We start from the raw sequence: 52,839 nt of genomic DNA on the forward strand, positions 1-52,839 counted from the left end.
ATACTTAACCGAATTATTGATTAGAACCTCAGGCAAGTTCATGCTCGTAATTGGGTTGAAGATAAAAGCCGCTTTAGTTGAATGCTAGAGCGGCTGTTGTATTTAAACTTTCTCTGAACTATTTCTTTCATCTATTTGTAGCTGACCAAAGCCTGACCATTCCACACCGGAATGGTTTTACTAATACTTGTTTCAAAGCAATAGGCTAAATCATCGACGTAGCCCTTTTGCTGCAACACATTATAGTGGTAACCACTAGTTGACAACTGCCCAAGGTTATCCCTGTGACTTTCATAAAGAGCTTTTTGTGCCAATGCAAAATCGGTACACTGAACAGCCATACCAGCTTTTTGTAGCTGATAAATAATTTGTCCGGCACAGAGTGCATCTTCCAGAGTATATAACCCATTGTTACCCGAACAAACGATAATTACGTCCTCTTTATTCGACAGAAACTGACAGACTGCATCACTATTAATAAACGATGCCACAATTAGTTCTTGTGCCGTTAATGAGTTGTTGATGGCCAGCGTGCCGTTGGTGGTTGTCATCACTAAGGTTTTCCCACTAACAACATCCGCAGTATATGATAATGGAGAGTTGCCAAAGTCAAATCCAGGGATGGGTTCGGCCATTCGCTCACCGCCTAAGAGCACATCCCGGCCCAACTGCTTTTTCATTTCAAATGCCTCATCAGGTGTTGTAACCGGTATTACGGCTTTGGCGCCATTTTGCAAGGCTGTTATCATCACTGAAGTGGCTCTCAAAACATCAATCACCACCACTGTTTTTCCTTCTACCACTTCCGAATTAACCAACTGTGCCGTGGCCACCACATCTATCTGCATATTAATGGTTTTTATACACCGTATCGTGCTTTATACAATATTCTGAATCGTGTCAATAAAAAGATGCCGGCTGATGCCAAGCCTGCCAGGTAACCAATCCAAATGCCAACAGGACCAGCATTGAAGGTAAATGCGGACAAGTAGCCAATGGGCAATGATATGAGCCAGTAGGCAATACCGGCACCAATAACAGGCATAACCACATCTTCCAACCCGCGAAGGATTCCGAGTGCAACTACTTGTACACCATCAAAAATCTGGAATAAACCGGCTACTACCATCAAACCAGCCGCTATCTCAATTACTTCTCTGTCATCAATAAACAAACCTGGCAACCAGTAACGCAGTGTCAAGAACAAAATACCCATACCAGTCATAAACATCAATACCAGATGAATAGAAGCAAAGGCGCTGTGCTTAAGTGTCAGATAATTCTTTTGTCCTCTGAAGATGCTCACTTTTATGGTGGTAGCCGAGGCTAGTCCGGATGACATCATATAGGTTAAACTGGCTAAACTGAGTACGATTTGATGAGCCGCCAGGCTAACTGCATTGATCCATCCCATCATAATGCTTCCCAGGCTAAATGCAAACACCTCAATGACAAACTGAAGACCAATAGGAAAACCCAGTCGGCATATGCGTACAAAAGCCGTTTTGGAAAAACGCGTTAAATGTATGCCACGGTAGTTATTGAAAAGTGTGATACGATAGGATATCCATACGAAAACAATGGCCATCATAATACGCGACACCAGCGTGCCAATACCTGCGCCAACAACTCCTAAGGCCGGCGCACCAAAGTGCCCATATATAAACATGTAGTTGAGGCCAATATTCAACAAATTACCACCCACAGTAATGTACATGGCAATACGCGTATTACTTAAGCCCTCGGCAAATTGCTTATAGCTGTTAAACACCTGTAATGGTATTATTGACAACACTAAAAGCAGGTAATAAGGTATGGCTTCTTCAACTACCCCTGCCTCCTGCCCCATCAGTGGCATTGCCCAAACAATGGCTCCGGCAATAACAGATAATAATACTCCAATAATTAAGTTGGTAAATATGCCTTGCTGAAACCAATAGGCACATTCATCTTTATTTTTGGCACCATAGGCTTTGCCAACCAGCGGCGTTATAGCAAAGGAAATACCTATACCCAGTACCAGCACGTTAATAAAAATACTATTGGCAAAAGAGGCTGCTGCCAAAGGAATGGTTCCTACCTGTCCTACCATTAGTGTATCTGCCAAATTGACCAGCATCTGGCCAGCCTGGGCTAATACCACTGGTGTAGCCAGTTTTAGATTGGGCCAATAATGTGCTGCGTAACTATTTTTCATTCAAGCTCTACTCTTATCAGGCCACAAAAGTAGAGAAAAGAATAATACACAGTATAGCATATGCGTATTTACCCCCAATGGTGCTTCCACATCTCATAAAAACGCCCTTTCTTATCCGCTTTCAGCTCTTTAACACTGCCCGATTGTATGACCTCCCCTTTACCGAAAACAAACACCTCATCGGCAATATTAATTACACTCATACGGTGCGCCACCATAATAATGGTTTTACCTGCCTTCTTTAAGCTAATAATAAGCTCTTTAACAATGGCTTCGGAGCGATCATCAAGGAAGGACGTAGCCTCATCAAAGATATACACCTGGGGATTGAGATAGAGCATACGGGCTATAGCTAGTCGCTGTCGTTGCCCACCAGAAAGCTGTGCCGCGTTTTCGCCCAGCCATGTATAATAGCCCTCAGGCAATTGCTCAATTGTCTCTTCTAAACCAAGTTGCTGTATAATCGCACGGATGCGGTTTATATCAGGTTCAGCATCACCCAGTGCAATATTTTCAATCACATTACCAGTAAACAGTTCAATGTTCTGCGGCACAATGCCAACTACCCTTCTCAAATGAGTGAGATTTATCTGTGCCACATCGTGTTTACCAATGGAAATGCTGCCACTATTTACCGGGTATAAACCCTGAATAAGCGCTCCAATGGTTGACTTTCCCGAACCGCTATCTCCCAGTAAAACCGCTATACCACCCGACTTTATTCGCATGCTAAAGTCTTGAAACAAATCCTGTTCAAGGGTATATGAGAAGTGAACCTTTGTAAAAACAATATCACCCACATCCTCATGTGCAAATGGCATCGCGGGCTTATCAGCGTTTTCCTGCTTAAGTTCGAGCAGCTCAAAAAGGCGATCCATCGCTATCAGAGCTCCATGCACACTCTTGTTAATAGCTGCTAACCTGGCTACTGGCCCGGTGAAATAGGCCGAAATAGCGAAGAAGGACATCAATTCACCGGCTGATAGTTCTGTATCAATGACCAATCCTGCACCTGCCCAAAGAATAACCAACGTGAGCACCCTGTTTATGAATTGCATGCCAGACGACGAAAAAATATCGAGCTTACCTGAACTATAAACTTTTTGAAGTACGGCCATTAAGCGATTATCAACACCATTGGCAAAATGCTCTTCAGCACCCATCTGTTTGATGGTTTTAACGGCTCGCAATGATTCAACCAGTTGTATCTCCAGTTCAGCTGTTTCTTCCATCTTAGCTCTTTCAAGACGACGGTTAACAGCATTGGTTATCAGAAATAGTAACAAGTAAATGGGAATAACCGCATAGGACAATAGTGCCAGTTTCATACTAAATACCATCATCACCAGAAACGCAATAATGATGATTAAAATATCGACCACAGCCTCCACAGCTACCTGATTGATAAAGTTGCGTATTTTAACGGCATCATTAACACGGGAAATTAACTCGCCGATGCGCATGCTGTCATAGAACTTTTGTGGCAACTTTATTAAATGCCGGAAATAACCAGAGATTAGTGAGGTATCAATATTTTGGCTGACACGCAATACAAACCAGGATTGCAATACTCCTATTAACAGTTGAATCGCAAAAATAATCAACATAATAACCCCAAGAAGGTGCAATAAGTTCTGGTTATGTCCTACCAGCACAAAGTCGGTTAGTTTTTGAATATAAAAAGCTGTAGAAAGGCCCAATATGGAAAAAACCAATGCTCCGAGACCTGATTGCATAAAAATGGCTCGGTGCGGCTTTATCACATTCCAGAATCGCCGATAGTTAGAAACGGTTTTATCCCCGCCATTAAAATCCACAGAAGGAATTAATAAAATAACAACTCCTGTCCATCTGGTTTTAAAGGCTTCCAAGGGCATTCTTTCCATCCTGCCAAAAGCCGGATCCATCACTTTAACTTGCTTTTTACTCACACCATAAATCACCACAAAGTGATGGGAACCAGATGGCTGTTGTAAATGAGCAATGGCGGGCAAGGGTAACTCCTTCAAATCAGACAAGTCTATCTCAACACCCTTAGCATCAAACCCTAATGATTCGGCAGCTTTGATTAAACCATAAGCACTCGTCCCCCCTTTATTGGTGCCTGCCTGGCGACGAATATCCCACAGTGGCAATCTCAAACGATAATACCTGGCTACTGAAGCTAAGCATGCGGCACCACAATCTGTTGTATCATATTGCTGTATACTAAGCTTCATCATTTACCGAGGTTTAAGGTTTTAGTATCATTTATAATCTTTGGATTTAGCCAGTCATCAACATTATCAAACAACAACTGAAACAATGAACGCTGCGTAATCACAAAACGTCCTGTCAAGCTCATTCCCTTTCTAAGTGAGCCTTTAACACCGTTCTTGAGCTTCAGATGATCATCTGACAAGCGACACCTTATTAAATAGCGATAGGTATCATTCATCAGTACCACATCATCAGCTACCTCCACTACCTGTGCCCTTAGCAGTCCCCACTGGTTGTAATCATAGGTATCAATCTGCAACTGAACGTTCATACCCGGGTGTATAAACCCAATATCTGCCGGACTGACGTAACACTCTGCAATCAATTCCTCTTCAGGCGACAGATAAGCGATGTGCTGATTTTCGTTGAGTATATGCCCTGACGCAATGCTCATGAAGTCGATAAGGCTACCTGCAAATGGTGCCGTAATAATGTACTGATTCTGTTGTTGCTTAAGTTGCTCATTGCGCCCCTCCACCTCATGAATGGCCAGGGTATAGTTTCGACGTTCACTTTCCCAGCGAGCTTTAGTTGACGTTTGGAATGTCAGTAACTCATTACGAACTACGTCCAATTTAAAGGAATCTTCCTGGAACGTTGTTAATGGTACAACTCCAGCGGCATACAATTCGGTTGTTCTGTCAAAATCAATGTTGAGCTTTTGTATTTTCCCACGATAAGCATTTAGTATGTTTGTATATTCATCCTTTTCTTTCTTATACAGCGAAGTAAGAAGTTCATCAGTATCACTTTCGTTCAGCAAAGCTGATAAGTCAGCTACATAATTCTGCTGCAAAATAATCTGCTGATTATTAATAGCCATCTCATTCTGAATTCCACTCTGGTGAAGCCTAACAAGGGTGTCACCCTTACTAACTTTTGCATTCTCTTTGATGTAGCAATCGACTACTCTGGCAGTTAAGGGCGATACAATAGCTACTTTTTTATTTTCAGAGGTGATGATTCCCCGGCTTTGAACAGATACATCTACATAAATAAAAGGCAGGGCGCAAAGAGTCAGAAGTAAAATCATTAAAATCACCCAATACAATGCATATCCGCGATAAAAGTTAGCAGAATAGTAATTGAATTTATTTTTAAGCTGATCAAATTTGGGTGTATCAGTGGGCATTTTATCAATTGCTACATCCCGAAAATAACAATTTTATTTAAGATTAAGCAACGATAGCATTCCTGCCAACAATATCGCGTTACTTGGATGCCCTTACTTTGCTGGTTACTATCCACCGAATGCCATCTTTAAAATAGCCATCCTCTTCGTAAAGAAAGCTGTTGGTTTCCTTTGAGAAAAATATCTCAGCTCCCAACGAGGTCATCATATCGATGTAGAAATAGAGCATACGCACAGACATACACAGCCGCCCGGCTAACTCAATAGGTGAACCAGTTGCTTTGCCTCTGATTTCGGTATCAATCAGGGCGATTGTTTTATGTACTTCGTGCTGCGCCAATATTGCTCTCCTTTCCAATTAAGATGAGGATAAAGAAGGTGAGGGGTACTAGGTGAGATAATGTGAGAATCGGGAATCTATAAGGGAAACCGCCTCACCTTCTTTGGTTCCTACAAACAGTCTGCGTTCAGACTTAACTAATCGGGATAGTTTTATATATTTTTATTGTTTTCATATATCGTGCTTGTCCAAAGCCTTTATCCGATATTAACACTAAGCTATAACTTGGTTTTATTGTCTTCGCCTTGTGCTGGCAAATTCGCATTACCTTCTCCTCCTACTATCTTTTTCAAAAAAGCGGCATCTTTTGCCATAAACTTTTTATATTGCTCTTGTTTTTTTGAATTAACTATAGACTTCATGATACTATCGTATTAATGGTTTCTATAGGTTAATTGCAGAAATCGGGAATCGTAACACCTTTTTTTGAACTTTTTTTTAATAAAATGAGAAGCATATACGCTATTACACTCATAATGTGCCTGTTAAGCCTAGTAAAAAAAAGTTATTCTCAGGAAAATAATGATTACATAATATATTTTACGAATTATTATTCTACGGAAAATTTCTCAAAAGCAGCTGTAATTGGGGCTCAAATATTGTCATCGGAAGACTTACGCCCTAAGGATGATGAACGCTTTCGCCTGCTATACAAAACAATACGTTCATTTGTTTATGCACATGAAAATGAAAAAGGTTATGAGTTTCTCAACTCAATTGATTTAAACCAGGATGATCAACTATTTGCGTCTTATATCAAATTATATTATGGGATTCTTTCAATAAACCTTAAATATGATCATCGTGGTAAAACAATCTTGACAAAGCTTTTACAAGATAACTCTGATACATTTTTAGTCGATTCTGTTAAAGCAAAAATTTACCATAACCTATCAGTAATTTATGGTAATGAGGAGCAACATGCACTAAGGCTTGAGTACCTGAGTAAATCCTTTGAACTTGAAAAAAAGACACTTTTAAACAATGCGAATTACGAGAACTACAACCTTTCAGTTGAAGTTTATAGTTCCACATTATATAGTACGTACAGGCAATATGAAGCTGCCTATCGAGTTTTACAGGAAGCACTTACAATGCCTTTTAATCACACAATTAATAACAATAACCATGCACTTTATCAGAATTATGTTGATCTTCTATTAATAATGGGTATAGAAGACAAGGCAAAACTTATAATTCAAAATCTCAGTGCCTTTTATAAAAACAAATCTCAGTATTTTCTCGATGAGTATGCCGCATTATTAATTTCACTTGCTTCACATTATTACCAACAAAACAATTACACCAGTACCATACTTTATGCTACAAACGCTCTCACAACATCGCCTTTAGTACAAGGTCGTATTACCACCCGCATTTCTGCAATCAGGCTCTTATCAGATCTTTATTATGAGTTGCAGCAATACGATAAAATGGAGTATTACCTCCTCCAGGGAATACGGGAGTGCAAACAATCAGATAAAAAACTTCTTGCCAACGCCTACTTGTCAGCAGGACAGTACTTTGCGAAACTCTATAAAGACCATATTGCTTATTCTTATATTGACTCAGCTAAACACCTCTATTACAATCAACTAAAGCTCCCCTTAAACAGACGTTTTGAAAATATTTTAGCATTAGCATATTTCGACCTAGGTCAATATACACAGAGCCTGGTACATCTTAACAATGTGACTAATGTCTTAGAAGGCAACAGCAACTACACAAACTACTTATTCTGGGATAATAATTATGAAAAAGCCTTATGTCACAAACATTTGGAGGAATACTATGAGGGATACCACCTATTGAGTAATGTAATAAGTGAGATGCTTACAAAATATCCTCACTTACAGGATAACTCGTCATCTATCCAAAATAGTCGGATTGCCATTCTATACCGCAAGGTGAATATTGCGCTCGCCGACAATCTTTACAGTCAATACGAAAAAAGCGGTGACATAAATACACTTCAAGAAGCCATGGCCTCCATTGAAGTTGCAGGTGATGGACTGGACTTGTTAAGGAGCAAGCAAAATTATGATCGAGATCGCCTTATAACAGGCGAAATGTACTACGACTTCACTTTGCAGAGTACTAAAGTAGCCATGGCGCTATACAATGCCACAAAAAAAAGAGATTACCTGGAACAAGCCTTTTCATTTATTCAAAAAGGTAAATCATATGCATTGCTTCAAGGCATAGCAGACAAGAACTATAAACTCAACTCAGGCGTACCCATTGAAACAATCAATCAACTGAACCACAACAAAGAGCAATACGACCGATATATGAAGCGCTACAATGAAGCTTTGTTTACAAACAAACCCGACAGTAGCCTTACTAACCAACTTAGTGAAAAAATGAGCCTCTGCATGGCCAGTATCGATAGCATCAACTCGTTTATAAATAAGAATTTTCCGCAGTATAAAGAAGAACAAGCCAGAATACCTTCACTGTCTCTGGCAGAAACGCAAGAGCGCATCAACAGTAACCAAACCATTATTGATTACTATCAAACAGAAGATGAGATAATTCGTTTTGTCATTGATAAAAATGCATACCAATGTGATATTATAAAGGTTGATACAGACTTTAATGAAGCCTTACAATTAGTCTTGGATGAACTATCAACCCCTTTTATTGGACAACACTCACTTCATCACATCCGGCATTTCGCAAAAGCTTCTTATACATTGTATAACAGCCTCCTAAAAGATTTAGAACAAACAGTAAAGGGTAAGGAGCTTATTATCATTCCTCATTCCGACCTCGCCTATCTGCCTTTTGAATCGTTATTAACAGAGGATGTTTCAAAGCAAAAACCACGTTTTAAAGAGTATCCTTGGCTGGTTAAATCACAAACTTTGAGTTATGCCTATAATACAGCCTTACTTGATTACCAGTCACATCAACCAGTTGAATTTAATCGTGTCATTGCTTTTGCACCGGAGTATTGCGGCCAGATCATACCCGATTCAATCGACTTCAGCGCTAATATGCTATTAGATTCATTGTTACCCCCTCTTGAAGGTGCACAAAAGGAAATACTCTCTATTGAGCAAATTTACACAACCAAGCTCTTTAAAGGCAAAGCTGCCAATAAAACCAATTTTATTGCATCTATGCAGGACAATGACATTATACATCTGGCTATGCATTCATTAAACGATGACATCCAACCTTTTAACTCCCAAATCGTATTTACCTCAGAAGATAGCCTCACGGGGAGTTTTACAGCCGCTGAGATATATAATTACAGCATCAAATCACCATTAACAGTGCTCAGCTCGTGCAGCTCAGGAAGCGGTCAGAAAAGGAAGGGAGAGGGATTATTAAGCATTGCCAGAGCTTTTACATTTGCGGGCGTTGAATCACAAGTTATGACGCTCTGGCCGGTAAATGATGCCAGCGGGGCAGATATAACCAGTGAATTTTATAACGAACTCAATAAAGGCATTGGCAAGAATAAGGCACTACAAAACAGCAAACTCAATTACTTATCAAAAGCAGACGGCATACATTCTCACCCATACTATTGGGCCAATTATGTTTTATCTGGCAATACAAATCCTATCAAACAGAAAATGCCAAAAGGCATTTTTATGTACCTTTTGGCATTTGCCATGTTATCTGTTGTTATTCTTTTTATCTATGACAAAAAGCATTCGCGCTAAGAATCAAGCTTGCTCAATATATCTTTAGCTTCTTTCGCGTATTTATTATTGCTTGTCATAATTTGAGTCAGCAGCAGCTCTGCTTCCTTGTATTCTTCGAGCTTTAAATGACATAAAGCTAGGTACCATTTAACCTGCTCTTCGTAAAATATTGCAATGTTTCTAGTTGCTTCAAGCTCATTTTTAGCTTCCTTTATCTCGCCAAGCTCCAGGTAGCAAAGTCCGGTAAAGAAACCTGCCAACTCTTCATTTTCTACGCGCAATTCATTAAAAGCCACAATAGCGTTATTCATGTCACCGGAATGATACAACTCAAAGGCCATGTTAAAGCTACCCGACTGTTCGCCTCCCCTAACAGTTAAATCAGCCCCATAAGGACTGTAATATTCTACGAAGGCCTGATTACCTGTATAATTAGCATCTCGCAGCAAACCTAAGTAACTTCCTAATCCAATAACCACCACCACCGATGCAGCAGCCAGCCAATAATTAATTTTGAAAGACGACTTTTTACTATCTTCTTCTGTAATAAATTCATTGCCTATATCTTTCAACTGCTTTCTGAAATCGGAATAATCCTCCTCATGATTAGCAATTGTGTAAAGCACCTCTTGCTGAAGCTTAACATCCTCTTTTAGTCCTTGGTTATTGACTAATTCAGCCTTTAACTCAGCGCGGTGTAAAGGATCCAGTTCGTTTGTAAAAAACTGCAGTATTTTCTTATCATAATCCATACTTCAACTCCTTATATTCTGGATCTGCTTTAATCATCTCCAGCAACTTTTTATTACACATCGATTTCCTATTCTTTGTGTATGCAACCGAACTAAATGCCAGTTCGGTGGTGATATGCTCATTGGTAAAGCCAATAGCAACCAGCCTAAGCACATCCTGACATACCTTCTGAATCTTATTAAAGTACTTTAAGTATAAACGCCTCCGTTTCTCAAAAAGTTCCTTTTCATGAATTTCACTTTCCAATTCAGGTATCTCATCTGACAACATCTGATAAACCGGTGTCACCTTTCTTTTTCGCAACTCAAAATGCCAAAGGTTTTTACAAATGGCAATAAAATAGGTTGAAAACTTGGAAACCAAAATCGGTTTTTCCTTTTTTGAGTAGATGGCAATAAATGCATCTTGCATAACTTGCATCGCATCCTCTTTGGTTCCGCTATTCTCCAGCACTATATTACTCACCTGCTCCCAAACAAGCTGCATAATATACTTGATCAGCTTACTATCCCTTGAGTAAACCGCATCTAACAACTCACTATCTGTATACTTTCTTTTAAACATCTTAATTGTTTTCCGCCACCAAAATAGTGATTTTAATTCAATTTTCTTTTAACCTAAGAAACGCAAAAAATGAGATACTATCCAGTAAAATATTGATTTTTATCCGCATAACTATTATGTACATACGGCATCACACAACTAAATGTTGCACTAAATATGGATAAATAATCGTCTACATTGCTAAGTAGAAGTCTTTGGTAAGTGCAATATATTTATCCGAATACTTATGTCGGCCTTTATCCTCTATGATCATATCATCTAAGCATGCTTCTGCCACATCTTCTTTTATGAACTCCACCAATGCCCTGACATATTTTTTATTTGGTGTGGGACGAATATTTAAACGTTTATGCAAATACCACCCAACATGCTTTGCTGAAGATATAAGCTCTTCACTAGAATCATAAGGAATAATAAGTGATAACCTTCCCTTTTCATGTGTTAATTGATGGGCGTATGCCACCAAATCGTTATAGGAAAGCGAGTCGGTATGGCGTGCCCTAGTACGCGATTGATTTTCGCTTTTAAAAGCATTATTAAAAAAAGGCGGATTACATACTACATGATCAAATAAACCACAGGCTTTGGGTTTAAATGCCTGAAGTGGGCATAGTTCAACCAAAATCCGGTTGCTCCAATCCGACGCTTCAACATTGAAAACGGCCTGCTTCACAGCTCCTTCATCAATATCAATGGCTGTAATCATAGCTTTCGCATTACGTTGGGCCATCATCAAAGCAATTAAGCCTGTTCCGGTACCAACATCCAATATGACTGAACAACTGTCAATATCGGCCCATGCTCCCAGAAGCACGCCATCGGTCCCAACCTTCATGGCGGCTTGACTTTGGTGGATAGTAAACTGCTTAAACTGAAAGTAACTATTGGCCATACTTAAAAAGACTCATTGACTCCTAAACTAAACAAGGCAAAATCATATTTGACAGGATCGGCTGCATCAAACTTTCTCAGAGTTAACATGATTTCGTCAACCGCTTTAATATCATTTTGTTTCCGCGTAAGAATACCCAACTGTCGTGATACGTTGCCAGTGTGCACGTCTAACGGCAATAATAAATCAGCCGGAGAAATGCTCTGCCAGATACCAAAATCCACACCCCGATTATCTTTTCGCACCATCCATCGTAAAAACATATTCAGCCGTTTGGCAGAAGAACCTTTCGCTATATTTGCAATATGCTTAGAGGTTCTATCTGGAGCCTCTAAGCCCAAAAAAACGGAACGGAAATGCACCAGAGCTGGTTTTATATCACCCGTTTGATAGCTAGTGGCAAATAGCTGCTCAAGCCCACCATGGCATTGATATATCTCCTTTAAAGTGTTTAAAAAATACAAACAATCAACAGAAGAAAAGGTGCGGTAATAAAATGTCTCAAAACGCGACCATTCATTCTCACTGGCATTCAACAGAAAATCACAGGGCGAATTATCAAGTAAGCTCATTAATTGCTTCGCACTCTTTAATATCAAATCACGTCGTCCCCAAGCTATAGCAGCCGTCAAGAAAGCAGCTATTTCAATATCTTCTTTTTGGGTAAACAAGTGTGGGATAGTAATGGGATCATCTTCTATAAATTCTGGCCGGTTATATTTATCCACCTTTTCATCCAGAAAGTCTTTAATTTCGATTAATTCCATCCATTAAGTGTTATGTACCAGGCCATCTTTCATTTCAATCATCCGATCACACATTTTAGCTAAATGGTAATCGTGGGTAACTATCACGAAAGTCTGATTATAAGCCTCGCGCAAATCAAAGAATAGCTTCTGTAGTTCTTCCTGGCTATGAGAGTCGAGGTTGCCTGATGGCTCATCGGCAAAAATAACAGCGGGTCTGTTAATTAATGCCCTGGCCACAGCTACTCGTTGTTTTTCGCCTCCACTAAGCTCTGATGGTTTATGTTCTAGACGATGATCAAGACTTAAAAATGTTAAAAATTCCTTGGCTTGCTTTTCAGCATCTGCCTTTGATGCTCCTTTGATTAATGCAGGTAACATCGCGTTTTCAAGTGCGGTAAACTCGGGTAAAAGCTGATGAAACTGAAAGACAAAGCCAATACGTGTGTTTCTGAATACAGATAGTTCTTTACCTGATAACTTATTAAGATTAATCCCGTCTAACTCCACCTCGCCCGATGTTGGTTTGTCAAGAGTACCCAATATCTGAAGTAAGGTTGTCTTTCCGGCACCACTGGCACCCACAATTGAAACGACCTCACCTTTATTAATTGTCAGATCAATACCTTTTAATACTTCAAGGTCTCCATATTTCTTTGTTATCCCGGCACAGTTAATCATATCTAAACAAATAAAAGATAAATGTACAAGATATAAATACTTAGAAAAATTCCACCTTTCCAACGCGAAACTAATCCTTTTGAAAGTGGCAAAATTGACAGGAACAAAAGAATAGCAATACCCACCATCCACCAGTAATCGTAATTTACAATGGAAGGACTAACATTAATTGGTTTAATGGTAGAGGTAACCCCTAAAACAGCCCAGATATTAAAAATATTAGAGCCAATGATATTACCAATGGATATATCTGATTCCTTCTTAATGGCCGCTATTAATGATGTAGCCAGCTCGGGAATACTAGTACCAACAGCAACAACTGAAATCCCTATAACACGTTCACTAACACCCAGTCTGGTGGCAATATCTTTAGCTCCAATTACCAGCCATTCGGCACCATAATACAAGCCTGCTGCAGCTAGCAAAAATAACAAAACCGTTTTGACCAGCGAAAGTGAAGGTTTTTCAATTTTTTCCTTGCTCTTGCCCTGTTTACGACTATTAAATACTGCCCAAATTATATAAACTCCCAACAATACTATAAACAGAATCCCCTCAAATGAGCTTATAATAAAGTTAGAGCTCGCAAGTATCAGTCCGAATGTAGCCAGCATCATAACTATCCAATCAAGCCATACCGTTTTCTTAATAACTTTTACAGGATATACAATGGCTACCATGCCTAACACTAAAGCAATATTAGCAATATTTGAACCGACAACGTTACCCACTGAAATATCGGCAGCACCATCAAAAACGGCTCGCAAACTAACCAGCAACTCGGGTGCAGAAGTACCAAAAGCAACTACAGTAATTCCAATAACCAAGGTGGATACTTTGAAATGACGAGCTAACTGCACACTCGACTTTACCAGCCAGTCTCCACTAAAAAACAACAACACAAAACCGGCCAATAAATATAAAACTGGGGGCATACAAACAATAGTTAATCAAGTTTATCTTCTCTCGAAACAGGTCCTTCCGGAGATACAGGAGGGACCTCGTCCGATTGGCTGTCATCTTTTGCCTCAGCGGACTCAGCATTTTGCTTAAGCTTGTAAGGATCGTCATCTGACATTTCTTCCTCAATTGCAGAATTAACAGCTTTAATCTCCGTATCTATTCCTTCACGTGTTTCCTTAACCACATCAGTTATATCGCTTGTATTCTCTCTGAATTCACGTTTAATTTCTTCTGATGCTCTACGAAATTCATTCATTCCCTTACCCAGCATTCTGGCAACATCAGGAATACTTTTGGCACCAAACAGTAACAAAACAACCAAAACGACGATAATAATTTCGCCCCCGGATATAAAAAGAATTGTATTCATAGCAAACAATTTCAAGCTCAAAGATAGTTCCAAAAATATCAATAGAAAAATCAAAACCACCTATCAGGGAATCTAATTAGCATAAATTAACTGTCAACTGATATTACTTGTTCTGACAACAAAAAAGCCCTGTGAATCTTCACAGGGCTCTCTTTTATATCAGTTTCTTATTATTTCTTTTGCTTCTTCTTATTAAGAAAGTTGAAAGCAACCGGCGTTGCAATAAACAATGATGAGTATGTACCAACAAGTACACCTACCATTAGTGCAAATACGAATCCACGAATAACTTCACCTCCAAACAGGAAGATAACTAACAACACCACAAATGTTGTTAACGAAGTATTGATCGTACGACTCACGGTTGAGTTAAGCGCAGCATCTACCACCTCTTCCTTATTACGTTTTGGGAATAGTTTGAAGTACTCACGAATACGGTCAAACACAACCACGGTATCGTTAATTGAATAACCGATAACGGTAAGAATTGCTGCAATAAATGACTGATCAATTTCCATTGAGAATGGCATAAACGAATATGTCAGCGAGAAGATACCTAACACAACAATAACGTCGTGTACCAATGCAGCCAACGCGCCATAACCATATTCTTTATTGCGGAAACGAATCAGAATATACAGGAAGATGACCAACAAACTGAATCCGATAGCATATGCCGCATTCTTTTTAATATCACTTGCAATGGTTGGACCCACCTTCTGCGAACTCATTCGGTAATCAGACAAGAAATCGTCCTGAGAAATATCTTTCTTAATGAACGTTTTCAACCCTTCATACAACCTTGTCTCAACCTGGTTATCTATCTCATCCGAATTTTCTTCAATCATGTAGTTAGTAGCAATACGCACCTGGTTACCTTCATTACCAAATTGCTTTGCTTCTACGTGAGCACCATCAAATACATCGCTTAATGTTTTCTGTACATCAACTGATGAAACCTGCTCATCGAAACGTACAACAAAAGTACGTCCACCAGTGAAATCAATACCTTGCTTCAGTCCCAAGGTTGCCAGTGAACCAATAGAGGCCAACACTGCAACTGCTGAAATTGCGAAGAATAATTTTTGCTTCTCCAGGAATCTTACATGTAGGTTTTTGTACAAATTACGTGTTAGCTTGGTATCAAAAACCAGCTTCTTATTCTTACTCAACATTTGTTCAAAAATCAATCGAGTGATGAAAATAGCTGAGAAGAATGAGGTAGCAATACCAATCATTAATGTGGTTGCGAAACCTTTAATCGGACCCGTACCAAATAAGAATAAAATAAGACCAGTTAAGAAGGTTGTTACGTTCGCATCAATGATGGCAGAGAATGCATTGTTATAACCATCTTTAATGGCCATTTGAATACCTTTACCGGCTCTCAACTCCTCCTTGATACGCTCATAAATAAGTACGTTGGCATCCACCGACATACCAATTGTCAGAACGATACCCGCAATACCAGGCAGTGTTAACACAGCTCCAAAGGATGCCAGAACACCCATAATAAAGAACATGTTAGCTATCAAAGCAAAATCAGCTACCCATCCTGAACGCACACCATAGTAAAGTAGCATGTAGATAAGCACTACGATAAATGCCCAAATGAAAGATGTTAAACCACTATCAACAGCTTCCTGACCCAGTGAAGGACCTACTACTGTATCTTCAACAATTCGTGCAGGTGCAGGTAATTTACCCGACTTAAGAATATTCGCCAAATCCTGAGATTCCTCTGGTGTGAAGTTACCGGTTATCTGACTCTGACCACCATCAATCTTTTGATTAACAGTTGGGAAACTATAAACAAAACCATCTAATACAACAGCAATACTACGATCCACATTAGCGCCTGTCAGGCGAGACCATGTTTTCGCTCCTTCAGCATTCATGCTCATACTTACTTCAAACTGCCCTCGCTGGTTAGTTTGACTACGAGCTGAAGTAATAACATCACCTTCTAATGGAGGACGGCCATCATGAGTGCTAACTTTAATAGCCACCAATTGGAAAGCAGTTTCTTTTTCATTGATATCTGAACCAAAACGACTAACTAAATAGTCTTTTTCAATTGGCTTAACTGTCCAGAAGAAACGGGCGTCTTTTGGGAACAAACTCTTAACTGTTGGATTTGCTAAATAAGCATTCACTTCCGCAGTATCGCGCGATAAAGCAATACCAACTACAGGACCTCTTTGCTGAGGATGGTTTGGCTGTAAGTACGAAAACAATGAATTAGTACTGGCAGCTTCCAATGAGTCTGTTGTTGTAGCATCGGCTGCTAACTGATCAACCAATGAAGCTTCCTCTGCTGTTTCTGCAGACACTTCTTCAGCTACTTCCTCCGTTACACTTACTGGCGCTTTGGCAGCTTCAATTTCGCGAACTTTAGAATCAGCCTGAACCAGCGATTCAAAAAGCTCTGAATTCTCATAGGTTTCCCAAAACTCAAGACTTGCAGTACCCTGAAGCAGCTTACGCACACGCTGAGGATCGGTAACCCCTGGTAACTCAACTAATACACGACCCGCTTTTTCCAGTCGCTGAATATTAGGCTGTGTTACACCAAAACGGTCAATACGTGAACGCAGAATGTTGAATGCATTATCAATCGCACTATTTGATTCTTCACGTATTACTTTCAACACCTCTTCGTTTGTAGAGTTATAGCTTACACGTTCTTTTAATTCAACAGTATTGAAAATTGTTGCCAGTTGCGCATTAGGGTCAATATCAGAAAACGCTTTTCCGAAAAGCTTGATAAAATCATCTGAAGAATTCTTTTCAGCCTCTTCAGCTGCTTTCAACGCTTTCAAAAATGTTTCATCGGTATTGTAGTTGGAAAGTGCACGAACAACATCAGCCACTTTAACCTCAAGAATAAGGTTCATACCACCTTTTAAGTCAAGACCGAAATTTATTTCGCGCTCTTTACACTCTTGGTATGTATATTTACGGGCACCCCATAAAAAGTTATAAACCGTCTCGTTTTTAATTGAATCCAGGTAGGCAAATTCTTTCTCCGAGTCGCCACCTGCTATCTCTTTCGCCACATTTTCCACTCTACGAGTCTGGAATGTAAACATCAATTGATATAAGCTGACCAATACCAACAATATGGCAAAAAGTCTAATAGCTCCTTTGTTCTGCATTTGTTAAAAATTTTTATAATTCGTTTTGACAAACTTCACGTCTTAGTCGCGCAAATATATCGAAATTTTTCATATACAGAGCTTAAAAGGAAGTGTTAAATTGATATATGATAAGAATCTTAGACAAAACTATCTGCTGAACAATATAATCTCTGTCAAAATTGTCAGTTTATGAATTTACAGGACGTAAACTCACGCCTCTAAAGGCCTGAATAAAAGTAGCAATAAATGAAAGTAACATTAAAACCAATGCCCAGAAAACGAACACAAACCCTCCAATGAAATCAAAATAAGCATAGCTGCTTCCCCAGGCCTGAATAGCCCAATAAGCAGGAAAAGATGCTAAAACAACACCCAGCACAACATATATTCCATACATTGAGAAAACCTGAGTCATGATCAATTGCCGCGTGGCTCCCAAAATGTTTTTAACCGCTATACCTTCTGATTTATACTCGATTACAAATGCCACCAGAGCAATAACCCCCAATAGGGCAATAAACAAGGAAAGCAGTGCAAAAACAGACATAATCTTCGCAATCCGTACATCATCATCATATAGTCCATTTATCCGATCCGTTAGCATTGAATACACGAAAGGCGCACCTTCTGAGTATTTATCCCAAACCGATCTTACTGCCTGCATATCCAAAGCTTTTCCTTTCTTAATTAAAATATATTCGAAGCGCATTTTTTCTGGCAATAACATTAGCGCCAGCGGTCGAATTTCGGTAAAATATGATTCAAAATGATAGTCTTTTATAACTCCAACAGTACTGAGGGACCAATTTCTATTACCATAAACTTCGAGTTTTTCATCCAATGGTTTTCTTAAGTCCAACTTCTTTATAGCAGCAATATTAAGATTAATACCCAGACTATCCCCCAGCTCATCGCTCAAAAACCGCCCTGCCTTTAACTGTAATCCCAGTACTTTAAAATATTCTTCATCTATATAATTGATGGGCAACATATGTACCCGCTCTTCTTCACCATTGCTAATACGGAATGCCCCCTGAAAATGATCATCACCAGGCAAGCTATTACATGCACTTACATACTCTACCCCATCTATCTTTTTAAGTTCGTTCTTAAAAGCCTCAAGGTTATTACGAACCGCATGCCCCCGCTCAACAACAATCACATTATCACTTTCAAAACCATGATCATTCGTTCTCACATAATTTATCTGCCACCACATAGCTGTGGCCACCACAACTAAAAACATGGCCACGCCAAACTGACTTGCCACAAGCAAACCACGCACCACAAACCCAGTTTTTCCAATTTTATAAGAGCCTGAAATCAACTTCCCGGGCTTCCTTCCGGAAAAGAAAAACGCTGGGAAACTGCCTGCCAAAAGCCCTACGAAAAGCAAAACGACTAAAATTCCAAAGAAATCCACCCAGCCTCTGAAGAAGTCGAATTCAAGGTTCAGTCCAAAAAACTGATTAAGGAAAGGTAACATCAGCTCCAGCAAAACCATTCCAATAAACATCGCTCCTAAGCCATACACCAGAGCCTCCACCAAGAATTGAGCGATTAACTGCGTACGCGAAGCACCGACCAATTGCCTATAACCCACTTCCTGATATTTGACCCTCAACTTAGCTGTTGTCAAATTCATAAAATTGATGCATGTGGTCAGTAAAACAAATATTGCCACAAACACAAAAAGCTTAATGTAAATAGGTTTTGAGTTCACCCTCAATTCTCCATCTAAATGGGAATCGAAATGGATGCTCTTAATGTTTTGAGCAAAAAATGACAGCTCAATACTATTCCCGGCTTGTTCATCTTCAACAACTTCCTGAACTTGTGGCACAAAAAGCTTATCCTTTTGTTGATTAACCTTATCCATAAAGGCATCCGACGCAACACCACCCTTTAACTTCAAATAGGTATAGCAGTTTAAATACAGCCAGTCATTCTTCCAGTTCTCCAGGTAGGCAGAATCGGCTTTATTTAATAGAATTTCATCAATTGTACTAAGCGATGCCACAAAACCAAATTGAAAATGCGTTGCACCCGGCACATCTTCACACACTCCTACTATCTGATAGCTTATCCCCTCACGTTCTAGTACTTCCCCAACAACATCGGTTTTGCCAAAATACTTATATGCAATTGATTCTGTAACAACCAGCTGCCTTGGAGCATTAAAAATAACAGGATCAACTCCTTCTAAAAAATTAAAATCAAACAAATTAAAAAAGGTGGAATCACCAAACATAAATCCATCCTCATTAAAATGCTTATCTTCATAAGACACTACATTATTGGCACCAGGAATAAAACGAACCACTTCTTCCACATCGTCCATTTCCCGAAGCATCACAGCCAATGGCATCGGCGACGTAGCACTATTGATATTATTATTCCCTAATACGCCTTCCGTAGCTACGCGATATATTCGGCTGTTATGAGTAAAGGAACTATCATAACTCAATTCATGTCGCACTAACAGAATAACAAAAAGTCCTAATACCAAACCAACAGAAAGACCAAAGATATTTAGCAAAGCATAAACACCTTGCTTTCTAATACCTCTAATGGCTACTTTGATATGGTGATTCAGCATCATTACAGACGATTCTTTATATTTTCAGTTACTACATGCCCATCAAACAATTGTATCACGCGCTGCCCTCGATCGGCCTCCAGAGCCGAATGAGTAGCCATTACTATGGTAAAACCCTCTTCATTTAAAGAAGATAACACCTCCATTATCTTATTACCACAAGCTGAAGTCAAATTCCCAGTGGGTTCGTCGGCTACTATTAAGTCTGGATTTGTAATGATAGCCCTGCCTACTCCTACCAATTGCTTCTGCAGAGCAGATAATTGTTTTGGAAAATAGTGTTTCAAATGCGAAACCTGCAGTTTAGACAGTATATTCGCCACTTTATCCTGCCGTTCTCTCTTCGAATACTTCAGGTATTTCAATGGCAGTTCAATATTCTCGTACACGTTTAATTCATCAATCAACCCGAAATTCTGGAAAATAAACCCAATACCTCCTCTCCTTAGATTACTCCTCTGACGATCTTTTAGGCGACTTACTTCGTGCCCCATAAAAAATAACTCCCCCGAGGTAGGCATTTCGATTAATCCAATGATATTAATTAAAGTGGACTTTCCACTTCCCGAAGGCCCAAGAATTACCACATATTCACCCTGTTCAATGTCGAGATTGACATTTTGAAGAATAGTGCTCTCAATGGAACCATCCCTTAATACCTTTGTTAGATTTCTTGCATGAATCATGACTAATCAAATATATGTACGATTTTGAAACAACCTTGTACGAAATCGAACATCTTTATTTATACTATTTTCTCTAGATTATCCCCTTTTACTAAGCTTCCGTATATTCATCAATAATTTCCATTCTACCACAAACCCCTACTATACTGAAACTTAACCTTAAAATTAGATTAATTTGTTCTACAAATGTATATGAATTCTTGATGAAACAAACACCACTTTCCATGCCACAAGGCTTAATGCCTTATAATCAAGTTCATTACAAAAACGGCATTCTTTTTGGTCGTTTGAAGCCAACTTAATAACCGTACGTTTTCGAACAATTTATCACAGGTTGTTGGCAATTTATGGTATATTTAATAGCGAAAAACTCAATGCGATGACAAAAAAATCAGGACGTATACTTGCAATAGATGATAATGCAGACATATTATTTGCACTCAAACTACTTCTTAAGCCTCATGTTGAGAGCATAACTACCTCAACCGATCCTAATAAAATTCCGGCCTTAATGGCTGATGAGTCGTTTGACGTAGTGCTCTTGGATATGAACTTTACAAAAGACGCTATTAGTGGTCAGGAGGGTTTTCAGTGGCTGGAGAAGATCCTGGAAATAGATCCTTCTGCAGTGGTCCTTTTTATTACAGCCTACGGCGATGTGGAAAAATCAGTAAAAGCTATCAGAGCTGGTGCCACTGATTTTATTCTGAAACCCTGGCAGAACGAGAAACTACTGGCTACCGTCAATTCGGCCATTCAATTGCGTCAATCACGTAATGAAGTAAAAGACCTAAAAAGCAAGCAACAAGAGATTAACACAATACTTGATCAGCCATTTGCCGATTTCATAGGTATATCACCTGGTATGCAAAACGTGTTCAACACCATTAAAAAGGTAGCAGCCACCGATGCCAATGTGCTGATTCTAGGTGAAAACGGAACAGGCAAAGAACTTGTAGCTCGGGCACTTCACCGCAATTCGCTGCGTAATAACGAAAGCTTTATAAGCGTTGACCTGGGTGCCTTAAGCGAGTCGCTTTTTGAAAGTGAATTATTCGGACATGTAAAGGGCGCATTTACCGATGCCAAAGCCGACCGCCCCGGACGATTTGAGCTAGCTTCCGGAGGTACCATATTCCTCGATGAGATTGGCAACCTTTCCCTCCCATTGCAGGCCAAGCTACTAACAGTACTAGAAAGACGGGAGGTAACACGTGTGGGTGCCAACAAGCCGAAACCTATCGACATTCGCTTAATTTGTGCCACCAACATGAACCTGAAGCAAATGGCTATGGAAGACAGCTATCGTCAGGATTTAATTTATCGAATTAATACAGTAGAAATCGAGCTACCTCCTCTGCGCGAGCGTCCTGAAGACATTCCGGTATTAGCAGACCATTTCCTAAAAATATTCTCGAAGAAGTATAAAAAGAAGATCAATAAACTTCCTGCAAAGGTTATTAAAAAGCTCACCAACTACCCATGGCCAGGTAATGTGCGTGAGTTTCAACACATTCTTGAACGCACCGTTATTATGAGCGAATCCCCCAACCTGGAAGAATCCGACTTTCAACTATCCTCGCTTCCTACAAGCTCTGAGGGATTTGAGTTTGACACTTATAACCTAGAGGATATTGAGAAACAAATTATCGAGAAAGTGTTACGTATGAACAGAGGAAATGTATCAAAAGCAGCAGCCGATTTAGGCCTGACCAGAACATCACTGTATCGAAGACTAGAAAAGCATGGTTTATAATAACTTCAGAATAAACTTCATTGTAAGGACCTTGCTATTGGCAGGGTCTATTTTTGCGTTCTTCTACTTGTTTTTCAATACAGAGCTAACCATGACGCTCGTTTTGGTAGGTCTGCTCATTGCCTTTCAAATCTTTGCAATGATCCATTATGTTGATCGCACCAATCGTGTATTGAATAACTTCCTGGAATCGATTCGTTACTCTGATTTTACACGCACATTCCAGGTCGAAAGCCTTGACTCATCGTTTGACAAACTTAAAAAGTCGTTTAATGAAGTAATTAAGGATTTTCAGGAGGTGAGGGCCGAGAAAGAAGAAAACTACTACTACCTGCAAACCGTTATTCAGCACATTGGCATTTCGTTAATTGCCTACAGTAAAGACGGAAAAGTGGAGTTGATTAACAATGCCACCAAGAAACTTTTTCAGGTGCGCTCACTTAACAACATACAAGCCTTAAATGACTTCAGCCCAGAGCTTGTAACAAAGCTACTTAGCATCCGACATGGCGAAAACACTTTGATTCGTGTTCAGGAGAAAGATGAACTCTTACAATTGGCCATCTATGCTACCGAGTTTAAGATTCACAACCGCACCATTCTTTTAACCTCTATAAAGAACATTCAGGATGAGCTTGAAGAGAAAGAAATGGAATCGTGGCAAAAACTGATTCGTGTGCTGACCCATGAGATTATGAACTCCATCACACCTATTTCATCCCTTTCTTCAACCATTACAATGATCCTGAAAGACTTATCAGATAGCCTTAAGGAGAAAAATATTGCCAGTGAAGACATTGAAACCATTGAAGAAGTTGAGGGAGCATTACAAACCATACATAAACGAACGGATGGCCTGCTTCACTTTGTAAATACCTATAGAGATTTAACTAAAATACCTACGCCAACTTTCTCGATATTCCCCATTAGCAAATTATTCCTGAATATTAAAGGTTTATTGAGTGAGGAAATGAAAGCAAAAGGCATCAATTGTAAGATTAATATCGAACCCAACTCATTGGAGTTATCAGCCGATGAAAAGCTGATTGAGCAAGTGATTATTAATTTAGTCAAAAACGCCATGCAAGCACTTGAAACAAAGCCTGAACCGGAGATTCAGCTCAATGCCTTCTTAAATAAAAGAGGCCGCATTACCATCCAGGTCATTGATAACGGGCAAGGCATTCTTCCTAACGTACTTGATAAGATATTTATTCCATTCTTCACCACCAAACCACAAGGTTCGGGTATTGGGCTTAGCTTATCCAAGCAGATATTACGTCTGCACGGTGGCAATATATCGGCGTATTCAGAGCCGGACACAATGACGAAATTCACGCTTACTTTCTAAAAAAAGAGCGGTGCTGTTTGATTCAGCACCGCTTCTTCATTGAATATTTTCTTTCTTATTCCGCCTTCATCCTATTAAACATCACAGCCAGATGGGCATATAACGACGTATTCTGAACAACCACATCTTCATCTACTTTGATCCTCACCGGTGTAAAGTTCCATAACGCCCTTATACCAACTTCCACAAGTTTATTAGCCACATCCTGAGCTTTATCAACAGGGACCGTTAGTATACCAATCTTGGCAGTTCCTTCGTGCATCTTAGACAACTCTTCAAAATGATAGATGGGTACGCCTTCGATAGTTTTGCCAACCACCTCAGGATCTACATCAAATGCAGCCACAACCTTTAAACCAAACTGCTTTAAACCATGATCATGCAACAATGCTTTACCCAGGCTTCCAACTCCAAAAAGATATGCTTCGTCAACAACTGTAAAACCTAAGAAATCCTCCAATACTTCGATTAAAGGCTCAACTTCATAACCCACACGGGTTTTACCAACTATACTGGTATATGATAGGTCTTTAGTAACCTGGGTGGGATCAACCCCCATGTCTCTGGCGATTAAGGTTGATGATATGTGTTTTAGTCCTTCCTTTTGTGCTAGCTTTAAATAAGCCAAATAACAAGGCATGCGTCGAAGCGCTGGCTCCGGTACCAGGTTATTTTTTTTACGATTTGTTAGCGGCATGGTGATTTTTTCAACTATTTAACAATCCTACAAAAATAATTAAGTTTTTGAATGATAAGCCTCTTCAGCTATTAAAATTGTCAAGACAAATATCATTTATACACCTAATAAGGGCTACGATAGTAACAAAATCAATCCAGATCCTTACACTAAGACGCCATCTTTTTTAGATCTTTTTCTAATAACCCGTCTCTATTTTTCGCATTAACCATATGGTAATCAAAGTAATAAAAAGTTGAACTATCCGCGCCGATTAATATCTTATAACACCGTGCTTTATACTTAGTGCCTTCGGGCCCCACCTTATGCATAAACACCACCTTGCTATCTCTTCTTTCAATGGCTGCCTCAACTTCATCCTGGCTTACAATTTTCACATCGTACGGATAGACACCCTTTATCTTTCCTATGGAATTAACCTCTGCTGTTAAATCTTCTTTTACCAGATACAGAGTTTTTCCATTCAATGACTTAACATTATTGTTATAATACTTAAATGCATTGGCTTTAATCAATTCAGGACGTTCGTTCATCAACGTTACATGATCCTGAATAAAACGAATAAATGCTTCTAATTTATAGGCATAGCTTGTATCCTCTACCCGCAGGTATGAAAGTGGCAAAGAACACAAATCGGGTAAGTCTCTAACCTGAGTGTCTGATTCACCCAGCAATAAACTTAAGAAATTATAACGTGCTTTGGTTTTATCAACATCAAAAGTTGCAACAGTAGTAAGCAGGAATGAATAGGCCGGATCATTGCGTTTATCTTCAAATTCGGCATTAGAAATAAATTCAAATTCGGTGAGAGTCCAAACCGACTCCATCACCTCTTTAATCTTAAAATTAAAATCACTCATCGGATTTACATCCATCACCACCAGTGTTTTGGTGTTTAAAAAAGCTTTATACTCCTCTTTGGTCGGTAAGTGATCCTTGGCGAACATTACAGAGCTCAAAAGCAGAGTACAGATTGAAATCAATATCGTCTTCATCATTTTTTTGTTTTTGTGTTCATACGCGTTTCCACCCTTAAACGGTTACATCAATTTGCATATATTTGTTCATTATTAAAAAACAGTTATTGATGCGTGAAAATAAGTTATTCGCTTATTTTTGTTTAACCAACAATTAAAATACATCATAAACAAGCAGATAAACCAAAACATTAAGACATCTTTAGAAGTTTTAATAAAGAGAGCGAAGGATTGAGGAGGATTGGCTAAAGCACGTTACACAGCAAATTTAAGAACAGATGAAACTACTAAATACTTTTCTCAACTTGTTTAAAATGGATAACAAGGATAAGGTTGATGACGAAGAACAAAATTCATTATTAATCAACAACCTTATTAACTTCTTTCTATTCTGTATCGTTTTTATAGAAGGCATGATTAGCCTGCGCAATGAAAATAACTTTTATGCATTCCCGCTATTAACACTGAGTCTTGTATTTGCTTTCCACTTTGTATACCTCACGCGGAACTCTAAAGCAAGAGGTATGCAGAATTCATTGTTCTTTTTCTCAAGCATCACATTTCTGTATTTTGTTGTTTTTGGCAGCAGTACAGGTATTGATATAATCTGGTCGGCATTATTCCCTCCATTTATCATTTCACTGATGGGCATGAAAAGAGGCTCATTTCTTTCGATGCTTTTCCTGACAATTATAGCTGCTGTTGTATTACTGGTTAATGAGTTTGGAATAATCGCTTACTCAAAACAATATACGTTGGTTGAAAAGGTGGTATTTCTGGCATTCTATTTAATTTTCTTCATTACCACCTATGCCATCCATTACACCTATACAGAGATTATCCTCAGAAAAGAACGACGGGTACTTGACTCTCAAAACTTTAATAAAACACAGGAAGAACTGATTTCAAAATTATCACACCAAATCAGAACACCTTTGAGTAACATCACTGGCATCATCGACATTCTGGAGAAAACAAATTTAAGTGACGACCAGCGCGATTACATTAACACGATACATGCGTCCTCAAACAACCTGGTGAATGTTGTTAACAACATGGTAGCCGCATCAACCACCAACTTTAACCAAATACCAACAGAGGAAGTCAGCTTCAACTTATATTCCACAATTAACAACACCATAAAACTGTTTCAGGACGATCAGGAAAAGAAAAAATTCAGTCTCTCATTATCAGCCGACATACCCAACAACCTAATTGGCAATAGCATAAAGATTAAACAAGTATTCCTAAATTTACTCAACAGCCTGCTGAAATACAATAAATCGGAGCTCAAAACTATTACTATTGAAGTAACTCGTAAGGAGTTGTTACCAGATAAAATTACACTGGCATTTCGAATAATCAGCAATACAGTTGTTCCCATTCCTAAATCGGAATTAGGAGAAAATGCCATCCATTCTTCAGATGTCATTCACCTTAATCGCTCTAAATACATTAACCTGCTTGATTTGGGCATTACTCAAAAAATCATCGAGATGGACGGTAACTCCATCGAGATTATTCCGGATTCGGTAAATACCACTATTGAATTCTCGGCCACATTTAAAGAAAATAAGAAGAGCCAATCGATAGAGAGCATTAAACCGCCAACCAAGCAATCTGAAAACTATTTCAAGCCGGTAGTAGACATTGCCGATGCCAACATTTTGCTGGTAGAAGACAACTTTAGCAATCAGCAAATCATCATCTTGTACATCAAAGATGAAGTTAAAAAGATAGAAGTAGCATTTAATGGCAAAGAAGCCCTGGATAAGTTCGGAAAGGTGAAATATGACTTAATTCTGATGGACGTTCAGATGCCCATAATGGACGGGTTCAAAGCCACTGAAAAAATTAGACAAATAGAAAAAAGCACTGGTACGCATACGCCTATTATAGCTGTTACTGCCAACGCATTCCCCGAAGATAAAGAAAAATGTCTGGCATCAGGTATGGATGATTATATCAGTAAGCCTTTCCAACCGGAAGATTTAATAAGGAAAATTAAGAAGCATCTTAGCTAACAAAACAACTCATTATTTACAATTTAACAGTTGAAAAGCAGACTTGATAATCGATAATACTATTTTATCAACTATCTCTTACCGATTGATACTATTCGTTCTCATTGGGTTAAAAAAAGTCAACTCACTGTTAATTACTGTTAAACACTCTTGATATTACCACATTGCCTTGTATGTTTGTAAATTAAGAGTGATAAGCAGAAAAAGATGAATGAAATGAAGAAAGAGACAGACATAACCTTAAAATTAAAACGCAAAATTTTAATCTATTCAATTATTGAAGTAGCGTTAATTATTGCTTTGCTTGGCTTTATTATGTTTTTGATCTTTGTTTTGATGAGCTAAGCTCATAAACAAAGTGTAATGACCTTATCAGCCAGCACCTGCCCCTCCATCATTGTAATAAGCCGCCACTCACCGGCTTTATCATCATACGGCTCCCATACCGTATCACCCAGAAAAAACTCATAATCGTTTGAATTGACGTAATACTCGCCCACAAATGGGGGTTCGGTTTCTCCTTTAGTATTTTTAAATGGTGGGTGTTCTATTCTAAAGTCCACTTTTTTACCCTTAGCTCCTTTAATTTTAAGCACATAGCCAAATTCCAGATCGGGTCTTATTTGCACTCTATCAGTAATTTTCAGCAACTTAGGTAAGGCTTTTGATTGGCGCTCCCAGCTGCTATATTCTCCATAACTATATAGTTCCCAGCTTATTTTCTTCTTAGCCATAGATGCAACAATTAACTTTCGAGGGAATACCTGATTTGATCAAGCATAAGCGGGATATCGCCAGAATCAATGCCATGCTTTTTGAGGTAAGGCACATCCTCCTTAAATGTTTCAATAAATGCTTCCAGCGAATGCCCGGGAAGTTGAATACTTTTCTGATAATACGATAGCGCTTCTTTCCGTTTCCTGGTGCACCAAAGGGTGTGACCAAGGTTAATCAGATCATGCTTATTTTTCTCTGCTACAATCAACTGGTGATAGTACTTTTCAGCCTGGTCAAATTTACCTTCCACAAACGAACACCAGGCAATTGGGCGTCCTACCTTATTATTACCCGGATCGAGGTATTCAACCTTAAAGAAATATTTCAGAGCTTCTGAGAAATTCTCCAATTCGAGCAAACAATGGCCAATTGATACCTGTGTGTGGAGATTATCAGGCCCCAGTTTTTCAGCTTCTTTATAATATTCAAGCGCCTTCTGAGGGTTTTTAAGATGACGGTAACACAGGGCTATTTTCTTTTTATTCCACATACTACTGCCTGCTGTTAAATCGGCTTTCAGGTAATAGTTAAGAGCTTGTTGGTAATTACCCAGCTGCTGATGACAGTAGGCAATCTTCTGTATCACATCAGTTGCCTCCTCATGTCTATCATTTACAATTACAAATATTTCAAGCGCATCTTCCAGGTAGTTCTTTTTAAAAAAGTACTCCCCAATTTCGCGCAACGATGTTGAATCGTCCATTAACTGATTGAAAAACCAACGATTATGAAAATCCATTTTCTGGTCGAACACATCAACAAACTGATGTTTCTGCGGGTGAACCTTCAGCAATCGATATAAATCCTGAATAAACTGATTGCTGGCTACCAGCTTCTGCTGATTAGCCTGTAATACCTTTTCATCCTTCTCCAGTTCAACCATCTGCTCTATTTCAGCCGAAAACATTTGCCCCATCATCTCTTTTTGCATTCCCGGCATGTGAGGTATGCTAAGTATTAGCGAATATTTATCGGAATTACACAAGAATCGAGACGATGCCAGACCATCTAACAGGCTCTCGTTATTAAAAACGGCATCCTCTTTAAAAAGTGCTTGTTGCACGTCAGGATGTGACGGATAAAATGGCAGAAGCCAATTGGAAATTTCATTAAAGAAAGAAAAATGCTTGAGATGCTTAAAAGTTGATAAAAATACATCCGCACCTTCCATCTGCCATTGGGTTAGTTCCTCCATCTTATTCAACAGATTTGGCGAATCTTTAATTACATCCTCCCAATCAGGGTTTTTTCCTTCACCCAGACTGTCACTAATCAGGTTATCCAAATCCAGTTTGTCGTTCAGTTTTGGATGCATTTTAACAACCTCTGGCAAAATCTCGTCATTCAATTTTTGTGAGATGCGCTCTGTTTCGCGTGTTCGAATCAATTGAATGGCAACACTCTGGATCAGGGTCTGATAACCACCTTCTTCAATCATCATAAACAGTTGCGTATACAATTCCGGGTACAAAGGCAGGCGGGCATCGTATTTATTGAGGGCTAACAGAAGCGCTGTGATGGCGCGAGCATTTACTTCATCATCAGGGTGATTACTCAATTCAATTAACAGATGCATGTAATCATATGAAAACGCATTCATCAATGACAAATGAATTGCACCAATAAGCATTGACTTATAATACACCGGCAATGTACTTTTCACTAATAAGCCCTTTAGCAATGATTTATTAGCACTTCCTATTGCCGAAGATGCCCAAACCAGATTAAAAAGCTCATTCATGAGCTTCCTTAGTTCAGGGTGATGTTCGGCAGAAGCATCAACCACCTTTTGTAGTTCAATACTGCTCCATGTGGCTGAAATTTCATTGATGATTTTTTGAAAGCTTTGCTCATCATACTTCTTGTGATACTCGTAAATCAGCTCATTAGAATATTTAAGCAAAAGAGCTTCCCTGACTTTATCGGCCAACTGATAAACATCCCGAATCAAATGATTGTAAATCTTCTGACGTTCAGGATCTGATATACCCTCAACGGTATATTTCAGAATATTTTTATAGGTAAACTCGATGTTATAGTGTTCATCAATTAAGTTACTGTTCTGCGACTCAACAGCCATGCCACGCAAAATATCGAGGCAATCCTTAATATTTTTTTGTGCCAACAGCTGACAAACTGAATTATGCTGCACTTTTATTTCTTTCACATTCATCATAGCTTATCTATTTAGCCGATTCAAATTTCAAAATTACATCAAAACCCGATGATTTGGAAGCACCTCCCTGCAAACGGAAGAACAATAATTTACTCACCTCGTATTCAAGCGTAATTGATTCAGGGGTTATTTCATCATCCTCAGTCTCACCAAAACCACGTTGATAAATAACAAACAGGTCATTGGTAATATACTTCCCAACCACAAAGGCTGCACTGGTCCAGTTTTCGGTGGCATTCACCTCAATCATATCCAGCTTAAGTCTCTGGCCAATGGTTGAGTTAAGTGATGAAGTCACCATATTTGCCAACATATTGGAACCAACTGAGCCAATAATGCCATTCTGTCCTGAATAGCTCAACTCATCCATTGTTTTACCAAACACCATAATTGAAACGGCATCTGATTCAGTTATGGAATTATCATCCAGAGTAAAAGCAATGGTTGGCTCGGAAAGCTGCTCACTCACAATAAGCTTTAGTGAGTGTTTTTCTCTATCTCCACCCCGGAACACATATTCTGCACTTATATCAAGTCTTGGATCAGCCTTTTGTCCTCCCATAAAGGTGATGACACCTTCATTAATATTAAATTTACGTCCGTATAGGATATAGTTGCCTCGTATGATATCGACATCGCCGAATAACTCAAAATAATCACCCGTTTTAGCAATATCAAAATCTCCTCCAATTTCAATATTCATATTTTCACCCTTCAACCAGGTACTTCTGGGAATCTCAATGGTCATTCGCCCACGCAACTGCTTTAGAAGTGGTGAATTCTTACTTTTTTCATCCGTTTCACGCTCTACCCGAATGGTATCATCTTCTTGCAAGGCCTGCACCAAAAGCGGCAAATCTTTCATTTGATTTTGCTTGTTGTCGGCATCCATCAAGCCAGGTATATTGAAGGTTGAGCGATTTACTAAAACTTTACCTCCAAATTGTGGGTTACCCAATGAATCTGTTTTATAATAAGGATTACCACTAATGTTAATATCATAATTTTTGTGGGCTAGCACATGAAAATTTCGCATGTCAGTCATCAGATCGGCTGCAATCACCTTCCCAGAAACTATCGTTGAATCAAATAGCAAGTTACCATTGCTTTTAAAGTATCCTTTATCAGCACCAACATATAACGAATCGACCGATAAGGCGGCCCCTTTGAAGTTGAACTTCCCGGCAACCCCTTTGTAGTATAAACCTTTCTCATGACTTGTTATATACCCGTCCTTCATGTTAATCTGTCCATAAAATTGGGGTTTAGTCAGCTCCCCTCTTCCATTCACAACCCCACTAAACTCAACTCCAGCCTTGGTATGACCAGATTCGGCATTTTTGGGTGTATCAAACCTCAAAGCATTAACCACAACCTTTGCATCGAAAGTATTAGCCGGTTCAAGGAAATAACCTTTGACAGAATCCACACCAAACACAAGCGGAATGGCAAGTTGAGCATGCAAAGCGCTATCAAGCTGAGGCAACCAGGCATTGACCTTAACCGTATCGGTATCGTAATGAACTTGCCCTTCTGCATCCGGCAAAAGGATTTGCCCAATTTTAGGCGATTCCAGATCATACTCAGCACTTAAATGTAGGCCGCCGGCTTGTTGCTCCTCCAAAACGGCATGAATGGACAACAATCCATCGATGGTATCGTCACTGGCTACAAACCTATTAAGTGGTAGCAGATTTAATTTACAGACCATCAACTCAAAATCAGTGCTATCCACAGTACTTAGGATACCTCTGGCATTTACATAAAAAGAACTGTCAACCTCATCTTTAATCTCTAAATTATCAACACGCAATGTTTTTCCATAGAGCTGCATACTCTGTAATGTGTCCGTCAGGTAATAGGTAGCTATTGGCAAACTAAGTCTAGCTTGGTCAATCCTCAAGCTCACGGTATCCTCCAATATCAGATTAGATTCTATATTACCATCAAGGTAATCCTGGTTGTTAAAGTAGATGGAAGAGTGCAAATGGTTATTGTTAAAGGTGTAATAGGTCGTTAATGAATCCAAATACATAGCGCCGCTTTCTACATTCCTGATATTAATCGTTCCGGACGAAGTAATTGAATCAGCCTTATATGCGCCACTAAATGTTGCATTGACAGACTCACTCAACAATTCCTGGTAAGCAATATCCGCAAAGTCAACTTCACCTTGATAGTTAAATAAGTCTGGATACCCATCCAACTGAATCATGGCTGTCCCCCGAGAGAATGTGACTGGAGGCACACCAAACTGTTGCAAGGATTTCAGGCTACTCGTTTCAATACCAACGTGAGCTTTAAATGCTCTGTCTGATAATTTAAATTGTCCGTTGACACCAACCCTATTGTCATCAGTCACTAAAATGCATGTATCTATCTGCAAAAGACTATCGACTAACTCCGATCGCATAAAAACAGAATCAATAGGATAATCAAACACCTTGCTTTGCGACAGATCGGCTTCGGCATTAAAGTGGCGGGGCTCACTTAAAATATTAGTCCCGGCAATTGCAATGCGACCATTGATAATGGTATTTTCCATATTGGGTTCAATGGCCTCCACATCAAGATTGTTAGTATTAAAGTTAGCAGTGTAGTGAGGAGTTTTATATAAATCCTTGATTATTAACTGTCCTTGACTTCGGCTCTTGTTATACACTATCAGCACATTTGCATCAATACGATTGCTCTTCTGGCGAGCATTGATGAATAATGTATCGGTTACAGTTCCGTTATAGGTTGATGTATTTAGACGAGCCTTAAGATTTAGTTCTTTCTTATAGTCTAAAAGATCAACTCCATCAACAGCGACTGAACCATTCAAATGCGAGTTTGTCGCCTTTATATCCAACCACTCTTCCGGAACAAACTGATTGAATGCCAGCCTGAGATCATAACCCACATTGCTTCTCTTTTGAAATATAGCTTCCGGAAGTGCCTTAATGATACCATTCAACCTTACCGATTTGCGTCCATTTTCAAGACGAATTATACAATCTGTATTATCTTTTTGGGCGGACAGCCTTACATTCATCTTTGGAACCGTGCGCAAAGGCAGTTGTGGCAGAAACCGCTTTACCTCATCGCTATTGATAGGTCCACCAGTTAGAGCAATATCAAAATCATCGGCTGCCAGGTAATGTCCTTGCCCGTGCAATAATGATTGTGCACTCTGCAGTAAAAGACTATCTACCCGAATAGCATTTCCTTGCTTACGCATCTGCACAAAGCCCTTGTTGAGCTGGAATTTTGGCTCCAACATTTCAAAAGTCAATTCGTTAGCCCTGACTGCCACATCCTTATGGGCAATAGAAGTATTGCCTGCTAATGTAAGGTCTGACAATCTCAGAGAAGCCTGTCCATACTTAACCTGCAAACTACCCTTGCCGTCAATAAGTGCAATATTATCAGCATCAATCTTCCAGGAGAAGTCGGATGACGTCTTTTTTTCCTTGGTTTGCATTGGATCAAAAACATATGCCACATGCAATGTAGAACTGTCTTTATACCACAAGTTGAAGTACGGTGAATACACCAGTAGTGAATCAATAAGCACCTGCTTTTTAATAAGATGGCTCAATTGATACTTTATACTTATCGAATCGATGGCAAAAACAACAGAGTCTCCCTCAACCAATGCAAGATCAGAAAGAAACAATGAATTGTATAAGTTTCCACTCAACTCACCTAGTTTCAATTCTCCATTAAGTCGAGCATTCACCAGCTGTAAAGCTTTCTCCTTAGCAATATTTCGAAACAGGCTGGTTTGTGTAAAAGCGATCAACAGCACCACCAACAGCAACAATGCACTGATAAAATTAGTCGTGTATCTTAGCGCTTTTTTAACCATTATCAGAAAGGGTTTCCTATATTAAAGTGAATCTGCCAGGTATTATTCTTCTCAAAAACAGGGCGAGCAAAATCAAGTCCTACCGGACCTATTGGTGTTTTAAATCGTATACCAAACCCAGCAGAGTAATGTAAATCATTAAGTCGATAATCAAAAGAATTCTGCCAAACATTACCTGCATCACCAAATAATACCAACACTATTTTGGGAGAAATCAAGTATCGCCATTCAGCACTTCCTTCAAGCAAACTATTACCACCTAAAGGTTGGCCATTGTCATCTTTGGGCCCCAACTGCGCTCTTGACCACCCCCTTACCGAATAGCCTCCACCAGCATAAAAACGCTCCTCAACAGGCACTAAATCATCGCTTCGCGACATAAAAGCCAAACCCATTTTTCCTTTGAAGGCCAAAGTCACTCCCTGCGATATGCCAAGGTATTTCTTGTATTCAACCAAGCTGCGGTAAAAAGGCACCGACTCCTCAATAATTGTTCCATTACGCTTGATATTTACTGCCAATGAATAGCCGGTTACCGGATCTAACCTGGGTGTGCCGTTTGAAAACACAAACCCAATAGCCACCCCCGATTTACTATAGCTAGAGGATTGATTATACTGTGTGTCTCGCGCCTGAGAGGTCACCAAAACAGAGTCGGAATTAACCTCCTCCAAATAAAAATTAACAGAAGAGTTGAAGCGTTCGGTAAAATGCTGCAATAGAGTCAGGTTTAAACCCTGCCTGGTTACTCTATATGCTGGCTCATGCTGCTTCATGAAGTAGGGGTTAATATTCAATGAATTAAATGAAAAAATGACGGCTGGCTGAATAAAATTAAGCTGAAAGTTGTAGGGCTCAAGCGCAGAATGCTTTGCAAACAAGTTAACGCGCCCTGTTTTAGTGATGACACTTAAGTATTGCACATCGCCAAACACCCTGAATTTATCTTCGCTACCATAACCTACACCAAATCTCGAAGTCAGCCGGGGCGCCTCCTTAAGTACCACCAATGTCGATAAAGTATCTGGTTTATCATCTGTAATTAGCGTTTTTATGGAGGCCACCCTGAACATTCCCAGATTGTAAATCTGCTTTTGCGATTCATCAATTTCGTATTTCGACCAAACATCACCTGGTTCAAATTGCAATTGTTTGACAATATTTTTAGTAGGTACGCGTTCATTTCCTTCAACAGCAATATCACCAAAGTAGGTCAACTTATCCTTCTTTATTATCCACTTTAAGTAGGCCTCATTCTTCAGTGTGTCAACCGTTAACTTATGGTTCACTCGTGCATAGGCATATCCCATATTATTCAGTTCCTCGTTAATAAAGGCTTGATCGGCAAAAAACCAATCATCCCTAAAGGGCTTATTAACCTTCAATTGTGATTGTAAACGTATTTTGCGCTGGGTTTTCTTACTAAAGAATTGCTGGAAACTATCAATTGAATCAACCGTATAGGTCACTTTCTCAAGTTTAACGGGCTCTCCTTCGTTAATATTATAGGTGATTTTAACCCGCTTGCCAGGCGTTACTTTTATCTTAGGCTCATCAAATGTGACATTTAAGAAACCTTCTTTTTGATAGGCATATTTAATCCTTTCCTTATTATCTTCATACAAAGGCATGGTAAACCTATCAGCCTCTCTATTAAAAAAACGCTCCCCGTTTTTGCCAGATGTCTTTATGGTCAGCTCTTCCTCGAGACGTGACGAGCGTATTGCGCTATTACCTTTGAACGAGACCTTTTTAACTTTAAGAAGCTCTTGCCCATAAATACTACATGAGGCTACATAAAGAAATATGAGTGTTACAAGAGTTTTCAATAAAAACGAATATTATTTAAAGCTAAAATATACTCTTTCAGACTTGCTTTATGAACAAGCAATTGCCCTAATAGTTTCTATATTTCAGAAAGCTAGAACAACAAATGATACGGGCGCTCAATAGCTTCTTTTAATTGAACAATAGAAACATTGCGGGCAAAACGGTAATACTCCCGCCCTTCAAAAAGAACCAAAATAGTAGGTACAGTAAACACCTGGTGACTGGCAGCAACTTCCGGTTCCTCCTCTATATTCACATACTGAAATGCCATCTTCGGAAACTCCTGTTTAAGAAGCTGTTTAACTTTTGGCATTAGTACCTTACATACATTACAATGCTGATGCGAAAAATACTTTAAAATTGCCGTTTCCATATGTCATTTATTTTTCTGAATTAAAACCGTGGCATAAGCAGCAATACCTTGCTGAGTTCCCACAAATCCCAGTTTTTCAGTGGTAGTGGCTTTAATGGCAATATCTTCTTGATCAATAGCCATCACCCGTGCAAGTACCTCCTGCATTTTTGGAATATGCGGCTTTAACTTAGGTCGTTCAAGGGCTATAGTGGAATCAATATTGCCAACTTCATAACCAGCCTCACGCAGCAGCAGCATTGTTTTGGATAATAAAATTTTGCTATCGATTCCCTTGAGGTTTGGATCCGTATCGGGAAAATGAAAACCTATATCACGCATATTGGCAGCTCCCAGCAGGGCATCACAAATAGCATGGATTAAAACATCCCCATCTGAGTGCCCAATGCTTCCTTTGGTATGTTCAACTTTAATGCCACCAATCCACAGTTCTTCTCCTTCACCTAATTTGTGAACATCGTATCCAAAACCAACCTTTATCTTCATCATAGCTAATCAAAAAAAAGACCTTAAGGAAATTCCCTAAGGTCTCTTCAAATATAATGAATAAAGTTGTTATCGCATATCGCTCAAATCAAATGATAGAGAAAAACGCATCGTATTGGCCAGCGGGTTGTTTTGCACCATTGGAATAATATACGAGGCATCCAGAGTGAACATGTTAAATTTCAATCCAAAACCGGCTGAAGCAAATTTTCGGTTACCTTGATTCTCATGTTCATGGAAATAACCGGCACGAATGGCAAACTGCTTGTCGTACCAATACTCAGCACCTAACGAAAAAGTCACCTCCTGCATTTCCTGCTGAAAGCCACCAGGCGCATCATTAAAGGAGCCAAAGATAGCAGCCGGCACCGACTTACCTTCGTTTGGATCTACCCAGTTTTCACCTGCATCATCTGGGCGAATTTGATTAGATGGCACCAGCAATTTATTAATATCAAGTGCAAATGATATTGAATTATACTTATCCAGCTCCATGGCATAGCCAGCTCCTAACTTTAAGTTGGTTGGGATGTACTCTTTATTAATACCATCGTAACTGATTTTTGAACCTATATTAGAGATATTAATACCTGCCGTAAACTCGGCATCGTTACGATTAACCTTCATAGGCTGCTTGAAGTAAAAAGCCATATCGGCTGCAAATGCGTTTCCTGCCTGTAAATCGCCTGTTTCTGAATAACCATTGGTTAGGTCAGAGCGAATATATCGAAAAGCCACTGCTCCTGAGAACTTATCTGACAACACGCGAGAGTAGGCTGCATCAATTGCAAATTCATTGGGTTTACCACTGTACAGAGGTGTTCCTATTCCGTCGGTAAATTCAATTGTTCCCATCGAAAAATACCTTAAAGACGCACTAACTGTTTGCATTTTATCTAATCGATAGTAGAAAGTGGCTGTTGACATATTGATGTCATTCACCAACTTGCGCAACCAGGGAGTAAACGAAACAGAAACTCCCATTTCCTCCTCCATAAAAGCATATTTAGCAGGATTAAGAAACTGAGAATTCATATCGGGTGATGTAGCTACACCTGCATCGGCCATACCGGCTGCTCTTGAATCCGGATTGATATTTAAAAAGGGAGCTGCTGTTGTGATAGCATTGTTACCGTCAGATTGTGCAACAATGGTGTTAAAGCTTACAAAAAAGGCAAAAGCAACAAGGCTAACTTTTAATACTGTTTGATTCATATATTGATTCATAATTATTTACTTCCTTCTAAGTATTTAGTAAAAAGGTCAGGTGAATATTTACAGAACTGCAAAAATCTATTTTTATTATCTAATAACGAGGATTTTTTTGGAGAATTTTCCAACCTGGTTTTCTGGCGAACGAATTTCACATTGCAGCACATACAGGCCTTTCTGCAATTGCCGTGGCCGCCACTCTATCGGCTTAACAGAAGTGCCACTGGCTGGCTGTTGCGTTTTAAATTGATCAATCAGTCGACCGCTAATACTGTATAAACTGCAGGTAACATCTAATATCATGTTAGGGGCATCATGCTCAAACTCGAGATACATAGTACCACCAACCTCCATAGGATTAGGATAAACTAATGCATTACTAATATTAAGTTTCTTGCCAATGTATACTTCAAAATCCAGGTTAGCAACAGATGAATTATTAAGATTATCCCAGGCTTTTAACTCAAGTTTATGCATCCCTTCTTCGAGTGGCCGCAACTGGTATGTTATGGTGCCACTTGTAAAACTATTCTTATCTGCCACGTAGTAACTATTCAGGTTAACAGGCAATGAACGGTTATCATCAATTACCAGCGTAATATCGTGTCCAATGCCTACTCCACTCGCATTAATCCCGTTTTTATCATACAAGCGGGCCATTAGAACAGGCTGACTGCCAGTTAAGCCTCCACTTACAAATGAAGAATCATTTAACCATACAGCTATCTCAGGTCCTTCAGTGTCATTTGGCGGGTTATCTGACACGCCTCCTATTAAAACTGAGTTATCGGCACCAAAGGCCTCTGCACCATTTGCATCGGTAGAATAATAGCTGATACGCCCGGCACCTACATTATATCGTATATCCTTAGGCACCACAAAAGACGACTGAAAAAACTCGCCACTGGCCTCCTGCTGCCCCCTGTAAATACGGCTCTGATACACCTGATATTCAAATGGCACAGCCCCCTTATTACCAAGGGTCTTAACTGTGATAGGCTTGTCAAACACCTGCATGGTGACCAGTGGTTCATTAAGCTCTTCTTGCTTTATCTCCCCTTCAATTGTAGCAATGGTTAAGGCTTTAAGCACCTCAGTATGCGTACTATCTACATTGCCATTGATACTATGAGTAAGTATCTCGCCAGAAGGATAATTCAACTGCAGGGCCGGATCGCCTAACAAAGTAAAATTAAGACGATTAGTAGTGTTGCCCAATTTGTTTTTTGTAGCCATTATCACCTCACCCAACCTCAACTTATCACCATTAGCATCTTTTTGGAAAATATACTTATAAAAGTTTCTATTAATTTCCATATTACTGTTTGACCAGGCTATACGCGTTGTGGTAAACAATGCCACACCGCCTCCCAAGGGCGAAAGAACAACCCATTCTCCTGCCGAAGTATCATGATAGTCATCGTAACGGCTGAACTCACAGGTTGCAGTCATAAATACCGGCAATCGATTAATATTAGTGAATTGCTGAATAGTAGGTATGTCTAAAATATTCTCGTGTGCTAATTGTCGTTCACTGCCATGGCCTGTATAGTTAAAGATTAAAGTACCACCTTCAATAGTTTTCTTTACTTCCTCATTAACCTCCGGATAACGATCGCCCGATGTTGTTGTTACCTTAGGGTAGGCGTCAAAGAAAATCTTTTTGTGATTAAAAGCCGGATAATCAGTATAAACCTGTTCTGACAGTTCATTAGCCTGCTTCATGTGCAGATTACTGTCTCCATCATCACCTACAAAGGTGATTTCGGTTTTCCAGGAACCTGGATCGCTATTATATAAATAGGTTTCAACCCTATCGACCATCACCTTAGCCTGCTCAATTGTACTTACCGGGAAACGCCCGATCCCAATGTCCATTCTGTCATACAAAATATTACCTCCCTCTCCATCATCCAGGCAACCAAAAAAATCATCAGACACATAGGAATACTGCACATTAGTTGAATTATCTGACTGATAGGTTAAAATAAAATTGGTGTTTTTATCATCGTAAGTTTTGTTATCGTATGAGCCATCGCCAAACAGCAACAGGTATTTAAACTTTCCTCCCTGCTTATAAAGATGCCTGGCGAGATCACGGATAGCACTAACATCTGGTGAACCCGAAGAAAATTCGTTATACACCTGATATGTCGATACTACTTCGCATTGTAAGCCTGAATGCTTGGCATGAATAGCAGCAAGTCTTCTGGCTTCACTCTCAAACAAAGGATGCACCACGATAAGCATATCGGGCACTGACATGCCCCTTAAATTTTGATTGAGAACAGATTCCTCAAACTCGGGCTGGGGCAGGTTTCCTGCTTTATCGAAAGCAACAAACTCCCGCAATTCGTTCGAATGGTAGGTAAAACCTCTTTTACCATTATAGCTTTCAATATTAATCTTTGCTGCCGCAGTATGCTTGGTTACATCCCATAATTCCATGGAACTGCTGACGCCCGACAAGTAGTACCGGGTTGATATTGCATCTCCGACAAATTCAGCATTCCGAAAGCTCAATTGATCGTTAACAACAATTTTTTCCTTCGCATTAAGAGTAATATAATTCAGCCACCCACTGGCACTTCCGGCACTTGACTTATAACTTAAATTAATACTTATCTGATCATCATTGGTTTTGAAGCTACCAATACTTAAACCTTCATTTGCAAAGGCACCAACGTAGTTATTATAATCAACTGCCGGAACATTAATTGTTTGAACATTTTTATCATTGACCTGGGTTTCAAATGAGGAGCTCACATTAGACCGCGCAATCACATTCGTTTTTATTCTAATATCCTTCTCCTTCACCCTATTCTTGAATTCAAAGCTATAAGTGCGAGCCTGTTGCGGATCGAAACGCAAACCATACCATTTTCTGCCTGATTTAAGAAGGTTTTGATTTTCCAGTTCATGAAACCGGTAACTATCAAACTCATCTGTTTCATTCGTAAAAGTACTACTAACCAATTCACTTAATTGCACTCTCTTCCCCTCTCCATTATCCTCAGACAAAAAGTAATAGGCTACATCTGAAAAATTATGCAACTGATGGTCAAAAAACTTTTGTACAGAATTATAATGCCATCCAACAGGGCCCTGCGCATAAAAATAAATGGCATTATTATCATGTAAAATGGCGTTCTCTTCTAAATCTTCATATTCAAATACTCCATTGGTAAGTGGTAGCATATTACCGCCGTTACCAAAAACATTCACGTTTGATGGATTAGTGAAACCCCACGAAGACAGCAGCGAATATGGAATTTTATGAACCCCGGATTCTGTCACTTTTATTTGCACCCATTTTCCGCTGGCCAACACCGAGGCACTGGCCTCCTTTTTCAGCCCCTTTAATGGCAATTGATTCTCTGATACCTTAGGAATGGTTGTTTCATAGGTTATTTGCCCTAGGCGATAAAAGTGCTGTTCCAGCTCATCATAAATAATGGGTTTAAAAACCAGCTGCAAAAAGTATTCACCACGGATACTGACCGTATTTTTGGTCAAAATGGTAAAACATTCTTTATCTATGTTTGCCAAAAAAACCAGTTGGAGAGAGTCTGTGATTACGGTTGTTTCAAATGACAACTTAACATCAACAGAATCAGGATGAATATAACCTGGCAACAATATGTCCATCTGCTTAACAGGCAGTTGACTGACATCATCCCAATAGCTAAGATCTTTGAATTGAACTGGTCGCTCACCATCGCTCACCATTTCACCATCTATCCACTGAAAATGAACTGTACCAATATGCTCCTGTGCGTTAACCCAGTAACAACTCCACACTACTAAAACAACAATAATCTGCTTCATCTAATATCTTAATATCAACACCTTACACAACAACAACTCTCTAAACCCATCAATTTTAATACAGCCACTACACATTTTTGTTTATTAAAAAACACAAAAATAGAGATTACTGTACAAGAATTTTCTATTTTTAACGTTTTCAATGATGAAAAATTGTATTGACAACTTTTTGCCACTACTAAAAAAAGGGAATGAAAAAGAAGTTCAGCTATAACCTTTTTTTATTTTTGCAGTATAAAGAAGTCAGTTGCGCATATTACGAGCGCAGCATTAAAGTTCGCAAATAATTGATAATTAGAACACAATATCAAAGTGCTATGAGATTAAATACCGCAGTTATATTGGCTGTTTTGGCTTTTAGCTTAGTAGGCTTATCGTCATGTAGTAAGAGCGGTGGAAACAAAACTGTTTCTTCTGCAACAGGTTGGGAATATAACAACCCTGACTTTGGTGGTTTTGAATACAAGTCAGGCTATGAGCAAGAAACCGGACCCGGATTGGTTTTTATTGAAGGTGGTACCTTTATTATGGGCCGCGTTGAGCAAGATGTTCTTTATGAATGGAACAATGCCCCAAGGCGAGTGACCGTTCCTTCATTCTATATGGATGAAAGTGAAGTTAGAAACATTGATTATTTAGAATATTTATTCTGGATTAGACGTGTATACGTTGATTACCCGGAAGTATATCGCAAAGCTTTGCCAGACACCTTAGTTTGGCGTCGCCCAATGGCTTATAACGAGCCAATGGTAGAAAATTACCTGCGTCACCCGGCTTATGCAGAGTATCCTGTAGTAGGTGTAAGTCACATTCAGGCTCAGGATTACTGTAAATGGCGAACTGACCGTGTAAACGAAATGATATTGGTTGACGAAGGCATTCTGGAATTTGATGTAAACCAGATTGGTGAAAACAACTTCAATACCGAAGCATACCTCTACGGACAATACGAAGGTATCCAGGGTAAAAACCCTATGGAAGACCTAAACCCAAATAACGACACTCGACGTGTTAGATGGGATGACGGAATCCTGCTTCCTCGTTACCGACTCCCAACCGAAGCTGAGTGGGAATACGCAGCACTTGGATTAATTGGTAACTCATACGACGAACGCATGACTGACCGTCGAATCTATCCTTGGGATGGCCACATCACTCGTAATGCCAGCAAAAAAGAGCGTGGCAAAATGATGGCTAACTTCGTGAGAGGAACAGGTGACATGATGGGTATGGCCGGAAACCTTAATGATGGTGGAGACATTACCGTTGATGTTAAATCATATTACCCGAACGATTACGGATTATACTGTATGGCCGGAAACGTGAATGAATGGGTGGCTGACGTATATCGTCCTTTATCATTCGAAGATATGGATGAATTCAGTCCTTACCGTGGTAACGTTTTCCAGCAGAAAGTGCTTGATGAAGAAGGTTACATTGTAGAGAAAGATAGCCTAGGTCGCATTCGTTACCGCACCGAGGAAGACAAGGACATCTTAAACAGAAAGAACTACCGCACTGCCGACAACCGCAACTATGCGGACGGTGATGCTACTTCAAATGCCGTAGTAGGTTCAGACTGGAACGATGTTGATGCCAACACCAGCTCAATGTACGCAGGTTCGCCAAACAGCAGCCTTGGAAGCCTGGTATCTGACCGCTCACGCGTTTACAAAGGTGGAGGTTGGAGAGACCGCGCTTATTGGTTAGCTCCAGGTACACGCCGCTACCTTGACGAAAGAGAAAGTCGCGATGATTTAGGTTTCCGATGTGCTATGACACGTGTAGGAAGTCCTATTAATAGCAAAAAGAAATAATTCTGACAACAGAATATTATCAAGAGGCTGACTTTTATAGTTAGCCTCTTTTTTTATTTTTGTCATTCAAACATTTTTCACTTCGACAGTACCATGAGTCAAATCGCAAACATTCATCAAGCTTTTCTGGCAAGCAAAGGCGTATCCACCGATAGCAGAAGTAATAATAAAGGGTTTATGTTTTTTGCTTTAAAAGGTGCCAATTTCGATGGTAACAGATATGTAGATAGTGTAATGAAAGATGGAGCTGCCTTTGCGGTAGCAGATGATGAGACTCTGAGCGGCCTAACAAATGTTTTTATTGTAGAAGATGTATTAACGACCCTACAAGAACTCGCCCGTTTTCATCGTCGCTATTTAAATATTCCTATTTTGGCCATAACGGGTTCTAACGGCAAAACAACCACCAAAGAATTAGTGGCTGCCGTTTTGAAAGAGAAATATGCAATTAAGGCCACTTCGGGCAATTATAACAACCACATTGGTGTTCCATTAACGCTTTTAAGCATAAATGAGTCTATTGAATTGGGGGTTATAGAAATGGGGGCCAATCACATTGGCGAGATTGAGGCTTTGTGCAAAATAGTTGAACCCAACTATGGCATCATTACAAATGTAGGCAAAGCGCACCTTGAAGGATTTGGCTCATTTGAAGGTGTTAAAACAGCCAAAGGGGAGCTTTATCAATACTTAAAGAACACCAATGGCAAGGTGTTTATTAATGCCGACAACCCACACCTCAATCAGATGGCTGCAAACCTAAGCAACCGGATTGATTATGGCCCCAATCATGGCAAAATAACTGGCCAGATTACGGCAGACTATCCGTTTGTAGCTATTACATGGCATTCTCATGAGACTAAAAAAAGCCACGATATCTCAACTAAGCTAATTGGTGCTTACAACCTGGAAAATATCCTATCAGCCATTTGCATTGGATACACGCTGGGTGTTGATGAAGCAGCCATTAATAAAGCCCTTCAGGCATACTCGCCATCCAATAACCGCTCGCAATTTATACAGACGGAAAACAACCAAATCATAATGGATGCCTACAATGCAAATCCCTCAAGTATGCAGGTAGCATTGCAGAACTTTGCCAGGGTTGATGCAGAAAATAAAATTCTGATCATTGGTGGTATGAAAGAGTTGGGCAGTGACAGCCTGAGCGAACATCGTAAGCTAATTGATACTATTAAAGAGCTGAATTTATCACAGGCCATGCTAGTTGGTGAAGAGTTTAATGATGTAGCGCATGACAACAAAAAGTTCAAATGCTTCACAACAACTGAGGAACTGATTGATTCATTAAGGGCAGCCCCAATTAAAAATGCTTACCTGCTGATCAAAGGTTCGCGCAGCAATAAACTGGAGGAAGTGCTTCCATATCTTTAATGGAGACGAAAATGCTTTAGCTGGCTGAATTTACGAACACCATTCAGGTAGTAAGCCCAAATAATGCTTTGAGGATATACCTCCCTATGCTGCTTTTTAAGGCGAAATGGCGCCAGCTCCTTTCGTTGCTTTAGCACTTGTGGTAATCTGCCATAGAAACTGAAATGAGCCTTTAAAACAGCCATAAAAAAGTCAAATTCCCCTTTGGCTATAAAATGCAATCCGGCAATACCGTCGAGTACCATCCTGATGAATAATACAGGCAGTAGACGACTACCATGCATATTTTTCACCATCATCACCAGGTTGTTTCTGAAATTGAGAAACGCTTTACGCGCACTTTGCTGACTTAGAGTAGCCCCGCCAACATGTAACACTTCAGCTGCGGGCAACACCTTAATGGTATATCCCCTGTTTTTCAATCGCCAGCATAAATCAATTTCTTCCATATGAGCAAAAAACGATTCATCCAATCCTCCAGTCTCATTATATAGTTCGGCCCGAATCATTAAAGCTGCTCCGGTAGCCCAAAAAACTGATAAAGGCTCATCATACTGTCCTTCATCTATTTCAAGCTGATCCAGTATGCGTCCTCTACAAAATGGGTAACCAAACACATCGATGTACCCACCGGCAGCTCCTGCATATTCAAACTTATCAGGCTCGTTATATGCTCTTACCTTAGGCATACAAGCTCCCAGGTCAGGCTGTTCGTCCATAGCATGGATAAGCGGTGGCAGCCAATCCTTTTCTGGAGCCACATCACTATTTAGCAACACAAAATAATCGGCTTCAATTTGCTTCAGAGCATGATTATAACCGCCTGCAAAACCATAGTTTTCATCCAACTGAATAACACGGACAGACGGGAAACTCTCCTGCAAAAAGGGCAGACTATCGTCACTCGAAGCATTATCAGCCACGATCACCTCAACACCCTCATGGGCAGAATTTTTTAAAACCTCAGGCAAAAACTTTTCAAGTAATGCCCGTCCGTTCCAGTTTAATATGACAACAGCCGTTTTAGACATATCCGGTTTTAGTTTTGAATTTCTCTGACTTCAGAATACTTCCAGCGCTTATGCGACCATAACCAGTCTTCGGGCCTTTCCCGTATGATATCTTCCAGACATTTTAAATGTGTCTCGGTAATCTCAAATTCATTGGTCGACACACTATCCTCAACCAATGGAATAATATCCACCTGGTAATAACCCCGTTTTATTCGGCTCATTTTCATGAATACAACAGGAGCCTTAAAGGCCTTGGCCATCTTCTCCGGCCCCAGCAAAACAGCCGTATTCTGATTCAAAAACTTCGTCCAGTATTGTATTTTATTTCTATCGGGCGATTGATCAGCTATCAACCCAATTATAAAGTTCTTATTCTGACGCCTGATTTTAATAAGCTCGCGCATCGTATCGCGCATCGTAAAATTCAAACTTCCCCAACGTCCCCTGAGTTTCAGCATGTAATTATCGAACTGTATGTTCTTTAGCGGGCGATAGGTAGCGCATGCCACATGGTTGGAATGCAGTGCCAACGAAGGAATCCACTCCCAGCAGCCATAATGTCCCATGATGGCCACTACATCTTTTCCTTCATTCGCCATCTGATTAGTATATTCCATGTTATTAAAAACCATTCGCTTACGCATCTGCTTTTCACTCATTGATTGTTGCTTAATGGTTTCAATCAGCACATCACAGAAGCCACGATAGAACTTTAAGCGAATCTCGCGCAATTCGTCTTTTGTCTTTTCCGGGAAAGCATAACGCAGGTTTTCGTTGATGACTGACCTGCGATACCCGATCAGACGGATAAAGTGATAAAGTAAATCGGAGTACAAATAGAGTATGAAGAAGGGTTGTAAGCTAAACAACCACAAAAAGCCTAAAGCAATATAATTTCCAATTCTTCCCATTTTACCGGACAATACGATTAATTACCTCTTTAAATTCATTAAAAGATTCAGCATTGGTAGCTATTATCTCCTCACCAAAGATATAATCATCTCCACCGTTAAAATCGCATACCTTACCACCTGCTTGCTGCACCAGAAAAGCGCCTGCGGCCACATCCCAGGGTTTCAGGTTATATTCGTAAAACGAATCAAATCGACCACATGCCACATAAGCTAAATCGGTAGCTGCAGAGCCCAACCGTCGCAACCCCCTTGAGTGCTCCATAAAGTAGCGAACCGAATCCATAAAACCATCCAGCCGTGAATAGTTAGAATAAGGGAATCCAGTGGCAATCAAACTATCCTTAACCATTGATGTGGCAGATACACGAACTTCCTTACCATTCAAATAGACAGGTGCTCCACAATAAGAATAAAAACACTCATCCAGGCCTATTTCATAAATAACACCCAGCACCAGTTCATTGCGTTCCATTAGGGCAATACTTATGGCATAAGGCGATAAGCCATGAATAAAATTAGTGGTCCCGTCAATGGGATCAATGATCCAGTTATAAACATCTCCCCTGGCATCGGAGGTACCTTCTTCGGCAATAAAACCACTCTCAGGCAATAATCCTTGCAGTGCCGATACAATGCGCTGTTCCGATGCCTTATCAACCTGCGTCACAAAATCATTACTTCCTTTCACCTCAATATTAATCCAAGCCTCCTTACGTTGCGCCTTAATGTAGTGACCGGTTTGCCTGGCAATATCACAAACCTGCTGGCATAATTCCTGATAGTTCATAATATTAAATTAATTGGCCCGTCATATTAAGCGTATCCAATGACAAATGCTTGAGTTTAACATCCTTTATAGAATTGCTAAGTTCAAAATCATAAGGCACTTCCACCTTGATGTAATTAGGCGTGAAGCCATTGATCAGCCCTCCATGCTCGGCCCCCTCAAACAGCACAGGCATCTCTTCACCTATGTATGCTTTATAGAAATGACGGGTTTTCTTCTCTGACAGTTCGTGTAATATCTTACTTCGTTCTTTCCTGACCGGAATGGGTACCACCTCATCTATTTTCAAGGCTTGTGTGTTGGGCCTTTCTGAATAGGTAAACACATGTAGTTGAGAAACATCCAGATCGGCCAGAAACTGATGCGTAGCACTAAACTCTTCCTCAGACTCACCTCTTACACCAACAATAACATCAACTCCAATAAATGCATGCGGAATCAACTCCTTGATGCGCTCAATTTTGGTACGAAACAACTGTGTATCATATTTCCGCTTCATCAACTTTAGCACCTTATCGGAGCCTGACTGCAGCGGAATATGAAAGTGAGGCATAAACTTTTTTGATGCAGCAACAAAGGCTATTATTTCATCTGTCAACAGGTTGGGTTCGATGGATGAGATACGGAAACGCTTAATGCCCTCCACTTTTTCTAGATGTTGAATTAACTGAAAGAAGTTCTCATCGGTCCCTTTGCCAAAGTCGCCAATATTAACCCCGGTTAAAATGATTTCTTTAGCACCACCTTCGGCTGCCTTCTTTGCTTGTTCAATCGTATTGGCAATGGTATCGCTACGACTTCGCCCCCTGGCAAACGGAATAGTACAATAACTGCAGAAATAATCGCACCCGTCCTGCACTTTCAGAAAACAGCGGGTACGGTCACCAAAGGAATAGGATGGCTTAAATTCTTTGTTCTTACCAATCTTACCAGCATGTACTTCGGCACCGCTTCCCTTCTTAAAGTCTTCGATATATTGCAGGATATCAAATTTCTCATTAGAACCCAGAACTAAATCTACACCCTCAATCTTAGAAACATCCTCGGGCTTTAGCTGAGCGAAACAACCGGTAACAACGATAAATGCATTCGGATTTTGCTTGATGGCCTTACGAATGACCTGCTTGCATTTTTTATCTGCCAGCTCGGTTACCGAACAAGTATTAAACAAGTACACATCGGCCGGTTCAGAAATATCCACCTTCGCAAAACCTGCCTCAACCATTGTTCGCGCCACCGTTGATGTTTCGCTGAAATTAAGCTTACATCCAAAGGTATGAAACGCCACCTTCTTATTTTCAAAAACCGAATTATCTATCATTGTATCTTCAGGAAAAGCGCAAAGGTAGCAAAAATGCCATTAGCCCATAGTTATTTGGAGGCTGTTCCTATTTGCAAACCTCATATCTGGCAGAAAAATGGGCTCTCGAAATGAGAGCCCAATGCTGAAAATATTAAAGCAAATCAGATGCCAGTTCGGCCAGATAACTGCGTTCCCCTTTCACCAGATTAACATGAGCGAATATCTCCTGCCCTTTCATCTTATCGGTCAGATAAGCAAGGCCATTGGATTGCATATCCAGATAAGGTGAATCAATTTGTTGAACGTCACCAGTGAATATCATTTTGGTTCCTTCGCCAGCGCGCGTAATAATCGTTTTCACCTCGTGCGGCGTCAAATTTTGCGCCTCGTCCACTATAAAAAAGGCATCAGACAGACTTCGTCCCCTGATATAAGCCAAAGGTGTGATAACCAGTTGCTCATTTTTAAGCATCTCATCCAGGTTATTCACCTCTTTACTTGTGGCCTTGAACCTGCTTTTTATCACACCCAGGTTATCAAAAAGCGGCTGCATATAAGGCCCTATTTTTTCGTTGATATCACCCGGCAAGAAACCAAGATCGCGATTTGCCAATGGCACAATTGGTCGTGCCAACAAAATTTGATGGTACTGTTTATGCTGTTGTAATGCTGCTGCCAATGCCAAAAGTGTCTTACCTGTTCCGGCCTTACCAGTTAATGACACCAGCTTAATGTCTGGATTTAGCAGCGCATTTAATGAGAATGTCTGCTCCGCATTACGCGGCTCAATACCATAGGCTCCATGCTTCTCTACCCTTCTGATAAGTCCCGATAAGGCATCGTGATGCGCCAAAACCGATTGATTACCATTCCTTAAAACAAAATACTGATTGGCCGGCAAGCCTTCCTTCATTGGAAACTCATCGATGGGTATCCCCTGATGCTGGTACAGTGATTCAATCAGTGCCTTATCAAAATCTTCATGTATCTCAACGCCCTTATCCAGGATATCGATATTCTTAACCTTATCATTCTCATAATCCTCTGACTTCAGTCCTAGCGACTTTGCTTTAAGCCTCAAGTTAATATCCTTGGTGATAAGCACTGTCTGCCGGCGTGGAAAGGTTGACTTAACATGCAGTGAAATGGCCAGAATACGATGATCAGAGGTGTTTTCACTAAATGATTCCTTCATCACCTCAGGTATGGGCTTGCCAGTAGCTACAAATAGCTTCCCTTTTTTTGCCCCAAGCGGAATACCTTCTTTAAAAGCCTTTTCGCCCGCCATTTTATCCATCTCGCGAGCAAACTCACGCGCCTGAAAGTTAATGAGGTCATTACCTTTTTTGAATCGATCCAATTCCTCAAGAACAACAATCGGAATAATTACATCATTTTCCTCAAAGTTGTATATACATTTGTGGTCGTGTAACAACACATTTGTATCGAGAATAAAAAGTTTTTTTGCCATAAAGTTCGGTTTTGTTTCTCTTAAAGATAGAGAAAAAAAGAGCGTTTGAATGAGATTAAGCAATATTTTTGCATTATGAATTACCACGAAACACTTGACTTTTTGTTTGCCCAGTTGCCGATGTATCAGCGCGTGGGTAAAGCGGCCTATAAAGCTGATTTAGCCACTACCCTGGCTTTGGATGACTATTTTAATCACCCACACAAAGCGTATAAGACCATACACATTGGAGGTACCAATGGCAAAGGTTCTGTATCACATTGCATTGCATCTGTACTGCAAGAAGCGGGTTACAAAGTCGGCCTTTACACTTCGCCCCACCTCAAGGATTTTCGTGAGCGCATACGCATCAATGGCCAGATGATTAGCGAACAGGCTGTGATTAATTTTGTGGCCAATCACCAAAATATTATCAAAGAACTACAGCCCTCTTTTTTCGAGATGTCGGTAGCAATGGCCTTCGAGTATTTCAAGCAGGAGGCGGTTGATGTGGCCATCGTTGAAGTGGGCATGGGCGGTCGCCTCGACTCAACCAACATCATCAGTCCCGAAGTTTCGGCCATTACCAACATAGGACTGGATCACACAGCATTCCTAGGTGACTCATTGGATAAAATCGCCATTGAGAAAGGTGGCATCATCAAAAAAGATGTACCCGTCATTATTGGTCAGACACAAAAGGAAACCGCATCTGTTTTTACTTCGTTAGCTGACGAAAGAGGTACCAACATTTCCTTTGCCGACCAACAACTGAAGGTATCAACTGCCACCCTATCGATTGACGAAAAGCAGGTATTTCAGATTTACAGAGACAACCAGCTGACCTATGCCGATTTAAAGCTGGACTTGCTAGGCTCCTATCAGGAAAAGAATATATTAACAGCTTTAGCAATTATTGAGCAACTACAAAAAGGCAGCTTTACCATAAGTAAAGAGCACATTTACCAGGGTTTAGGAAAGGTAGTCAGTAACACCGGCCTACTAGGGCGTTGGCAGCACCTGGGATATAACCCGAGAATTATTTGCGATACAGGGCACAATCTGGATGGCATTTCAATGCTGGTAGAACAGATTAAGAACACGCCTCACGAAAAGCTACACATAGTTTTGGGAATGGTAAACGATAAGGATCATGCGGCTGTGCTTGGCATTTTACCCAAACATGCCAGTTATTACTTTACAAAGGCTGCTATTCCACGTAGTTTGGATGAAAAAGTGTTGCAGGAAATGGCCGAAAAGTTTCAATTAAATGGTCACCCCTTCCTGGATGTACATTCTGCACTCAACGAAGCTAAAAAAAATGCTAATCCCAACGATCTGATTTTCATTGGCGGAAGCACATTTATTGTAGCCGACATATTAGAAAAATGCTAAATAAATTTGGAGGTAATAAAAAAGAGACATATTTTTGCATCGCTTTTCTAAGGAGATAAGCACTGGGGCGATTAGCTCAGTTGGTTTAGAGCACTTGGTTTACACCCAAGGGGTCGGGGGTTCGACTCCCTCATCGCCCACCAACTAATGATTGAACGAAATCATAGCACGTAGTTTTATTGAAATTACCTGAAAATATTCAGGGGCGATTAGCTCAGTTGGTTTAGAGCACTTGGTTTACACCCAAGGGGTCGGGGGTTCGACTCCCTCATCGCCCACCATTATTAAAACAACATATATTTCAGGGCGATTAGCTCAGTTGGTTTAGAGCACTTGGTTTACACCCAAGGGGTCGGGGGTTCGACTCCCTCATCGCCCACTTTCAAAGGAGAAGCAATTATTGCTTCTCCTTTTTTGTTGTACCAAAACCTCAATCATGTGTTA

At 39.9% G+C, this 52,839-nt stretch carries 39 protein-coding genes and 3 tRNA genes (1 of these 42 cut by a window edge); 11 read left to right on the forward strand and 31 right to left on the reverse strand.

The window, feature by feature from the left end; all coding sequences use genetic code 11:
• Positions 1-24, forward strand: partial view of a hypothetical protein gene (locus KDU71_RS14325; protein ID WP_212191776.1) — the final stretch only. The gene continues 147 nt to the left of window position 1, outside the view; only the last 24 of its 171 coding nucleotides appear in the window; its start codon lies off the left edge, out of view; it ends in the stop codon at positions 22-24.
• A gap of 107 nt (positions 25-131) precedes the next feature.
• Here KDU71_RS14325 and KDU71_RS14330 read toward each other — a convergent pair whose 3' ends face one another.
• The 6 genes from KDU71_RS14330 to KDU71_RS14355 all read right to left on the reverse strand — a co-directional run bounded on the left by KDU71_RS14330 (position 132) and on the right by KDU71_RS14355 (position 6,290).
• Positions 132-848 (reverse strand): 2-phosphosulfolactate phosphatase, encoded by a 717-nt coding sequence (locus KDU71_RS14330; protein ID WP_212191777.1) that lies wholly within the window; start codon positions 846-848, stop codon positions 132-134.
• Positions 849-859: 11 nt separating this feature from the next.
• On the reverse strand, positions 860-2,197 hold the full coding sequence (locus KDU71_RS14335; protein WP_212191778.1) for an MATE family efflux transporter: 1,338 nt from the start codon (positions 2,195-2,197) through the stop codon (positions 860-862).
• Between the two features lie 68 nt (positions 2,198-2,265).
• Positions 2,266-4,419: a peptidase domain-containing ABC transporter gene (locus KDU71_RS14340; RefSeq protein WP_212191779.1), complete on the reverse strand. Its 2,154-nt coding sequence runs from the start codon at positions 4,417-4,419 to the stop codon at positions 2,266-2,268.
• Positions 4,416-5,588 (reverse strand): HlyD family secretion protein, encoded by a 1,173-nt coding sequence (locus KDU71_RS14345; protein WP_212191780.1) that lies wholly within the window; start codon positions 5,586-5,588, stop codon positions 4,416-4,418. The genes KDU71_RS14340 and KDU71_RS14345 overlap by 4 nt, the downstream gene beginning before the upstream one ends.
• A gap of 79 nt (positions 5,589-5,667) precedes the next feature.
• Positions 5,668-5,946, reverse strand: a complete 279-nt coding sequence (locus KDU71_RS14350) for a hypothetical protein (RefSeq protein WP_212191781.1) — start codon at positions 5,944-5,946, stop codon at positions 5,668-5,670.
• A 200-nt stretch (positions 5,947-6,146) separates the two neighbouring features.
• Positions 6,147-6,290 (reverse strand): hypothetical protein, encoded by a 144-nt coding sequence (locus tag KDU71_RS14355; RefSeq protein ID WP_212191782.1) that lies wholly within the window; start codon positions 6,288-6,290, stop codon positions 6,147-6,149.
• An 84-nt stretch (positions 6,291-6,374) separates the two neighbouring features.
• On the opposite strand from KDU71_RS14355, the gene KDU71_RS14360 reads away from it, so the two are divergent.
• Positions 6,375-9,605: a CHAT domain-containing protein gene (locus tag KDU71_RS14360; RefSeq protein ID WP_212191783.1), complete on the forward strand. Its 3,231-nt coding sequence runs from the start codon at positions 6,375-6,377 to the stop codon at positions 9,603-9,605.
• On the opposite strand, the gene KDU71_RS14365 is transcribed toward KDU71_RS14360, so the two are convergent.
• The 10 genes from KDU71_RS14365 to KDU71_RS14410 all read right to left on the reverse strand — a co-directional run bounded on the left by KDU71_RS14365 (position 9,602) and on the right by KDU71_RS14410 (position 20,981).
• Entirely contained in the window at positions 9,602-10,339 is a 738-nt protein-coding gene (locus tag KDU71_RS14365; RefSeq protein ID WP_212191784.1) for a tetratricopeptide repeat protein, read from the reverse strand. The two genes, KDU71_RS14360 and KDU71_RS14365, sit on opposite strands and share 4 nt — an antisense overlap.
• Positions 10,329-10,904 (reverse strand): RNA polymerase sigma factor, encoded by a 576-nt coding sequence (locus KDU71_RS14370; RefSeq protein WP_212191785.1) that lies wholly within the window; start codon positions 10,902-10,904, stop codon positions 10,329-10,331. The genes KDU71_RS14365 and KDU71_RS14370 overlap by 11 nt, the downstream gene beginning before the upstream one ends.
• Before the next feature lie 172 nt (positions 10,905-11,076).
• On the reverse strand, positions 11,077-11,796 hold the full coding sequence (locus KDU71_RS14375; RefSeq protein ID WP_212191786.1) for a tRNA1(Val) (adenine(37)-N6)-methyltransferase: 720 nt from the start codon (positions 11,794-11,796) through the stop codon (positions 11,077-11,079).
• Positions 11,797-11,798: 2 nt separating this feature from the next.
• Positions 11,799-12,563 (reverse strand): TIGR02757 family protein, encoded by a 765-nt coding sequence (locus tag KDU71_RS14380; RefSeq protein ID WP_212191787.1) that lies wholly within the window; start codon positions 12,561-12,563, stop codon positions 11,799-11,801.
• Between the two features lie 3 nt (positions 12,564-12,566).
• A complete protein-coding gene (locus KDU71_RS14385; RefSeq protein WP_212191788.1) occupies positions 12,567-13,223 on the reverse strand; it encodes an ABC transporter ATP-binding protein in 657 nt (218 codons plus the stop codon).
• Positions 13,224-13,225: 2 nt separating this feature from the next.
• On the reverse strand, positions 13,226-14,158 hold the full coding sequence (locus KDU71_RS14390; protein ID WP_212191789.1) for a calcium/sodium antiporter: 933 nt from the start codon (positions 14,156-14,158) through the stop codon (positions 13,226-13,228).
• An 11-nt stretch (positions 14,159-14,169) separates the two neighbouring features.
• Positions 14,170-14,556 carry a twin-arginine translocase TatA/TatE family subunit gene (locus KDU71_RS14395; protein WP_212191790.1) on the reverse strand — a complete coding sequence of 129 codons (387 nt, stop codon included), beginning with the start codon at positions 14,554-14,556 and terminating at the stop codon, positions 14,170-14,172.
• Between the two features lie 170 nt (positions 14,557-14,726).
• Positions 14,727-17,714, reverse strand: a complete 2,988-nt coding sequence (secDF, locus tag KDU71_RS14400; RefSeq protein WP_212191791.1) for a protein translocase subunit SecDF — start codon at positions 17,712-17,714, stop codon at positions 14,727-14,729.
• Positions 17,715-17,883: 169 nt separating this feature from the next.
• Complete coding sequence (locus KDU71_RS14405) at positions 17,884-20,298, reverse strand: ABC transporter permease (RefSeq protein ID WP_212191792.1); 2,415 nt, start codon at positions 20,296-20,298, stop codon at positions 17,884-17,886.
• The gene (locus KDU71_RS14410) at positions 20,298-20,981 is read right to left on the reverse strand and encodes an ABC transporter ATP-binding protein (RefSeq protein ID WP_212191793.1); all 684 of its coding nucleotides are present in this window, start codon (positions 20,979-20,981) and stop codon (positions 20,298-20,300) included. The genes KDU71_RS14405 and KDU71_RS14410 overlap by 1 nt, the downstream gene beginning before the upstream one ends.
• Before the next feature lie 379 nt (positions 20,982-21,360).
• Between KDU71_RS14410 and KDU71_RS14415 the strand changes: the two genes are divergently transcribed.
• Together KDU71_RS14415 and KDU71_RS14420 are read left to right on the forward strand one after the other, a co-directional pair.
• Positions 21,361-22,737, forward strand: coding sequence for a sigma-54-dependent transcriptional regulator (locus tag KDU71_RS14415; protein ID WP_212191794.1), 1,377 nt, complete (start codon positions 21,361-21,363; stop codon positions 22,735-22,737).
• Positions 22,727-24,088, forward strand: a complete 1,362-nt coding sequence (locus KDU71_RS14420; RefSeq protein WP_212191795.1) for a sensor histidine kinase — start codon at positions 22,727-22,729, stop codon at positions 24,086-24,088. Before KDU71_RS14415 ends, KDU71_RS14420 begins: the two co-directional genes overlap by 11 nt.
• A gap of 55 nt (positions 24,089-24,143) precedes the next feature.
• On the opposite strand, the gene KDU71_RS14425 is transcribed toward KDU71_RS14420, so the two are convergent.
• Together KDU71_RS14425 and KDU71_RS14430 are read right to left on the reverse strand one after the other, a co-directional pair.
• A complete protein-coding gene (locus KDU71_RS14425; RefSeq protein ID WP_212191796.1) occupies positions 24,144-24,785 on the reverse strand; it encodes a redox-sensing transcriptional repressor Rex in 642 nt (213 codons plus the stop codon).
• Between the two features lie 149 nt (positions 24,786-24,934).
• A complete protein-coding gene (locus KDU71_RS14430; RefSeq protein ID WP_244828501.1) occupies positions 24,935-25,783 on the reverse strand; it encodes a hypothetical protein in 849 nt (282 codons plus the stop codon).
• Between the two features lie 257 nt (positions 25,784-26,040).
• Between KDU71_RS14430 and KDU71_RS14435 the strand changes: the two genes are divergently transcribed.
• Positions 26,041-27,786, forward strand: a complete 1,746-nt coding sequence (locus KDU71_RS14435) for a response regulator (RefSeq protein ID WP_244828503.1) — start codon at positions 26,041-26,043, stop codon at positions 27,784-27,786.
• Between the two features lie 347 nt (positions 27,787-28,133).
• Here the strand turns inward: KDU71_RS14435 and KDU71_RS14440 are convergent, their stop codons facing one another.
• The 8 genes from KDU71_RS14440 to porU all read right to left on the reverse strand — a co-directional run bounded on the left by KDU71_RS14440 (position 28,134) and on the right by porU (position 42,321).
• Positions 28,134-28,520: a DUF3859 domain-containing protein gene (locus KDU71_RS14440; RefSeq protein ID WP_212191797.1), complete on the reverse strand. Its 387-nt coding sequence runs from the start codon at positions 28,518-28,520 to the stop codon at positions 28,134-28,136.
• 11 nt (positions 28,521-28,531) lie between these two features.
• On the reverse strand, positions 28,532-30,739 hold the full coding sequence (locus KDU71_RS14445) for a tetratricopeptide repeat protein (protein WP_212191798.1): 2,208 nt from the start codon (positions 30,737-30,739) through the stop codon (positions 28,532-28,534).
• 7 nt (positions 30,740-30,746) lie between these two features.
• The gene (locus tag KDU71_RS14450) at positions 30,747-34,592 is read right to left on the reverse strand and encodes a translocation/assembly module TamB domain-containing protein (protein WP_212191799.1); all 3,846 of its coding nucleotides are present in this window, start codon (positions 34,590-34,592) and stop codon (positions 30,747-30,749) included.
• 2 nt (positions 34,593-34,594) lie between these two features.
• Positions 34,595-36,421, reverse strand: coding sequence for a BamA/OMP85 family outer membrane protein (locus KDU71_RS14455; RefSeq protein ID WP_212191800.1), 1,827 nt, complete (start codon positions 36,419-36,421; stop codon positions 34,595-34,597).
• A 92-nt stretch (positions 36,422-36,513) separates the two neighbouring features.
• On the reverse strand, positions 36,514-36,795 hold the full coding sequence (locus KDU71_RS14460) for a thioredoxin family protein (protein ID WP_212191801.1): 282 nt from the start codon (positions 36,793-36,795) through the stop codon (positions 36,514-36,516).
• 3 nt (positions 36,796-36,798) lie between these two features.
• Positions 36,799-37,284 (reverse strand): 2-C-methyl-D-erythritol 2,4-cyclodiphosphate synthase, encoded by a 486-nt coding sequence (ispF, locus tag KDU71_RS14465; protein WP_317195169.1) that lies wholly within the window; start codon positions 37,282-37,284, stop codon positions 36,799-36,801.
• A 66-nt stretch (positions 37,285-37,350) separates the two neighbouring features.
• Positions 37,351-38,496, reverse strand: coding sequence for a type IX secretion system outer membrane channel protein PorV (porV, locus tag KDU71_RS14470; protein WP_212191802.1), 1,146 nt, complete (start codon positions 38,494-38,496; stop codon positions 37,351-37,353).
• Positions 38,497-38,583: 87 nt separating this feature from the next.
• Positions 38,584-42,321 carry a type IX secretion system sortase PorU gene (gene porU, locus KDU71_RS14475; protein WP_212191803.1) on the reverse strand — a complete coding sequence of 1,246 codons (3,738 nt, stop codon included), beginning with the start codon at positions 42,319-42,321 and terminating at the stop codon, positions 38,584-38,586.
• A gap of 317 nt (positions 42,322-42,638) precedes the next feature.
• On the opposite strand from porU, the gene gldJ reads away from it, so the two are divergent.
• Positions 42,639-44,138, forward strand: a complete 1,500-nt coding sequence (gene gldJ, locus KDU71_RS14480; protein ID WP_212191804.1) for a gliding motility lipoprotein GldJ — start codon at positions 42,639-42,641, stop codon at positions 44,136-44,138.
• Between the two features lie 93 nt (positions 44,139-44,231).
• Positions 44,232-45,533: a UDP-N-acetylmuramoyl-tripeptide--D-alanyl-D-alanine ligase gene (locus KDU71_RS14485; protein ID WP_212191805.1), complete on the forward strand. Its 1,302-nt coding sequence runs from the start codon at positions 44,232-44,234 to the stop codon at positions 45,531-45,533.
• Here the strand turns inward: KDU71_RS14485 and KDU71_RS14490 are convergent.
• The 5 genes from KDU71_RS14490 to KDU71_RS14510 all read right to left on the reverse strand — a co-directional run bounded on the left by KDU71_RS14490 (position 45,530) and on the right by KDU71_RS14510 (position 51,021).
• Positions 45,530-46,564 (reverse strand): glycosyltransferase family 2 protein, encoded by a 1,035-nt coding sequence (locus KDU71_RS14490; RefSeq protein WP_212191806.1) that lies wholly within the window; start codon positions 46,562-46,564, stop codon positions 45,530-45,532. The genes KDU71_RS14485 and KDU71_RS14490 overlap by 4 nt on opposite strands.
• Before the next feature lie 8 nt (positions 46,565-46,572).
• Positions 46,573-47,457 (reverse strand): lysophospholipid acyltransferase family protein, encoded by an 885-nt coding sequence (locus KDU71_RS14495; RefSeq protein WP_212191807.1) that lies wholly within the window; start codon positions 47,455-47,457, stop codon positions 46,573-46,575.
• Position 47,458: 1 nt separating this feature from the next.
• Positions 47,459-48,247: an inositol monophosphatase family protein gene (locus KDU71_RS14500; RefSeq protein WP_244828505.1), complete on the reverse strand. Its 789-nt coding sequence runs from the start codon at positions 48,245-48,247 to the stop codon at positions 47,459-47,461.
• A 4-nt stretch (positions 48,248-48,251) separates the two neighbouring features.
• Positions 48,252-49,568 carry a tRNA (N(6)-L-threonylcarbamoyladenosine(37)-C(2))-methylthiotransferase MtaB gene (mtaB, locus tag KDU71_RS14505; protein WP_212191808.1) on the reverse strand — a complete coding sequence of 439 codons (1,317 nt, stop codon included), beginning with the start codon at positions 49,566-49,568 and terminating at the stop codon, positions 48,252-48,254.
• A 133-nt stretch (positions 49,569-49,701) separates the two neighbouring features.
• Positions 49,702-51,021, reverse strand: a complete 1,320-nt coding sequence (locus tag KDU71_RS14510) for a PhoH family protein (RefSeq protein ID WP_212191809.1) — start codon at positions 51,019-51,021, stop codon at positions 49,702-49,704.
• 75 nt (positions 51,022-51,096) lie between these two features.
• Here KDU71_RS14510 and KDU71_RS14515 point away from each other — a divergent pair, with 75 nt between their 5' ends.
• The 4 genes from KDU71_RS14515 to KDU71_RS14530 all read left to right on the forward strand — a co-directional run bounded on the left by KDU71_RS14515 (position 51,097) and on the right by KDU71_RS14530 (position 52,774).
• Positions 51,097-52,395 (forward strand): bifunctional folylpolyglutamate synthase/dihydrofolate synthase, encoded by a 1,299-nt coding sequence (locus KDU71_RS14515; RefSeq protein WP_212191810.1) that lies wholly within the window; start codon positions 51,097-51,099, stop codon positions 52,393-52,395.
• 65 nt (positions 52,396-52,460) lie between these two features.
• Positions 52,461-52,538, forward strand: a tRNA-Val gene (locus tag KDU71_RS14520).
• 60 nt (positions 52,539-52,598) lie between these two features.
• Positions 52,599-52,676: transfer RNA gene (locus tag KDU71_RS14525), tRNA-Val, on the forward strand.
• A 23-nt stretch (positions 52,677-52,699) separates the two neighbouring features.
• Positions 52,700-52,774, forward strand: a tRNA-Val gene (locus tag KDU71_RS14530).
• Positions 52,775-52,839 lie beyond the last annotated feature (65 nt).

Source organism: Carboxylicivirga sediminis (assembly GCF_018156225.1).
GTDB classification, from domain to species: Bacteria; Bacteroidota; Bacteroidia; order Bacteroidales; family Marinilabiliaceae; genus Carboxylicivirga; species Carboxylicivirga sediminis.

Coding starts and splice junctions, on each gene's coding strand:
- KDU71_RS14330 (WP_212191777.1), bottom strand. CDS start 848: ATGCAGATAGATGTGGTGGCCACGGCACAGTTGGTTAATTCGGAAGTG.
- KDU71_RS14335 (WP_212191778.1), bottom strand. CDS start 2,197: ATGAAAAATAGTTACGCAGCACATTATTGGCCCAATCTAAAACTGGCT.
- KDU71_RS14340 (WP_212191779.1), bottom strand. CDS start 4,419: ATGATGAAGCTTAGTATACAGCAATATGATACAACAGATTGTGGTGCC.
- KDU71_RS14345 (WP_212191780.1), bottom strand. CDS start 5,588: ATGCCCACTGATACACCCAAATTTGATCAGCTTAAAAATAAATTCAAT.
- KDU71_RS14355 (WP_212191782.1), bottom strand. CDS start 6,290: ATGAAGTCTATAGTTAATTCAAAAAAACAAGAGCAATATAAAAAGTTT.
- KDU71_RS14360 (WP_212191783.1), top strand. CDS start 6,375: ATGAGAAGCATATACGCTATTACACTCATAATGTGCCTGTTAAGCCTA.
- KDU71_RS14365 (WP_212191784.1), bottom strand. CDS start 10,339: ATGGATTATGATAAGAAAATACTGCAGTTTTTTACAAACGAACTGGAT.
- KDU71_RS14370 (WP_212191785.1), bottom strand. CDS start 10,904: ATGTTTAAAAGAAAGTATACAGATAGTGAGTTGTTAGATGCGGTTTAC.
- KDU71_RS14375 (WP_212191786.1), bottom strand. CDS start 11,796: ATGGCCAATAGTTACTTTCAGTTTAAGCAGTTTACTATCCACCAAAGT.
- KDU71_RS14380 (WP_212191787.1), bottom strand. CDS start 12,563: ATGGAATTAATCGAAATTAAAGACTTTCTGGATGAAAAGGTGGATAAA.
- KDU71_RS14385 (WP_212191788.1), bottom strand. CDS start 13,223: ATGATTAACTGTGCCGGGATAACAAAGAAATATGGAGACCTTGAAGTA.
- KDU71_RS14390 (WP_212191789.1), bottom strand. CDS start 14,158: ATGCCCCCAGTTTTATATTTATTGGCCGGTTTTGTGTTGTTGTTTTTT.
- KDU71_RS14395 (WP_212191790.1), bottom strand. CDS start 14,556: ATGAATACAATTCTTTTTATATCCGGGGGCGAAATTATTATCGTCGTT.
- secDF (WP_212191791.1), bottom strand. CDS start 17,714: ATGCAGAACAAAGGAGCTATTAGACTTTTTGCCATATTGTTGGTATTG.
- KDU71_RS14405 (WP_212191792.1), bottom strand. CDS start 20,298: ATGATGCTGAATCACCATATCAAAGTAGCCATTAGAGGTATTAGAAAG.
- KDU71_RS14410 (WP_212191793.1), bottom strand. CDS start 20,981: ATGATTCATGCAAGAAATCTAACAAAGGTATTAAGGGATGGTTCCATT.
- KDU71_RS14415 (WP_212191794.1), top strand. CDS start 21,361: ATGACAAAAAAATCAGGACGTATACTTGCAATAGATGATAATGCAGAC.
- KDU71_RS14420 (WP_212191795.1), top strand. CDS start 22,727: ATGGTTTATAATAACTTCAGAATAAACTTCATTGTAAGGACCTTGCTA.
- KDU71_RS14425 (WP_212191796.1), bottom strand. CDS start 24,785: ATGCCGCTAACAAATCGTAAAAAAAATAACCTGGTACCGGAGCCAGCG.
- KDU71_RS14430 (WP_244828501.1), bottom strand. CDS start 25,783: ATGATGAAGACGATATTGATTTCAATCTGTACTCTGCTTTTGAGCTCT.
- KDU71_RS14435 (WP_244828503.1), top strand. CDS start 26,041: ATGAAACTACTAAATACTTTTCTCAACTTGTTTAAAATGGATAACAAG.
- KDU71_RS14440 (WP_212191797.1), bottom strand. CDS start 28,520: ATGGCTAAGAAGAAAATAAGCTGGGAACTATATAGTTATGGAGAATAT.
- KDU71_RS14445 (WP_212191798.1), bottom strand. CDS start 30,739: ATGATGAATGTGAAAGAAATAAAAGTGCAGCATAATTCAGTTTGTCAG.
- KDU71_RS14450 (WP_212191799.1), bottom strand. CDS start 34,592: ATGGTTAAAAAAGCGCTAAGATACACGACTAATTTTATCAGTGCATTG.
- KDU71_RS14460 (WP_212191801.1), bottom strand. CDS start 36,795: ATGGAAACGGCAATTTTAAAGTATTTTTCGCATCAGCATTGTAATGTA.
- ispF (WP_317195169.1), bottom strand. CDS start 37,284: ATGATGAAGATAAAGGTTGGTTTTGGATACGATGTTCACAAATTAGGT.
- porV (WP_212191802.1), bottom strand. CDS start 38,496: ATGAATCAAACAGTATTAAAAGTTAGCCTTGTTGCTTTTGCCTTTTTT.
- porU (WP_212191803.1), bottom strand. CDS start 42,321: ATGAAGCAGATTATTGTTGTTTTAGTAGTGTGGAGTTGTTACTGGGTT.
- gldJ (WP_212191804.1), top strand. CDS start 42,639: ATGAGATTAAATACCGCAGTTATATTGGCTGTTTTGGCTTTTAGCTTA.
- KDU71_RS14485 (WP_212191805.1), top strand. CDS start 44,232: ATGAGTCAAATCGCAAACATTCATCAAGCTTTTCTGGCAAGCAAAGGC.
- KDU71_RS14490 (WP_212191806.1), bottom strand. CDS start 46,564: ATGTCTAAAACGGCTGTTGTCATATTAAACTGGAACGGACGGGCATTA.
- KDU71_RS14495 (WP_212191807.1), bottom strand. CDS start 47,457: ATGGGAAGAATTGGAAATTATATTGCTTTAGGCTTTTTGTGGTTGTTT.
- KDU71_RS14500 (WP_244828505.1), bottom strand. CDS start 48,247: ATGAACTATCAGGAATTATGCCAGCAGGTTTGTGATATTGCCAGGCAA.
- mtaB (WP_212191808.1), bottom strand. CDS start 49,568: ATGATAGATAATTCGGTTTTTGAAAATAAGAAGGTGGCGTTTCATACC.
- KDU71_RS14510 (WP_212191809.1), bottom strand. CDS start 51,021: ATGGCAAAAAAACTTTTTATTCTCGATACAAATGTGTTGTTACACGAC.
- KDU71_RS14515 (WP_212191810.1), top strand. CDS start 51,097: ATGAATTACCACGAAACACTTGACTTTTTGTTTGCCCAGTTGCCGATG.